49 protein-coding genes, 1 tRNA gene and 2 pseudogenes (1 of these 52 only partly in view) are annotated in these 56,595 nt (G+C 61.7%); 34 read left to right on the plus strand and 18 right to left on the minus strand.

The window, feature by feature from the left end:
* The 4 genes and pseudogenes from B9N88_RS30565 to B9N88_RS30580 all read left to right on the plus strand — a co-directional run.
* Positions 1-218 (plus strand): annotated as a pseudogene (locus tag B9N88_RS30565) (IS481 family transposase); the annotation flags it as partial.
* A gap of 214 nt (positions 219-432) precedes the next feature.
* A complete protein-coding gene (locus B9N88_RS30570) occupies positions 433-2,055 on the plus strand; it encodes a vWA domain-containing protein (protein WP_027607881.1) in 1,623 nt (540 codons plus the stop codon).
* Between the two features lie 91 nt (positions 2,056-2,146).
* Complete coding sequence (locus B9N88_RS30575; protein ID WP_027607880.1) at positions 2,147-2,719, plus strand: RNA polymerase sigma factor; 573 nt, start codon at positions 2,147-2,149, stop codon at positions 2,717-2,719.
* Complete coding sequence (locus tag B9N88_RS30580; RefSeq protein ID WP_027607879.1) at positions 2,716-3,321, plus strand: hypothetical protein; 606 nt, start codon at positions 2,716-2,718, stop codon at positions 3,319-3,321. The genes B9N88_RS30575 and B9N88_RS30580 overlap by 4 nt, the downstream gene beginning before the upstream one ends.
* Before the next feature lie 181 nt (positions 3,322-3,502).
* On the opposite strand, the gene B9N88_RS30585 is transcribed toward B9N88_RS30580, so the two are convergent.
* Positions 3,503-4,138 carry a LysE family translocator gene (locus B9N88_RS30585; RefSeq protein WP_027607878.1) on the minus strand — a complete coding sequence of 212 codons (636 nt, stop codon included), beginning with the start codon at positions 4,136-4,138 and terminating at the stop codon, positions 3,503-3,505.
* 784 nt (positions 4,139-4,922) lie between these two features.
* Between B9N88_RS30585 and B9N88_RS30590 the strand changes: the two genes are divergently transcribed.
* Entirely contained in the window at positions 4,923-5,987 is a 1,065-nt protein-coding gene (locus tag B9N88_RS30590; protein WP_256221369.1) for a 2,3-butanediol dehydrogenase, read from the plus strand.
* A 108-nt stretch (positions 5,988-6,095) separates the two neighbouring features.
* On the opposite strand, the gene B9N88_RS30595 is transcribed toward B9N88_RS30590, so the two are convergent.
* From B9N88_RS30595 to B9N88_RS30605, 3 genes are all read right to left on the minus strand, one after another.
* Complete coding sequence (locus B9N88_RS30595) at positions 6,096-7,001, minus strand: aromatic amino acid exporter YddG (RefSeq protein ID WP_027607876.1); 906 nt, start codon at positions 6,999-7,001, stop codon at positions 6,096-6,098.
* A 117-nt stretch (positions 7,002-7,118) separates the two neighbouring features.
* Entirely contained in the window at positions 7,119-8,159 is a 1,041-nt protein-coding gene (locus B9N88_RS30600) for a virulence RhuM family protein (RefSeq protein WP_027607875.1), read from the minus strand.
* 80 nt (positions 8,160-8,239) lie between these two features.
* Positions 8,240-8,316, minus strand: a tRNA-Arg gene (locus tag B9N88_RS30605).
* A gap of 369 nt (positions 8,317-8,685) precedes the next feature.
* Between B9N88_RS30605 and gabD the strand changes: the two genes are divergently transcribed.
* A complete protein-coding gene (gabD, locus tag B9N88_RS30610; protein ID WP_027607874.1) occupies positions 8,686-10,128 on the plus strand; it encodes an NADP-dependent succinate-semialdehyde dehydrogenase in 1,443 nt (480 codons plus the stop codon).
* Between the two features lie 182 nt (positions 10,129-10,310).
* Positions 10,311-11,588 (plus strand): 4-aminobutyrate--2-oxoglutarate transaminase, encoded by a 1,278-nt coding sequence (gabT, locus tag B9N88_RS30615; protein ID WP_027607873.1) that lies wholly within the window; start codon positions 10,311-10,313, stop codon positions 11,586-11,588.
* A gap of 389 nt (positions 11,589-11,977) precedes the next feature.
* Here gabT and B9N88_RS30620 read toward each other — a convergent pair whose 3' ends face one another.
* Positions 11,978-12,979 (minus strand): sensor domain-containing diguanylate cyclase, encoded by a 1,002-nt coding sequence (locus B9N88_RS30620; protein WP_027607872.1) that lies wholly within the window; start codon positions 12,977-12,979, stop codon positions 11,978-11,980.
* A 188-nt stretch (positions 12,980-13,167) separates the two neighbouring features.
* Positions 13,168-14,352 carry a delta-9 fatty acid desaturase DesA gene (gene desA, locus B9N88_RS30625; protein WP_027607871.1) on the minus strand — a complete coding sequence of 395 codons (1,185 nt, stop codon included), beginning with the start codon at positions 14,350-14,352 and terminating at the stop codon, positions 13,168-13,170.
* A gap of 166 nt (positions 14,353-14,518) precedes the next feature.
* Between desA and dibA the strand changes: the two genes are divergently transcribed.
* From dibA to B9N88_RS30655, 6 genes are all read left to right on the plus strand, one after another.
* Entirely contained in the window at positions 14,519-16,429 is a 1,911-nt protein-coding gene (dibA, locus tag B9N88_RS30630) for a phosphodiesterase DibA (RefSeq protein ID WP_027607870.1), read from the plus strand.
* 238 nt (positions 16,430-16,667) lie between these two features.
* Positions 16,668-16,850: a sulfur starvation response protein OscA gene (oscA, locus tag B9N88_RS30635; RefSeq protein WP_003170956.1), complete on the plus strand. Its 183-nt coding sequence runs from the start codon at positions 16,668-16,670 to the stop codon at positions 16,848-16,850.
* Positions 16,851-16,916: 66 nt separating this feature from the next.
* On the plus strand, positions 16,917-17,927 hold the full coding sequence (locus tag B9N88_RS30640) for a sulfate ABC transporter substrate-binding protein (protein ID WP_027607869.1): 1,011 nt from the start codon (positions 16,917-16,919) through the stop codon (positions 17,925-17,927).
* Between the two features lie 77 nt (positions 17,928-18,004).
* Positions 18,005-18,823 carry a sulfate ABC transporter permease subunit CysT gene (gene cysT / locus B9N88_RS30645; protein WP_027607868.1) on the plus strand — a complete coding sequence of 273 codons (819 nt, stop codon included), beginning with the start codon at positions 18,005-18,007 and terminating at the stop codon, positions 18,821-18,823.
* Positions 18,824-18,836: 13 nt separating this feature from the next.
* Positions 18,837-19,709 (plus strand): sulfate ABC transporter permease subunit CysW, encoded by an 873-nt coding sequence (gene cysW / locus B9N88_RS30650; RefSeq protein ID WP_027607867.1) that lies wholly within the window; start codon positions 18,837-18,839, stop codon positions 19,707-19,709.
* Between the two features lie 3 nt (positions 19,710-19,712).
* Positions 19,713-20,693, plus strand: coding sequence for a sulfate/molybdate ABC transporter ATP-binding protein (locus B9N88_RS30655; protein ID WP_027607866.1), 981 nt, complete (start codon positions 19,713-19,715; stop codon positions 20,691-20,693).
* Between the two features lie 126 nt (positions 20,694-20,819).
* Here B9N88_RS30655 and B9N88_RS30660 read toward each other — a convergent pair whose 3' ends face one another.
* On the minus strand, positions 20,820-21,347 hold the full coding sequence (locus B9N88_RS30660) for an Mpo1 family 2-hydroxy fatty acid dioxygenase (RefSeq protein WP_027607865.1): 528 nt from the start codon (positions 21,345-21,347) through the stop codon (positions 20,820-20,822).
* Between the two features lie 83 nt (positions 21,348-21,430).
* Between B9N88_RS30660 and B9N88_RS30665 the strand changes: the two genes are divergently transcribed.
* A complete protein-coding gene (locus B9N88_RS30665; protein ID WP_027607864.1) occupies positions 21,431-22,117 on the plus strand; it encodes a Crp/Fnr family transcriptional regulator in 687 nt (228 codons plus the stop codon).
* Positions 22,118-22,155: 38 nt separating this feature from the next.
* Positions 22,156-22,521, plus strand: coding sequence for a response regulator (locus B9N88_RS30670; protein ID WP_027607863.1), 366 nt, complete (start codon positions 22,156-22,158; stop codon positions 22,519-22,521).
* Positions 22,522-22,623: 102 nt separating this feature from the next.
* Here the strand turns inward: B9N88_RS30670 and B9N88_RS30675 are convergent, their stop codons facing one another.
* Positions 22,624-23,628: an AraC family transcriptional regulator gene (locus B9N88_RS30675; protein WP_027607862.1), complete on the minus strand. Its 1,005-nt coding sequence runs from the start codon at positions 23,626-23,628 to the stop codon at positions 22,624-22,626.
* Positions 23,629-23,729: 101 nt separating this feature from the next.
* Between B9N88_RS30675 and B9N88_RS30680 the strand changes: the two genes are divergently transcribed.
* Positions 23,730-24,809 (plus strand): fatty acid desaturase, encoded by a 1,080-nt coding sequence (locus tag B9N88_RS30680; RefSeq protein WP_027607861.1) that lies wholly within the window; start codon positions 23,730-23,732, stop codon positions 24,807-24,809.
* Here B9N88_RS30680 and B9N88_RS30685 read toward each other — a convergent pair.
* From B9N88_RS30685 to B9N88_RS30695, 3 genes are read right to left on the minus strand one after another with little or no spacing between them, the layout of a single operon-like run.
* Entirely contained in the window at positions 24,781-26,391 is a 1,611-nt protein-coding gene (locus B9N88_RS30685; RefSeq protein WP_027607860.1) for an arylsulfatase, read from the minus strand. The two genes, B9N88_RS30680 and B9N88_RS30685, sit on opposite strands and share 29 nt — an antisense overlap.
* 16 nt (positions 26,392-26,407) lie before the next feature.
* On the minus strand, positions 26,408-27,223 hold the full coding sequence (locus B9N88_RS30690; RefSeq protein ID WP_027607859.1) for an ABC transporter ATP-binding protein: 816 nt from the start codon (positions 27,221-27,223) through the stop codon (positions 26,408-26,410).
* The gene (locus B9N88_RS30695; protein ID WP_027607858.1) at positions 27,220-28,812 is read right to left on the minus strand and encodes an ABC transporter permease; all 1,593 of its coding nucleotides are present in this window, start codon (positions 28,810-28,812) and stop codon (positions 27,220-27,222) included. The genes B9N88_RS30690 and B9N88_RS30695 overlap by 4 nt, the downstream gene beginning before the upstream one ends.
* 288 nt (positions 28,813-29,100) lie before the next feature.
* On the opposite strand from B9N88_RS30695, the gene B9N88_RS30700 reads away from it, so the two are divergent.
* A complete protein-coding gene (locus tag B9N88_RS30700) occupies positions 29,101-30,102 on the plus strand; it encodes an ABC transporter substrate-binding protein (protein WP_012721637.1) in 1,002 nt (333 codons plus the stop codon).
* Positions 30,103-30,155: 53 nt separating this feature from the next.
* On the opposite strand, the gene B9N88_RS30705 is transcribed toward B9N88_RS30700, so the two are convergent.
* Positions 30,156-31,076: a LysR family transcriptional regulator gene (locus B9N88_RS30705; protein WP_012721638.1), complete on the minus strand. Its 921-nt coding sequence runs from the start codon at positions 31,074-31,076 to the stop codon at positions 30,156-30,158.
* A 179-nt stretch (positions 31,077-31,255) separates the two neighbouring features.
* Here B9N88_RS30705 and B9N88_RS30710 point away from each other — a divergent pair, with 179 nt between their 5' ends.
* A complete protein-coding gene (locus B9N88_RS30710; protein ID WP_012721639.1) occupies positions 31,256-32,161 on the plus strand; it encodes a TauD/TfdA dioxygenase family protein in 906 nt (301 codons plus the stop codon).
* A gap of 100 nt (positions 32,162-32,261) precedes the next feature.
* Here B9N88_RS30710 and B9N88_RS30715 read toward each other — a convergent pair whose 3' ends face one another.
* The gene (locus B9N88_RS30715) at positions 32,262-33,869 is read right to left on the minus strand and encodes an alkaline phosphatase family protein (RefSeq protein ID WP_012721640.1); all 1,608 of its coding nucleotides are present in this window, start codon (positions 33,867-33,869) and stop codon (positions 32,262-32,264) included.
* Positions 33,870-33,969: 100 nt separating this feature from the next.
* Positions 33,970-34,914: a LysR family transcriptional regulator gene (locus B9N88_RS30720; RefSeq protein ID WP_012721641.1), complete on the minus strand. Its 945-nt coding sequence runs from the start codon at positions 34,912-34,914 to the stop codon at positions 33,970-33,972.
* A 155-nt stretch (positions 34,915-35,069) separates the two neighbouring features.
* Here B9N88_RS30720 and B9N88_RS30725 point away from each other — a divergent pair, with 155 nt between their 5' ends.
* Positions 35,070-37,385, plus strand: coding sequence for a TonB-dependent receptor (locus B9N88_RS30725; RefSeq protein WP_012721642.1), 2,316 nt, complete (start codon positions 35,070-35,072; stop codon positions 37,383-37,385).
* Here B9N88_RS30725 and B9N88_RS30730 read toward each other — a convergent pair.
* Complete coding sequence (locus tag B9N88_RS30730; protein WP_027607857.1) at positions 37,356-38,543, minus strand: CynX/NimT family MFS transporter; 1,188 nt, start codon at positions 38,541-38,543, stop codon at positions 37,356-37,358. The genes B9N88_RS30725 and B9N88_RS30730 overlap by 30 nt on opposite strands.
* Before the next feature lie 108 nt (positions 38,544-38,651).
* On the opposite strand from B9N88_RS30730, the gene B9N88_RS30735 reads away from it, so the two are divergent.
* From B9N88_RS30735 to B9N88_RS30750, 4 genes are all read left to right on the plus strand, one after another.
* Positions 38,652-39,518, plus strand: a complete 867-nt coding sequence (locus B9N88_RS30735) for a LysR family transcriptional regulator (RefSeq protein WP_027607856.1) — start codon at positions 38,652-38,654, stop codon at positions 39,516-39,518.
* Positions 39,519-39,741: 223 nt separating this feature from the next.
* On the plus strand, positions 39,742-40,557 hold the full coding sequence (locus tag B9N88_RS30740) for an energy transducer TonB (protein ID WP_012721645.1): 816 nt from the start codon (positions 39,742-39,744) through the stop codon (positions 40,555-40,557).
* Between the two features lie 54 nt (positions 40,558-40,611).
* Positions 40,612-41,331 (plus strand): MotA/TolQ/ExbB proton channel family protein, encoded by a 720-nt coding sequence (locus tag B9N88_RS30745; protein WP_027607855.1) that lies wholly within the window; start codon positions 40,612-40,614, stop codon positions 41,329-41,331.
* 1 nt (position 41,332) lies between these two features.
* Positions 41,333-41,734 carry an ExbD/TolR family protein gene (locus B9N88_RS30750; protein ID WP_010565408.1) on the plus strand — a complete coding sequence of 134 codons (402 nt, stop codon included), beginning with the start codon at positions 41,333-41,335 and terminating at the stop codon, positions 41,732-41,734.
* Between the two features lie 84 nt (positions 41,735-41,818).
* On the opposite strand, the gene B9N88_RS30755 is transcribed toward B9N88_RS30750, so the two are convergent.
* From B9N88_RS30755 to B9N88_RS30765, 3 genes are all read right to left on the minus strand, one after another.
* Positions 41,819-42,766: a LysR substrate-binding domain-containing protein gene (locus tag B9N88_RS30755; protein ID WP_027607854.1), complete on the minus strand. Its 948-nt coding sequence runs from the start codon at positions 42,764-42,766 to the stop codon at positions 41,819-41,821.
* Positions 42,766-43,614 carry an EamA family transporter gene (locus B9N88_RS30760; RefSeq protein ID WP_027607853.1) on the minus strand — a complete coding sequence of 283 codons (849 nt, stop codon included), beginning with the start codon at positions 43,612-43,614 and terminating at the stop codon, positions 42,766-42,768. Before B9N88_RS30760 ends, B9N88_RS30755 begins: the two co-directional genes overlap by 1 nt.
* 180 nt (positions 43,615-43,794) lie before the next feature.
* Entirely contained in the window at positions 43,795-44,646 is an 852-nt protein-coding gene (locus B9N88_RS30765; protein ID WP_256221367.1) for a TauD/TfdA family dioxygenase, read from the minus strand.
* Positions 44,647-45,073: 427 nt separating this feature from the next.
* Between B9N88_RS30765 and B9N88_RS30770 the strand changes: the two are divergent.
* From B9N88_RS30770 to B9N88_RS30820, 11 genes and pseudogenes are all read left to right on the plus strand, one after another.
* Positions 45,074-45,320, plus strand: a pseudogene (locus B9N88_RS30770) (hypothetical protein).
* Positions 45,321-45,560: 240 nt separating this feature from the next.
* Entirely contained in the window at positions 45,561-46,142 is a 582-nt protein-coding gene (locus tag B9N88_RS30775) for an alpha/beta hydrolase (RefSeq protein ID WP_016975008.1), read from the plus strand.
* A gap of 49 nt (positions 46,143-46,191) precedes the next feature.
* Positions 46,192-47,112 (plus strand): sigma 54-interacting transcriptional regulator, encoded by a 921-nt coding sequence (locus B9N88_RS30780; protein WP_027607852.1) that lies wholly within the window; start codon positions 46,192-46,194, stop codon positions 47,110-47,112.
* Positions 47,113-47,261: 149 nt separating this feature from the next.
* Complete coding sequence (locus B9N88_RS30785) at positions 47,262-48,044, plus strand: MetQ/NlpA family ABC transporter substrate-binding protein (protein WP_027607851.1); 783 nt, start codon at positions 47,262-47,264, stop codon at positions 48,042-48,044.
* A 449-nt stretch (positions 48,045-48,493) separates the two neighbouring features.
* Complete coding sequence (locus B9N88_RS30790) at positions 48,494-49,159, plus strand: amino acid ABC transporter permease (protein WP_027607850.1); 666 nt, start codon at positions 48,494-48,496, stop codon at positions 49,157-49,159.
* Entirely contained in the window at positions 49,140-49,799 is a 660-nt protein-coding gene (locus B9N88_RS30795; protein WP_027607849.1) for an amino acid ABC transporter permease, read from the plus strand. The genes B9N88_RS30790 and B9N88_RS30795 overlap by 20 nt, the downstream gene beginning before the upstream one ends.
* Complete coding sequence (locus tag B9N88_RS30800) at positions 49,796-50,572, plus strand: amino acid ABC transporter ATP-binding protein (protein ID WP_027607848.1); 777 nt, start codon at positions 49,796-49,798, stop codon at positions 50,570-50,572. The genes B9N88_RS30795 and B9N88_RS30800 overlap by 4 nt, the downstream gene beginning before the upstream one ends.
* The gene (locus B9N88_RS30805) at positions 50,569-51,420 is read left to right on the plus strand and encodes a transporter substrate-binding domain-containing protein (RefSeq protein ID WP_027607847.1); all 852 of its coding nucleotides are present in this window, start codon (positions 50,569-50,571) and stop codon (positions 51,418-51,420) included. Before B9N88_RS30800 ends, B9N88_RS30805 begins: the two co-directional genes overlap by 4 nt.
* A 205-nt stretch (positions 51,421-51,625) precedes the next feature.
* Positions 51,626-52,708 (plus strand): efflux RND transporter periplasmic adaptor subunit, encoded by a 1,083-nt coding sequence (locus B9N88_RS30810; protein WP_027607846.1) that lies wholly within the window; start codon positions 51,626-51,628, stop codon positions 52,706-52,708.
* The gene (locus B9N88_RS30815; protein ID WP_027607845.1) at positions 52,705-53,775 is read left to right on the plus strand and encodes an efflux RND transporter periplasmic adaptor subunit; all 1,071 of its coding nucleotides are present in this window, start codon (positions 52,705-52,707) and stop codon (positions 53,773-53,775) included. The genes B9N88_RS30810 and B9N88_RS30815 overlap by 4 nt, the downstream gene beginning before the upstream one ends.
* Positions 53,772-56,595: the 5' portion of an efflux RND transporter permease subunit gene (locus B9N88_RS30820; protein WP_027607844.1), read on the plus strand. The gene runs 242 nt beyond the window's last position; 2,824 of the gene's 3,066 nt are visible here — the first part of the coding sequence; it begins with the start codon at positions 53,772-53,774; its stop codon lies beyond the right edge, outside the window. The genes B9N88_RS30815 and B9N88_RS30820 overlap by 4 nt, the downstream gene beginning before the upstream one ends.

The following is a 56,595-nucleotide window of genomic DNA, read 5'->3' on the forward strand; positions in this document are numbered from 1 at the left end:
CCGATGTGGAATATCCGGCAGAAATGAAAGTTCGAAGCGTCAGGCAGGACGGATCGATCAAGTGGAACGGCAAGTTGGTATTTATCAGCGAGGCGCTGTCCGGGGAAAGGATAGGGCTCAAAGAAGCTGAAGATGATGCTTGGGATTTGTACCTGTGTGATTATCCCTTGGGGAGGCTTGGACGAGGTATGACCCGCGTCCAGGCCTCAAATGTGTAAACGATGTCCCCGGTTTCAGATGTAAACGATGTCTACGGTTCTACACCCCGATAGCGATAGATCAGTCAGTACATGTTTGACTGACCCACCGCCATCGGGGGCAAGCCCCCTCCCACAGTTGGACTGTGGTGTTATTCGAACCAGGGTTAACCCGAACATCCCGCACCTTGCGTCTGACCTTGTGAACGGATCATTCATTCACGAGGTTCAGCCCATGTCCCGTCCTCTGCTCTTCCTGCGTCCTGCTGCCCAAGGCTTTGCCGTCACCCTGGTGGTGGCGCTGGCCGGGTGTGGGCTGTCTTCGTCCCCTGAGTTGGCCAAACCGGCCGAGCCCGTTGCCGAGCTGCAACGCGCGTCGCCCCAGGGCGCCTTGGTCAAGCGCATGGCAATGCCCGCGCCAATGCGCATGCAGGAATCAGCGGCGATGGATTACCGCAGCGAACCCCGCGAGCAATACGCCAACCTGCCGGACAACCCGGTGCATCGCGTGGCCGAGACGCCGGTGTCCACCTTCAGTGTGGATGTCGACACAGGCAGCTACGCCAACGTCAGACGCTTCCTCAACCAAGGCAGCCTGCCGCCCGAAGGCGCTGTGCGACTGGAGGAAATGGTCAACTACTTCCCCTACAACTACGCCTTGCCCACCGACGGCTCACCGTTTGGCGTGACCACCGAAGTCGCCGCCACGCCGTGGAACCCGCATACCCAACTGCTGCGCATCGGCCTCAAGGCGTCCGACCGCGCCGTGGCGGACCTGGCGCCGGCCAACCTGGTGTTCCTGGTGGATGTGTCCGGCTCCATGGACCGCCGCGAAGGCTTGCCGCTGGTGCAAAGCACCCTGAAACTGCTGGTGGACCAGTTGCGTGATCAGGACCGGGTTTCATTGGTGGTCTACGCCGGTGAGTCCCGCGTAGTGCTCAAGCCCACATCGGGGCGCGACAAGGCCAGGATCCGCAATGCCATCGATCAACTCACCGCCGGCGGTTCCACGGCAGGCGCATCCGGCATCGAACTGGCCTACCAGATGGCCCGCGAAGGCTTTATCGACAAGGGCATCAACCGCATCCTGCTGGCCACCGACGGTGACTTCAATGTGGGCGTCAGCGACTTCGACAGCCTCAAGCAAATGGCCGCCGAGCAGCGTAAAAGCGGGGTGTCCCTGACCACCCTGGGCTTCGGTGTGGATAACTACAACGAACACCTGATGGAACAACTGGCCGATGCCGGCGATGGCAATTACGCCTATATCGACAACCTGCGCGAAGCCCGCAAGGTGCTGGTGGACCAGCTCAGTTCAACCCTGGCGGTGGTCGCGCGGGATGTGAAAGTGCAGGTGGAATTCAACCCGGCACAGGTCAGCGAGTATCGACTGCTGGGCTATGAAAATCGCGCCCTCAAGCGTGAGGATTTCAACAACGACAAAGTCGATGCCGGTGAGATCGGCGCAGGGCATACCGTGACCGCGCTGTATGAAATTGTGCCGAAGGGCCAGAAGGGCTGGTTGGAGCCATTGCGCTACGCCACTGCGCCTGCGGCCGAAGGTAAATCCGATGAACTGGCGATGCTGCGCGTGCGCTACAAGCCCGCCACGGGCGGTGATAGCCGCTTGATCGAACGGCCCATCCGCCACGAAACCACCCAGGCCAGCGACGACCTGCGCTTCTCGGCGGCGGTGGCCGCCTTCGCCCAACAGCTCAAGGGCGATGGCCGCTACACTGGCAGCATGAGTTTGAAGGACACCGCCGCACTGGCCCGCTCGGCCCGGGGCGATGACCCCTTTGGCCTGCGCAACGAGTTCGTGCAACTGGTGGAACTGGCCCAAAGCCTGAAACCCTGATCTCAAACAGGACACTGATCAAATGTGGGAGGGGGCTTGCCCCTCCCACACTTGAACAGCGTTAAATTTATAAAAGGAGTTCGCCCCCTGCATGGCTGTTCCAGATGATCCATCCAGCGACGAATCGCTGCTGGCCCGTTACCGCGCCGGTGACGCCGCCGCGTTCGAAGCCTTGTACGCGCGGCATCGCCAAGGCCTCTACCGCTTCCTCGTGTCCCTGAGCAACAAGGCCGAACTGGCCGAGGAAATCTACCAGGACACCTGGCTCAGCCTGATCCGCAGCAACACCCAGCCACAAGGCCGGGCGAGTTTTCGTACATGGCTGTTCCAGATCGCCCGCAACCGCCTGATCGACCACTGGCGCAAGCACGGCATCCATAACCCCTTGCACGACAGCTACGATGAGCAACTGCACGCCCAGGCCGACGACAGCGCCGGCCCCGAGCAACAGCTGAGCCTGAGCCGCGACCAGGCGCGCCTCGACGCTGCCCTGCAAGACTTGCCTGAAGACCAGCGCGAAGTCTTCCTGCTGCGCCTGCACGGCGACCTCGACGTGCCGCAAATCGCCGCCCTCACCCAAGCCCCGCTGGAAACCGTCAAAAGCCGCCTGCGTTACGCCCAGCAGAAACTGCGCCGCCTGCTGGCCGAGGAGATACTTGCATGACCGACTCCCGACATACGCCCGACACCGACGACGTGCTGATCCAGCACTACCGTCAACACAGCAGCGGCGAGCCGCCCGCATCCCTCGACGCCTTCATCCTCGACGCCGCCCGCCGCGAAGCCCCGGCACCGCAACCGAGCCTGTGGCAACGCTGGCTGCACGCCTGCCAACGCCCGCGCTGGCAAATGGCATTCGCCACCGTGGCCGGCTTGGCGCTGATGATCGGCGTGGTCACGCGCTCGCCCGTGCCGCAACCTGAAATCTCCACGGCGACCTTCTCCGCCCTGCACGAGGAAACCGCCCGCCCGGCACCGCAAGCGTTGTCCGCACCGGCGCCGATGGCGCGCATCGCCGCCGCGCCCAAGGCTGAACGTGCGCCGGTTCAGGCTGAGATGGCAGGTGCGCTGGCAGATGAATCGAGCGCCAGGCTCAGCAAGCGCGCACCGTCAGCGTTGCCGTCGCTGGAGCAAGAGTTACAGTCGATCGTGCGCTTGCGTGAAGCGGGTGAAAGCAAAGCCGCGGATGAAAAATTGCTGGCGTTGCACGCGCGCTTTCCCGAGGAAGACCTGCCCGCACGGCTGGAGGCGCTGCGCAAGCATTGACCAAGAAAGAATGGGCCACCGGTAATCTGTGGTGAGCGGGCTTGCCCCGCGCTGGGGTGCGAAGCACCCCCAATGAAGACAAATGCGGTATACCCGATAGCGCACAGCGTCTGGTTTTGGGGCTGCTGCACAGCCCAACGCGGGGCAAGCCCGCTCACCACAGTGCCCTCAAGGCCCGTCTTCAACGCCGCGCATCAAAAACCATGCGCACCGCCAGGCCAGCCAGCACCGTCCCCATCAGCCAGCGCTGCACCAGTTGCCAAACCGGCTTGGCCGCCAGGAAGGTCGCGATGGAACCGGCCATGATGGCGATCACCGCATTCACGCTCACACTGATCATGATCTGGGTAAACCCCAGCACGATGGATTGTGTCAGCACGCTGCCGTGGCCAGTGGGGGAGATGAATTGGGGCAGCAATGACAGATACATCACCGCGACTTTCGGATTCAACAGGTTGGTCACAAAGCCCATCATGAACAGCTTGCGTGGGCCGTCCCTGGGCAAGTCGCGCACATGAAACGCCGAGCGCCCGCCGGGCTTGACCGCTTGCCAGGCCAGGTACAACAGGTAAAGCGCACCGCCGAGCCTGAGTGCGTCATACGCATACGGCACTGCCATCAGCAACGCGGTAATCCCCAGCGCCGCACACAGCATATACACGACGAAACCCAGCGCCACGCCGCCCAGTGAAATCAACCCGGCCAGCGGCCCCTGGCAGATCGAGCGCGAAATCAGGTAGATCATGTTCGGCCCGGGCGTCAGCACCATGCCAAGGGAAATCAGACCATACGCCAGCAGGCTCGACAGTTCGGGCATGGGTTAACTCCTGTAGGTTGAGCGCGTCGTTGCGCAGGTTGGATGCACCTGATGGTAGGGCGGGAGCAGGGCGCGCGTTAGATACAGATCGGCCGACAAAACGTCATACAGGGGGCTTGGGCCGCTGAGCACCCTTGGTTGGCGGCGAGTCCGTCAGTTAAGGGCGAACACCCTACTTGTGGTGATCGGGCTTGCTGTGGTGATCGGGCTTGTTGTGGTGAGCGGGCTTGCCCCGCGCTGGGCTGCGAAGCAGCCCCAATCAGGATCCCTGTGTTCTGTCAGGTAAACCGCAGCGCCTGGTTTTGGGTCTGCTTCGCAGCCCAGCGCGGGGCAAGCCCGCTCACCACAAGTTACGAGTAGTCCTCGATCACGTGGGGCGTGGAGGTGCAATCTCGAATGGGTTATCGGGTGGGCCTGCGCAAGCTTATTGTGGTGATCGGGCTTGCTGTGGTGAGCGGGCTTGCCCCGCGTTGGGGTGCGAAGCGCCCCTAATGAAGACGACTGAGGTGGATCAGGTACGCCCCTGGCATCAACGCTTGCAGTGAGACGCAACGTCTCACGGTCTCGTCGCTACCGTGCGCGATCTGGCATGGCGCGTCTCGTTTGACCTCGATGCCGGTCAATCTTAGGTTTTCATTCGGCGGCTCTAGGAGAGGGGCGTCCAGGCGTTTTTGCACAGCTGGCACCGGCCTTGCTCTGGCCACTGGCAACCCACCCGGCGCGCCAGTGCCAACCGTTTCAAGGAGACTTCGCTATGAGCCTTTCGAGCAACTCGCAACGCAGCATGCGTGCCGCTGTCTGGCACGGTCGTAACGACATCCGCGTCGAAGACGTGCCGCTGCCCGTTTCGCCGCCTGCCGGTTGGGTGCAGATCCGCGTGCAATGGTGCGGCATTTGCGGGTCCGATCTGCATGAGTACGTGGCCGGCCCGGTGTTCATTCCGGTCGACGCCCCGCACCCGCTGACCGGGATCAAGGGCCAGTGCATTCTCGGTCATGAGTTTTGTGGCGAGATCGTCGAACTCGGTGCCGGCGTACAGGGTTTCAGCGTCGGCGAGCCGGTGGCGGCCGACGCCTGCCAGCATTGCGGCACCTGCTACTACTGCACCCACGGGCTCTACAACATTTGCGAAAACCTGGCCTTCACCGGCCTGATGAACAACGGCGCCTTCGCCGAGCTGGTCAACGTGCCCGCCAACCTGCTGTACAAATTGCCGGCGAACTTCCCCGCTGAAGCCGGGGCGCTGATCGAGCCGCTGGCCGTCGGCATGCACGCGGTGAAAAAAGCCGGAAGCCTGCTCGGGCAAAACGTCGTGGTGGTCGGTGCCGGCACCATCGGCCTGTGCACCATCATGTGTGCCAAGGCGGCGGGCGCGGCCCAGGTGATCGCGCTGGAAATGTCCGGCGCGCGCAAGGCCAAGGCCCGGGAAGTGGGGGCGACCCACGTGCTCGATCCGAATGAATGCGCCGCCCTGGCCGAGGTCCGCCGCCTGACCGGCGGGCTAGGCGCGGACGTCAGTTTCGAATGCATCGGCAACAAACACACGGCCAAACTTGCCATCGACCTGATCCGCAAGGCCGGCAAGTGCGTACTGGTGGGCATCTTCGAAGAACCCAGTGAATTCAACTTTTTCGAGCTGGTGGCCACGGAAAAACAGGTACTCGGCGCGCTGGCCTACAATGGGGAGTTCGCCGACGTGATCGCGTTTATCGCCGATGGGCGGCTGGACATCTCGCCACTGGTGACGGGGCGCATTCAGCTGGAACAGATCGTGGGCCAGGGCTTCGAGGAACTGGTTAAAAACAAGGAACACAATGTGAAGATCATTGTGTCGCCTGCCAGGGTCTGACGCGCACGCTGACCGCCGCAGTCTTTGCCCCGCTCCCGACTCCCCAAGCAAGACAGAGAAGGGGCGTGTGGGCGTGTGGGCACGACTGAAAAACTCGGCCCGTCGAGATCACCGCGAGGTCGTGCGTGAGCGTGAAGTGGCGATGACCGCCCCCGTAATGATCAATACCGCGGGAATCATCAGGATCGGCTTGGCATCGCTTTGTCCCACGGCAATCAGCAGCAGCGTGGAGAACAGCGGCGCCAGGTAAGACAGGGCGCCCAGCATCGATAGGTTTCCGTGCTTGGTCGCGTGGTCCCAGGCGAAAAAAGCCAGGCCCACAGGGCCCAGCCCCAGGGCAATGATCGCCGCCCACTGGCCCGGCTCAGGCTGCACCGTGGTTTCGAAAGCCAGGTGACAGAGCCCCCCGGCCACTGCCACCAGCCCGCAGATCCCCCCGATGATGCTGCTCGGAACATGGCTGAACCGCCGGTTGAACACCGAATAGATCGCCCAGACCCAGGCACACGCAAAGGCGGCGGCGTAACCGATCACCGGCATCGACGCACTGTCACTCCGGGCCCGCAGCTGCATGATGAAGGCCGTCCCCGCCAGGCCGAGCAAGGCGCCCAGCAGCTGGCGCTTGCGCAGCGACTCGCCGGTGGCAAGGCTCGACAGCAGCACGATCAGCAGTGGCCACAGATAGGCAATCAGGCTGGCTTCAGCCGCAGGCGCGGCCTTCAGGGCAAAGAAATACAACGCGTGATAGACAAAGATCCCGGCAAAACCTGTTGCCCACACCGGCCAGGGCTGGCGCCAGCTGCTGAACCCCGCAGCGCCACGCAGCCCCAGCACGCACAGGCTGGCCACGAACGCGACCGCGAAGCTCGAAGCCAGCAACTGAAAGGCCGGGATGCCGGCGGTCAAGGTGGTCAGAAGCGCCAGGCACGCCCACAAAAACACGGCAATCACCCCGATCAGCGTCGCACTGGCGGCGCCCTTGGCAAGGGTGATGGGTGGGTTGGAAGTGCTCATCCGTGAGTCTCCGGGGGTCAGGGGGTTATCGAGGTTGCTCAGCATTTGGGCGTCGATGCCGCCCCACAAAAATTCCGAGGTCTTTTGACTTGAGGCCTATGAGCCATACGAACGGCTTCACTGATTTGTCTTCTGTGAGATCGCCCGCAGTGCCTCAATGCTTAAGGATTCTCCCTTGGCTTCTTTCAATACCCTGCGTTGCTGATTGTAACGTTCGTACTCCGCTTTCGCTTTGTCGTCAGCCACGTGCTTGCTGACCTGTCCAGAATCCTGCAAAACCTCACGGTCATTGAAGGCTAGGAACTGATCCAGTTTTTCCTGCCAGTCCCGTAGGAAGATTTGCTTGCGCCTCAACGCTTGGTCTTCTGCGAAGTCCAGCCACATGGTGACAATGCGATTCAATGCGGAAATTTCGTCTGCACGCAGATAGTTTTTGGCGATCGTGACATCGCTTTTGCGTACCTCATCACCTTTGAAGCTGGTGAGGCCCATATTTGGTTGTGTCGAGTCGACACGTTGGGCAATTAGTTCGGCAGCGGTAAGGCCGGTGCTCGCGAAGTGCAGTTTGTTTTGAATGATTTGAAAGAAAGCGGTCGTTTCACTATTCGACGGCACGTAGTCCGCAGCCATCGCGAAAATTTCCCGAACTCGCAGGTAAACCCGCCGCTCGCTGGCGCGGATATCGCGAATGCGTTCAAGCAATTCGTCAAAGTAGTCAGGAGCCAATGAACGACCCACTGGAGGGTTCTTCAGCCGTTCATCATCCATGACGAAGCCTTTGACCAAGAACTCCTGCAATATCTGCGTAGCCCATTGGCGGAACTGCGTACCTCGCTTGGAACGTACTCGATAACCGACGGCCAGAATCAGCGGTAGGCTGAAGTGTCTGACGTTGTAGGGCTTATCGTCGGCGGCAGTTGTTCGGTAAAACCGAACAACTGAATTTTCAGCCAATTCGCCCTCTGCAAAGATGTGGCTGATATGTTCGCTGATAGTCGCTTTCGCCTTGCCATACAACTCACAAATCATGGCCTGCGATAGCCACAGGGTATCGCTGTCAAAACGACACTCCAGGCGAACTGAACCGTCACCGCTCTGGAACAGCAGTATTTCACCTAGTGGGGCTGGAGGGTGTTGGTTCTGGCTGCTGTCGCTCATGTGAGAACTCAGTGATCGGGCTGATCGACAGTCTACAAAAAAGCCCCAGGCCTTTCGACCTGGGGCTTTTCATCTATATCTGGTGCACCCGGCGGGATTCGAACCCACGACCCCTGCCTTCGGAGGGCAGTACTCTATCCAGCTGAGCTACGGATGCTTGTGCGGGCGACATCATACCCATGTCGACCTTGGGCGTCCATGCCGGTCTTTGGCCGTTCAAACGTAGGCATTTGCCGCGCAGAGGCCCTGCGCCGGGCGCCGTTGGTCAACACGGCGGAACGGGCTCGATCACGCTGATCAGAAAAATCCGGCAAATGCGCCGTTTTCGTTCTTTTTTTCGAACAGACTATTGCCCTGTACCCCCATTGATCCTAGGATTCGTTTGAGATTTCAAACGCTCTGTCTCTCGTGCGCTATTCACTGATCGCGCGCGCGGGGGCTGATTTCCCTGACGGCAGCCCACAAGGCGCCTTTCAACAACTCTAATTCGCTCCGCGTGCGCGCGGTGCTGTTAAGGAAAGCCGACATGCAGCTCAAAGATTCCCAGTTGTTCCGCCAGCAGGCCTTTATCGATGGCGCTTGGGTGGATGCGGACAACGGTCAGACCATCAAGGTCAACAACCCGGCCACGGGCGAGATTATCGGCACCGTGCCAAAGATGGGCGCCGCGGAAACCCGTCGCGCTATCGAAGCCGCCGACAAGGCGCTGCCGGCCTGGCGTGCGCTGACCGCCAAGGAGCGCGCCAACAAGCTGCGCCGTTGGTTCGAGCTGCTGATCGAAAACCAGGATGATCTCGGTCGCCTGATGACCCTGGAACAAGGCAAGCCATTGGCCGAAGCCAAGGGCGAAATCGTCTACGCCGCGTCCTTTATCGAGTGGTTCGCCGAAGAAGCCAAGCGCATCTATGGCGACGTGATCCCCGGCCACCAGCCCGACAAGCGCCTGATCGTGATCAAGCAGCCTATCGGCGTGACCGCCGCCATCACGCCGTGGAACTTCCCGGCCGCGATGATCACCCGTAAAGCCGGCCCGGCCTTGGCCGCCGGTTGCACCATGGTGATCAAGCCAGCCTCGCAAACCCCGTTCTCGGCCCTGGCCCTGGTTGAGCTGGCGCACCGTGCCGGTATCCCGAAAGGCGTGCTGAGCGTGGTCACCGGCAGTGCCGGCGATATCGGCGGCGAGCTGACCAGCAACCCGATCGTGCGTAAATTGTCCTTCACCGGCTCCACCGAAATCGGTCGCCAGTTGATGGCCGAATGCGCCAAGGACATCAAGAAAGTTTCCCTGGAGCTGGGCGGCAACGCGCCGTTTATCGTGTTCGACGACGCGGACCTGGATAAGGCCGTCGAAGGCGCGATCATCTCCAAGTACCGCAACAACGGCCAGACCTGCGTCTGCGCCAACCGCCTGTACATCCAGGATTCGGTGTACGACGCGTTTGCGGAAAAACTGAAAGTCGCGGTGGCCAAATTGAAGATCGGCAACGGTCTGGAAGAGGGCACCACCACCGGCCCGCTGATCGACGAAAAAGCCGTGGCCAAGGTCCAGGAACACATCGCCGACGCCCTGAGCAAAGGCGCCAAGCTGTTGGCCGGTGGCAAGGTGATGGAAGGCAACTTCTTCGAGCCGACCATCCTGGTCGACGTGCCGAAAAACGCCGCCGTCGCCAAGGAAGAAACCTTTGGCCCGCTGGCGCCGCTGTTCCGCTTCAAGGACGAAGCCGAAGTGATCGCGATGTCCAACGACACCGAGTTCGGCCTGGCGTCCTACTTCTACGCCCGCGACCTGGGCCGTGTGTTCCGTGTGGCCGAAGCCCTGGAATACGGCATGGTCGGGGTCAACACCGGGTTGATCTCCAACGAAGTGGCGCCGTTCGGCGGCATCAAGGCCTCGGGCCTGGGCCGTGAAGGCTCCAAGTATGGGATCGAGGACTACCTGGAAATCAAATACCTCTGCCTGGGCATCTAAGCCCCGTAAGAGATTGCAGCAAACGCAAAGGGCACGAGAGCGCTGACCCTTTGCGTGTTTCACATCGTTATTCGTAGTGGCCGGGAAAGCTGTGGCAGTCGATCATCGCATGCTGCCGTAGTTGCCTCCCCGCCACGTATTCCTTGAACAACGCCACCCGATGAGTGGCGAATGAGGACTTTATGAGCAAGACCAACGCTTCCCTGATGAAACGCCGCGAAGCCGCTGTACCGCGCGGTGTTGGCCAGATTCACCCGATCTTCGCCGAATCCGCGAAGAACGCCACCGTGACCGACGTTGAAGGTCGCGAGTTCATCGACTTCGCCGGCGGTATCGCCGTGCTGAACACCGGCCACGTGCACCCGAAAATCATCGCCGCCGTGACCGAACAGCTGAACAAGCTGACCCACACGTGCTTCCAGGTACTGGCCTACGAGCCGTACGTCGAAGTGTGCGAGAAAGTGAACGCCAAGGTTCCAGGCGATTTCGCCAAGAAAACCCTGTTGGTCACCACCGGTTCCGAAGCCGTTGAAAACGCCGTGAAAATCGCCCGTGCCGCGACTGGCCGTGCCGGCGTGATCGCTTTCACCGGCGCCTACCACGGCCGCACCATGATGACCCTGGGTCTCACCGGTAAAGTGGTGCCTTACTCGGCCGGCATGGGCCTGATGCCAGGCGGCGTGTTCCGCGCGCTGTACCCGAACGAACTGCACGGTGTCAGCGACGACGACTCCATCGCCAGCATCGAGCGCATCTTCAAGAACGATGCCGAGCCGCGTGATATCGCCGCCATCATCATCGAGCCGGTCCAAGGCGAGGGCGGTTTCTACGTCGCGCCGAAGCCGTTCATGAAGCGCCTGCGCGAACTGTGCGACAAGCACGGCATCCTGCTGATCGCCGACGAAGTGCAAACCGGTGCCGGCCGTACCGGTACCTTCTTCGCCATGGAACAGATGGGCGTTGCCGCCGACCTGACCACCTTCGCCAAATCCATCGCTGGCGGTTTCCCCCTGGCCGGTGTGTGCGGCAAGGCCGAATACATGGACGCCATTGCCCCAGGTGGCCTGGGCGGCACCTACGCCGGTAGCCCGATCGCTTGCGCCGCTGCGCTGGCGGTGATGGACGTGTTTGAGGAAGAGCACCTGCTGGACCGCTGCAAGGCTGTCGGCGAGCGCCTGGTGACTGGCCTCAAGTCGATTCAAGCCAAGTACCCGGTGATCGGTGACGTGCGTGCCCTGGGCGCGATGATCGCGGTCGAGTTGTTCGAAGACGGCGACAGCCACAAGCCAAACGCTGCAGCCGTTGCCGCCGTGGTGGCCAAGGCGCGTGACAAGGGCTTGATCCTGCTGTCCTGCGGCACCTACGGCAACGTGTTGCGCGTACTGGTGCCGCTGACCTCGCCGGACGAGCAGTTGGACAAAGGCTTGGCGATCATCGAAGAGTGCTTCTCCGAGCTGTAAGCGGCAGTTGGCCTGATCGATAAGAAAAACCCGCTTCGGCGGGTTTTTTTGTGCCTGAAGCAAGCCAGCTCTTATCAAATTTAAAATAAATTACTGATTTTAAAGGGTAAAAAATTTCACTCTAAAATCTTGAGTCTTGCATAAACAATTTCAGGCAACCGCATTCTTGTGGTGAGCGGGCTTGTCCCGCGCCGGGGCGCGAAGCGCCCCTAATAAAGACAAAATGCGGTGTATCAGGCACTCCTCTGCGCTTGGTTTTGGGGCTGCTGTGCAGCCCAACGCGGGCGGTGCGACGATTCGACAAGCCCGCTCGCCACAGATGACGGGTTGCCCGCTCTGTCCCTTAACTGACCGGCATTGGGGCAAGCCCCTCCCACAGTGATCGGCATTCAGCCAGCGATCACGCGATTCTTGCCCAGGCGCTTGGCCTCATACATGGCGGCATCGGCGCGGGCGAACAGGCTGTCCAGGGTGGAGTCTTCCTCGGTCAGGCTGGCCAGGCCCTGGCTGATGGTCACGCTGAACGCCTGGCCCTCATAGCTGAAGCTCAGCGCCTGAATCTCCCTGCCCAGGCGCTCGGCCACTTGCAGCGCCATCTCCGGCGCGCAACCCGGCAGAACGGCGGCGAACTCTTCGCCGCCAATGCGCCCGAACAGGTCGCCACGGCGCAGTACCCCGCGACCGCTCTCGGCGATACGCCGCAGCACCTGGTCGCCTTCCAGGTGGCCGTAGGTGTCGTTGACGTCCTTGAAGTCATCGATGTCCAGCAGCAGGAAGGCCAGCGGCGCGCCTTGGGCGCAGGCGCTGTCGAAGGCCTGGTTGGCGCATTCGAAGAAGTGTCGGCGGTTGCTGCTCTGGGTCAGCACGTCGGTGGTGGCGAGACGGTGCAGCTCCAGTTCCAGCTGTTTTTTTTCCGTGATGTCTTCGGCCATGCCGACGACGATCACCGGCTCGCCGGGTTCGACCTGCTGGTTGATGTAGCACTTGTCGCTCAGCCAGCGGATCTGCCCGTCGGCAGTGATGATGCGGTACTCGCGGTCTTCCACGGCCCCCTGCTCCAGCACGCGCGCCAGGCTGTGTTCGGCGTAGTCGAGGTCTTCGGGGTGAATGCTGTTGCGCCATTCGCGGTGGTCCGCCAGCAGCAGGCCGGCGGAACGTCCAAAAATCCGCTCGTATGCCGGGCTCACGTAGAGCACGCGGCGGGTCTGCCAATCGATGGCCCACAGCACGGCGTTTACGCTGACCAGCAGAGAACTGAGCAATTGTTCGCGCTCACTCAGTCGCTCGACTTCGCCCTGGGCATGTACCAGTGCCAGCAGGGTTGCTGCCGCGGCCGGACGCGGAGGGTCAGCGGTAGGGCTGTCGGCGGTGAAGGGCTTTTCGAGAACCATCGGCACAACTCTCTCTGGGCGCGCCGCAAGATCGAGCAGCGGTCACTACAAGGGGCCACCATGATGGCGAAGTGTTCATTGAGAGAGGCGAATTGCAGTGAAGTTCCGTCAACAGGCTCGATTGACGGTGTCCGAGAAATGACGCCAAAAAGCTGATGGGTGGGAGGGCAAGCCCTCCCACGCTACTGTCAGACCGCCGCAGGACGCAGCGAATAGGTCTTCAATTGGTGGGCAAAATCCCGCAGGGACTGGATGCCGCTGGCCTCGGCCTCGTGCACCCATTCCTTGATGGCGGCGAGCATGTCGTGGCCGTTGGAGCTGGTCTTGAGCCAGATCTGCTGCAGCGCCAGGCGTTTTTCGTAGATCACTTTCAGCGCCTGGCTGTGTTCCAGCATGCTCTGGATCCGCAGGTGGTGGCGGTCATCCAGCAGGCTGGTTTCCCGTGACAGCAGGCGTTTGGCGCGGTGGAACTGGTGGCGCACCGAGTGATCGACTTTTTCCAGCTCCTGCTTGACCAACGGGCCGATCACCAACTTGCGGTACTGGGCCATGATCTGGAAGCGGTTGTTGAGGATCGCCATGGCGGTGTCCATGTCCAGGTGGCCCTTGCCTTCCACGCGGTGGGCAATCGGCGCCACGCGCTGCACCTTGGCCAGGCGCAGGAAGCTGAACACCTTGATCCATGCCCAGCCCAGGTCGAATTCCCACTTCTTTACCGACAGCTTGGCCGAGTTGGGGTAGGTGTGGTGATTGTTGTGCAGCTCTTCGCCGCCGACGATGATGCCCCACGGCACCAGGTTGGTGGCGGCGTCACGGCATTCGAAGTTGCGATAGCCCACGGCATGGCCCAGGCCGTTGATCACGCCGGCGGCCCAGAACGGAATCCACATCATCTGGATTGCCCAGATGGTGATGCCGATGGCGCCGAACAGCAGCAGGTCGATCACGCCCATGATCGCCACACCCAGCAGCGGGTAAGGGGTGTAGAGCTTGCGCTCGATCCAGTCGTCCGGGCAGTTCTTGCCGTAGATGCGCAAGGTCTCGGGGTTTTCGGCCTCGGCACGGTACAGCTCGGCGCCTTTGCGCAATACGGTGGACAGGCCCTTGATCACCGGGCTGTGCGGGTCGTCGACGGTCTCGCACTTGGCGTGGTGCTTGCGGTGGATGGCGGTCCACTCGCGGGTGTTCTGCGCTGTGGTCAGCCACAGCCAGAAGCGGAAGAAGTGTTTCAGGCCGGCATTGAGCTCCAGGGAGCGATGGGCTGAATAGCGGTGCAGATAGACCGTGACCCCAACGATGGTCACGTGGGTCATCAACAGGGTGACTGCCACCAGTTGCCAGGCCGACAAGTCAAGAAAACCGTTGTACCACATAGGCTGTATGGCCCTCAGATAAAGAAAAGAACAGCTCACGCATTATCACTAAGCCTACAGAGAAAACCAGCGGCCCTTTCAGATAAGACTTACGAGATGTTACATATCCTATAATCCCCATTCTTTGTAGGACGATTCTGGGCTTTTAGTAAGGATTACTGGGCATATGCTGTTTTCATACCGAGGTGCCCTGCGTGCGGGGCTGGTATACCTGCTGGCTTCGAGCGTCTGGATAGGCCTCACTCATCGGGTATTGATCGAGTTTCTCGATAGTCCAACCGACCTGCACCAGTGGCTGCAGGTGCGTGGTTATGTGTGGGTGGCGCTCAGTGCCTGGCTGATCTACCTGATCTGTGCCCGATCTGCCCGGGCCGACCAGCAGCAACCCTTGAAAGAGAACCGCGAGCGCCTGCGCCAGGCTGCTGCCGTGTTCGATTGCACCCGCGAAGGGGTGTTGGTCACCGACGCCAAGGGCCTGATCGTGCATGTGAACCGGGCCTTCATGGAAATCACCGGCTACCAGCGCGATGACGTCATGGGCCGGCAGCCGAGCCTCTTCAAGTCCGGTCGCCATTCGTCGAATTTCTATCAACAGATGTTCCAGACCCTGGAACACACCGGTGAATGGAGCGGTGAAATCTGGAATCGGCGCAAAAGCGGTGAGATTTATCCACAGTGGCAAACCATTCGCGTGATTCACGATGACCTGGGCCATATCAGCCATTACGTCGCGGTGTTTTCCGACATCAGCGCCATCAAGGATTCCGAGCACGAACTGGCCCACCTGGCCCACCACGACCCGCTGACCGACCTGCCCAACCGCCTGCTGTTCACCGACCGTGCCGAGCAGGCGCTGGCCTCGGCGCAACTCCACAAGCGCGGCTGCGCCCTGCTGTTGCTGGACCTGGATCACTTCAAGATCATCAACGACAGCCTTGGCCACAATGTGGGCGACCAGTTGCTCAAGCTGGTGGGCGAGCGGCTCAAGGCGCTGTTCGGCCCCGGCGTGACCCTGGCGCGCCTGGGCGGGGATGAGTTCGCGGTGCTCGCGGAAAACTGCTCACAGGTGGTGCAGGCGGCGGCTTTGGCACAGCGCATGCTGGATGTGATGAAGCAGCCGTTCATCTTTGACGGCCATCAACTGTTTATCAGCGCCAGCATCGGCATCAGCCTGTTCCCCAATGATGCCCTGAGCGCCGAGCAATTGTTGCGCAACGCCGATTCCGCGCTCTTCAAGGCCAAAAGCGTGGGCCGCGAAGGCTACGCGTTGTACACCGAAGAACTCACCGCCCACGCGCAGAACCGGGTGGAAATCGCCAGCGAACTGCGCCGCGCCCTCGAACAGCAGGAGTTGCGCGTCTACTACCAACCGGTGCACGACTTGCACACCAGCCGCCTGATCGGCGTCGAAGCACTGGTGCGCTGGCAACACCCCGAGCGTGGCCTGGTACCGCCGGGTGATTTCATCCCCATCGCCGAACGCACCGGGTTGATTGCCGAGATCGATGGATGGGTGATGGACCAGGCCTGCCGACAGATGTGCCGATGGCTGGCCGACGGCGCGCCGCTGAGCTTTATTGCAATCAATGTATCCAGCCGCCTGTTTGCCCGGCGCGAACTCTATGATCAAGTCGCCCAGGTGCTGCACGATACCGGCCTGGATCCGGCCTTCCTGGAGTTGGAAGTCACTGAAAGCGCGGTGATGGACGACCCTGAAGTGGCCCTGGAACAACTGCACCGCCTGCGCGAACTGGGCTTGCGCCTGGCCATCGATGACTTCGGCACCGGCTATTCCTCCCTGCTGCGCCTCAAGCGCCTGCCGGTGCAGAAACTCAAGATCGACCAGGGCTTTGTCGCCGGGCTGCCGTGGGACGAAGACGATGCCGCCATCGTGCGGGTGGTGATCGCCCTGGCGAAAAGCATGGGCATGCAGGTGCATGCCGAGGGGATCGAACAGGTGGAGCAGGCGCGGTTCTTGTTGGAGCAGCACTGCGATATGGGCCAGGGGTACTGGTTTGGGCGGCCGATGCCGGCGCAGGCCATTGACTGGGACTGCGCCCCCGCCATCCAGGCTTGAAATGCATTCAAATGTGGGAGGGGGCTTGCTCCCTCCCACATTGGGATATTCACAAGGTGTTATTTCAGTGCTCGGTCGCAAAACACGCGCGCAACCCCACGTCCTGCCAGAAAATTCTTTCTGGTTATATAAACATTCTTAAATAGTATTTTTAAGAATATCCGCGCTTATCTACTATCGCCCTACGCCGCAAGCAGTGCCGCCACTGCGAGGCACTATTCATTTCAGGAGCGAGACCATGAGCGCATCTCTACGTAGCGTCGACGGCCAGGACGAAGCAGCCATTTTGCGCGAGATCCAGAGCGCCTTGCGCGATCTGCGGTTTGGCGCGGTGGAAATCACTGTGCACAACGCTCAAGTGGTACAGATCGAACGCAAGGAAAAATTCCGTTTGCAGAACCCGGGTAACAAACCGAGCTAAGCAATAACGGCGATAGACCCCGTCACTATAAGAAAAAGCCAACACCCAGAATTTTCAGGAGCTTCTATGTCGTCGATTCGCCGTTATGCCCTGGCCGCCCTGGCCAGCGCCGTGTTTGCCGGTTCCGCGGTTGCCAAGGACTACGAGTTGCTCAACGTCTCGTACGATCCTACCCGTGAGCTGTACCAGGACTACAACGCTGAGTTCACCAACTTCTGGAAACAGTCCCACCCCGGCGACACCGTCAAGATCCAGCAATCCCACGGTGGATCGGGCAAGCAAGGCCGGGCGGTGATCGACGGCCTGCGCGCCGACGTGGTGACCCTGGCCCTGGCCGGTGACATCGACGAAATCGCCAAGCTGGGCAAGACCCTGCCGGAAAACTGGCAGACCCGCCTGCCGGATGCGAGCACGCCCTACACCTCGACCATCGTGTTCCTGGTGCGCAAGGGCAACCCTAAAGGCATCAAGGATTGGGGCGACCTGATCAAGAAAGACGTTTCCGTGATCACGCCTAACCCGAAAACCTCCGGCGGTGCGCGCTGGAACTTCCTTGCCGCCTGGGCCTACGGCCTGAAATCCGGTGGCAGCGAAGCCAAGGCCCAGGAATACGTCAAGGAGCTGTTCAAGCACGTGCCGATCCTCGACACCGGCGCGCGCGGTTCGACCATTACCTTCGTCAACAACGGTCAGGGCGACGTGTTGCTGGCCTGGGAAAACGAGGCGTTCCTGGCCCTGAAAGAAGACGGCGGCGCCGACAAGTTCGACATCGTCGTGCCGTCCCTGTCGATTCTCGCGGAGCCGCCGGTGGCCGTGGTCGACAAGAACGCCGAGAAAAAGGGCAACACCGAGATCGCCACTGAATACCTCAAGCACCTGTACAGCCCGGCTGGCCAGGAGATTGCGGCGAAGAACTTCTACCGCCCACGGGATGCAAAAGTGGCCGCCAAATACGCCCAGCAGTTCCCGAAACTGGACCTGGTGACTATCGACAAAGACTTCGGCGGCTGGAAAACTGCCCAGCCGAAATTCTTTAACGACGGTGGCGTGTTCGACCAGATCTACACGGCGCAGTAAGCCGAGCAACAACCCGCCCACAGAGCCCGCATTCACCTGCGGGTTTTGTGTGTCAGTTCCGCTAACCAAGGACTCTTATGTCGCGTCGTATTTCCCCCGTCATACCCGGCTTCGGGCTGACGCTGGGCTACACCGTGGTGTACCTCAGCCTGATCGTACTCATCCCCCTCGCGGCGATGTTCGTACACGCCGCTCAACTCACCTGGGATCAGTTCTGGAACATCATCTCCGCACCCCGTGTGCTGGCGGCGTTGAAGCTGAGCTTCAGCACCGCGCTGTACGCCGCCCTGATCAACGGCGTGATCGGCACGCTGCTGGCCTGGGTGCTGGTGCGCTACACCTTCCCCGGCCGCAAGATCATCGATGCGATGATCGACCTGCCGTTCGCCCTGCCCACCGCCGTGGCCGGTATTGCCCTGACTGCCCTGTACACGCCGACCGGCCTGGTGGGCCAGTTCGCCGCCGACCTGGGCTTCAAGATCGCCTACAGCCCCTTGGGCATCACCCTGGCGCTGACCTTCGTGACCCTGCCGTTCGTGGTGCGCACGGTGCAGCCGGTACTCGCCGATATCCCCCGGGAAATCGAAGAAGCCGCTGCCTGCCTGGGCGCCAAGCCGTTGCAGGTGTTTCGCTACATCCTCGTACCCGCGCTGCTGCCCGCCTGGCTGACCGGCTTCGCCCTGGCGTTTGCCCGTGGCGTCGGTGAGTACGGCTCGGTGATTTTCATCGCCGGCAACATGCCGATGAAAACCGAGATCCTGCCGCTGCTGATCATGGTCAAGCTCGACCAGTACGACTACCGCGGCGCCACCTCCATTGGCGTACTGATGCTGGTGGTTTCCTTTGTCCTGCTGCTGCTGATCAACTTGTTGCAGCGGCGCATCGAACGTCCATAAGGAGGCGCGGAACATGTCCCAATCGTCTATTTCCGCGGCATCCTCGGCCAACGCAGCCCGCCGTGGCAGCGCTGTTTCCCGGCGCATCCTGATCAGCCTGGGCTGGCTGGTGTTCTTCCTGTTCCTGCTGCTGCCGCTGTTTATCGTGGTGTCCCAGGGCTTGAAGAACGGCCTCGGGGCGTTTTTCACCGCGATCCTTGAACCGGACGCGTTGTCCGCGCTGAAACTCACGGTGATCGCCGTGCTGATTTCGGTGCCGCTCAACCTGGTATTCGGCGTCAGCGCGGCCTGGTGCGTGAGCAAGTACTCGTTCCGTGGCAAGAGCATCCTGGTGACGCTGATCGACCTGCCGTTCTCGGTCTCCCCGGTGATCGCCGGCCTGGTCTACGTGCTGATGTTCGGCGCCCAGGGCCTGTTTGGCCCGTGGTTGCAGGCGCATGACATCCAGATCGTGTTCGCCTTGCCCGGCATCGTGCTGGCGACCATCTTCGTTACCGTGCCGTTCGTCGCCCGCGAACTGATCCCGCTGATGCAGGAGCAGGGTACCCAGGAAGAAGAGGCCGCGCGCCTGCTGGGCGCCAATGGCTGGCAGATGTTCTGGCATGTCACCGTGCCGAATATCAAATGGGGCCTGATCTACGGCGTGGTGCTGTGCACCGCGCGGGCCATGGGGGAGTTCGGCGCGGTGTCGGTGGTGTCCGGCCATATTCGCGGCGTGACCAACACCTTGCCGCTGCACGTCGAGATTCTCTACAACGAATACAACCACGTTGCCGCGTTTGCGGTGGCGAGTCTGCTGCTGATCCTGGCGCTCTTCATCCTGCTGCTCAAGCAGTGGAGCGAGAACCGTATTAATCGCCTGCGCGCCAGTGCGGCTGAGGAATAAGTCATGTCGATCGAAGTCCGTAACGTCAGCAAGAACTTCAACGCCTTCAAGGCCCTGGACAGCATCAACCTGGATATCCAGAGTGGCGAGCTGGTGGCCTTGCTTGGGCCTTCCGGCTGCGGCAAGACCACCTTGCTGCGCATCATCGCCGGCCTGGAAACCCCGGATGACGGCAGCATCGTGTTCCACGGTGAAGACGTCTCCGGCCACGACGTGCGTGATCGCAACGTCGGTTTTGTGTTCCAGCACTACGCGCTGTTCCGCCACATGACCGTGTTCGACAACGTCGCCTTCGGCCTGCGCATGAAGCCGAAGAACCAGCGTCCGAACGAAAGCCAGATCGCGGCCAAGGTTCACGAACTGCTGAACATGGTGCAGTTGGACTGGCTGGCCGACCGTTACCCGGAACAACTCTCCGGTGGCCAGCGCCAGCGTATCGCCCTGGCCCGCGCGTTGGCGGTCGAGCCGAAAGTGCTGCTGCTGGATGAACCCTTCGGCGCCCTCGATGCCAAGGTGCGTAAGGAACTGCGCCGCTGGCTGGCGCGCCTGCACGAAGACATCAACCTGACCTCGGTGTTCGTGACCCACGACCAGGAAGAGGCCATGGAAGTCGCCGACCGCATCGTGGTGATGAACAAGGGCGTGATCGAGCAGATCGGCTCACCCGGCGACGTCTACGAAAACCCGGCCAGCGATTTCGTCTACCACTTCCTCGGCGACTCCAACCGCCTGCACCTGGGCGAGGACAAGCATGTGCTGTTCCGTCCGCATGAAGTGTCGCTGTCGCGCCACGAACTGGAAGATCATCACGCGGCCGAAGTGCGTGATATCCGCCCGTTGGGCGCGACCACGCGGGTCACCTTGAAGGTCGAAGGCCAGAGCGAGCTGATCGAAGCCGAAGTGGTGAAGGACCACGACAGCCTGACCGGCCTGGCCCGTGGCGAGACCCTGTTCTTCAAGCCCAAGGTCTGGCAAAAAGCCTGAGTTCACCGCAATACCAACTCTGAAACTGGGACCAAATGTGGGAGGGGGCTTGCCCCCGATGGCGGTGTTTCAGTCAGCTTATCTGCTGCTGACCCACTGCTATCGGGGGCAAGCCCCCTCCCACATTCAGACCTCGCTTGGCTTTAGATCGCGGCGCGCCACCGGGCCTGAGCGTTTCTCAATGTTCGCCTTCAGGTCATGCCGCAACCCCAGCAAAAACGCCACCTCCGCCACCACAAACAACGGCCCCACAATCAGCCCCGACACGTCATCCACAAACGCCGGCTTCCTGCCTTCGTAGTAATGCCCGACAAACTGAATCACCCAGCCCACCACGAACATTCCCACCCCGCTGCTGAGCCACACCATCGTGCTCTGCGCCGCCAACACGTGCCCGGCCCACACCGACAAGCCCATCAACACCGTCATCAGCACGCCCAGGGCCAGTTCAAGCCGCAGGTAAAACCACGCGGAAAACAGCGCCACTATCACCGCCGGGGAAAGCCACAGCCCGCCCACCGCCCATTCGGGGCGTGACAACAGCACGGCCACGGCGACCACAATCAGCGGGATGCCGATGAAGTGGCTGGCGATATTGCGTGGATCGCGGTGGTACGCGGCGTATTGACTGAGATGATCGACGAGGCTTTTCATTGTTGTTCCTCCTGTAGGATGCTTGATCATGCCCTGTCAGCCTGGGACTAACTGTCAGTTGGGCGACAATCTTCGGAGTTCTCATGGATGCGACGCAATGGCACTCCCGGTTGGCCGTCGGTCACTGGTTCAGTCACCTGCCCGTACCTTTCCAGCATAGCCTGCTGGCCCATGCCCGGCTGCGGCAGCTGACGGCGGGACAGTACCTGTTCAAGCGCGGCGACCCGCCCTGCGGCTTGTATGCGGTGCTCGAGGGCACGTTGCGTGTCAGTGCGGTAAATGAGCACGGCAAGGAAGCGCTGTTGAGCCTGGTGGGGGCGCCCTACTGGTTCGGCGAAATCTGCCTGTTCGACGGCTTGCCGCGCACCCACGACGCCTGCGCCACGGGGCCGTGCACGCTGGTGCAGGTGCCGCAGCAGGCGCTGCTGAAGATCCTCGATCAATCCCCTCGCTACTGGCGCGACCTGGCGTTGCTGATGAGCCAGAAGCTGCGCCTGAGTTTTATCGGCCTCGAACAGCTCAGCCTGATGCCCGCGTCGGTGCGCCTGGCCCACCGGCTGTTGATGATTGTTGAGGGCTACGGCGACATGGCGCCTTCAAAACGCGTGCTGCAACTGCCCCAGGAAGACCTGGCGGCGATGTTGAGCCTGTCGCGCCAGACCACCAATGCCTTGCTCAAGGACCTGCAAGCCCAGGGCATCGTGCGCCTGGGCTACGGCGAGATCGAAATCCTCGATGCCCAGCGGCTACGAGAGGCGGCGCACACCTGAGGGTGTTAGCCTGCAAACCTGATCAATCGAGGTGTGTTATGCGTGTGCTGTTAGTGGAACATGAATCCGAAGAGGCACAGCGGATGGCCCAGGGCTTGAACGAGGCCGGCTACACCGTGGAAGTCGCGGCCAACGGCATGGCGGCGCAGCGCTTTGTCGAAAGTGCCGAATACGACCTGGTGATCCTCGATGTGATGTTGCCTGGCCTGAATGCCTGGAAGCTGCAGCAGGCGATCCGGCAGAAGGGTGAGACGCCGGTGTTGTTCCTGACCACGCCGGGCGGGATTGAAGATCGCCTGCGCGGTCTGGAGTTGCATGAGGATGATTACCTGCTCAAGCCGTTTGAGGCCAAGGGGTTGGTGATGCGGGTCAGGAAACTGTTGCGGCGGGATCGGGGTCGCTGAGCGATCGCCATCGGGAGCAAGCCCCCTCCCACATTTGAAATGCGTTCCCCTGTGGGAGGGGGCTTGCCCCCGATGAGGCCTTCAGCCTCCCCACACATCCCCCTACCGCAACCCATCCCGAAACTGCCCCGGCGTCATCCCCGTCCAGCGCTTGAACGCCCGGTTAAAGCTGCTGGTATCGGCAAATCCCAACAGATGGCTGACCTCGGCCAATGAACACTGTGGATCACGCAAGTGGAGCAACGCCAAGTTCTGGCGACACTCATTGAGCAACGCATCAAACCGACACCCCTCATCCGCCAGATGCCGCTGCAAACTGCGCAAACTCAAGTGCAGCACCTGGGCAATCCGCTCGGCGCTAGGCTCGCCATCGGGCAGTTGCGCCTCGATGGCCGCGCGCACCTTGCGTTCCCAGGTCAGCGGTTGCAGTTGCGCCAGGGTGCGTTTGAGCACGGTTTCGTTGTGTTCGGCCAGTTCCGGGTTGGCGTCGTCCAGGTGGCTGTCGAAATCGCTGGCGGCGAATTCGAGGCGGTCTTCCTCGGCGCCGAAAAACACCGGTGCGCGGAACACCGTGTGCCAGGGCTTGGGGTCGGCCGGTTGCGGGCGCCGCAGGTAAACCGCCAGCGGCGCATAGTCGCGGCCCAGGCGATTGCGGCACGTGCGCACATAGATCGCGGCAAACGCATCGATGGCCTCCAGCGCCGGCGCCGGCCTGCCTGGCGGTTGCAGCAGGCGAAAGCGGTAGCGCTCGCCATCGCCGCTGAGTTCCAGGCTCAGGGCATCGCTGACCACCTGGTGATACCGCACGATGCGCTCGAACACCTCGCGCAGGCTGCCGCTCGCCACCAGCGCATAACCCAGCGCATGAAAGGTGGTCGGGCTGACAAACCGCGATACCCGCAACCCGATGGCCGGATCGCCGCTGGCCTGCACCGCCAGTTCCCACAGGCGCGTGGTGGCCGACAGCGGATAACGCGCATTGGGGTCATCCATCTGCTGCGGATCGAGCCCGGCCTGGGCGCACAGCGCGGCGCTGTCGAGGCCCAGGGCATCGAGCTGCTTGCGCAGGGCGCGGGTCCAGCTGGCGAGGGAAGTCGGTTCGGTCATGGCGATTGGCGCTTGCGGTCAACAGGTTGGCGTGTGGGGCTAGCGTCCTGCAAGAAGCCCTGGTGCAGGATGTAACCATCAATGAATAAGAGGATGGGAGCATGGACGGTACTTCTGCAAGTCCCCAGCAGATGAACGCGCAACAGCGTTCGGCGCATATCCGTGAAGTGGTGCTCGCCGAAGGCGTGCGCTTGCGTCGCCGGCACCCGTGGCTGCAGCATCAGGACGCCCTGGGCGCGGGCATCCTGGCCTTTGCCCTGCTCGGCATGATCGGCTCGGCGGCGCTCTACATCAGCGGTCATATGGCCTGGTGGGCCTGCCTGCTGCTCAATGCGTTCCTGGCCTCACTGACCCACGAGCTGGAACACGACCTGATCCACAGCATGTACTTTCGCAAACAGCGCGTGCCCCACAACCTGATGATGGGCCTGGTGTGGCTGGCGCGGCCGAGCACCATCAACCCGTGGATCCGCCGCCACCTGCACCTCAATCACCACAAGGTCTCCGGCACCGAGACCGATATGGAGGAACGTGCGATCACCAACGGCGAGCCCTGGGGCCTGGCGCGGTTGCTGATGGTGGGCGATAACGTGATGTCGGCGTTTATCCGCATGCTGCGCGCCAAGACCTGGGGGCACAAACTCAACATCCTCAAGCGCTCGCTGCTGGTGTACGCGCCCCTGGCGCTGCTGCATTGGGGTGCGTGGTATATCTTCCTCGGCTTCCATGCCGCCAACGGCATCGCCAGCCTGCTGGGCACGCCGATCGACTGGTCCGCCGGCACCTTGCAGATGATGCAGGTGATCGACATCGCCGCCGTGGTGATCATCGGCCCCAATGTGCTGCGCACCTTTTGCCTGCACTTTGTCAGCTCCAACATGCACTACTACGGCGATGTGGAACCGGGCAATGTGATCCAGCAAACCCAAGTATTGAACCCGTGGTGGCTGTGGCCGTTGCAGGCGTTCTGCTTCAACTTCGGCAGCACCCACGGGATTCACCATTTTGTGGTGAAGGAGCCGTTCTACATCCGCCAGATGACGGCCAAGGTAGCGCATAAGGTCATGGCCGAGATGGGCGTGCGTTTCAATGATTTCGGCACGTTTGCGCGGGCCAATCGGCTTGAACCCATGGCGTCGCCCCAGGCCCGGCTCAATCCGGCTGAAACGGCGACGCGCTGAGCACCACGCCGGTTTCGTCGACGTACTGCTGCCAGTGGCCGATCAACCTGGCGAGCTTGTCCGGATGACTCAAGGCCAGGTCGTGGATTTCGCCGGGGTCCTGGCCCAGGTCATACAGCTGCCAGGTCGCCGGGCCCACGGGGCCGGGAATGTACACGGCTTTCCACTGGCCCTGGCGAATCGCGCGGCGGCCGAACAGTTCCCAGCCGGTTACGGTGTTGTCGTCGTGCACCTGGGCGGTCTCGCCGGAGAGGAAGCCAAGCCACGACTTGCCCCGCAGCGGCGCCACCGGCTTGCCACGCCATTGTTTGCCCGGATGACGCACGCCGGCCAGGTCGAGGATGGTCGGCGTGATGTCCATCACCGTGCCGAACCCATGGCTGATACGACCTTTGAGCGACAACTGCGGATAGTGCACCAGCGCCGGCACGCGAATCCCGCCCTCGGTGGTGAACGCCTTGAACAATCGCGACGGCGCCGTCGCCACCTGCGCCCATGACGGGCCATACCAGACGTAGGAGTTGGCGCGGCCGATATTGTCGAGGCTGTTGTCGTAATGCTGGTTGAGGTAGGTGAGCAACTGCGGCCCGAACTTGGGGAACGCCTCCAGCAGCGCACCTTCGGCGCCGTTGTCGGACATGAACACAATGAACGTATTGTCCAACTGCCCCTGCTGGCGCAGGTAATCCACCACTCGGCCGATGTTCCAGTCCATGCGCTCGACCATCGCCGCATACACCTCCATGGCCCGCGCCGACACCTGGCGCTGTTCGTCGCTCAAGGCGGCCCACTGGGTGTTCAGCTCGATCAACGGATGGGGCTCGACGTCGGCGTCGATCAGCCCCAATGCCTTGAGTTTTTCCAGGCGTTCCAGGCGCAGCACTTCGGGGCCGGCGTCGTAGCGGCCACGGTACTTTTCGACGATGTCCGCAGGCGCCTGCAACGGCCAGTGCGGGGCGGAAAACGGCAGGTAGGCGAAGAATGGTCGGGCCTGGTCGCGCTCCTTGAGGTAGTGCAGCAGCTTGTCGCCGAAGGCATCGGAGGAATAGAAATCCTTGGGCAGTTGCTCGACGAACCGGTCGTCTTCGATGTACAGCGCCGGGGTGGACTTGAGCAGGCCCGGGGTGTCGTCGTTATAGGTCGGCTCGAAGCCGTAGTGGTTGGCCGCCCCCGGCAACAGCGAGAACGAGCGCTCGAAACCGCGGGCGTGGGGCGCCAGTTCGGCGGTCAGGCCCAGGTGCCACTTGCCGCTCATCAATGTCTGGTAACCGGCCTCGCGCAACAGCTCCGGCAGTGCCACCACCTTGTCATTCAAGTAGCCCTCGTAGCCGGGCTTGCCGATCAGCTCCGGCGTCAGCGCCTCGGCCATGGTGCCGATACCGGCGATATGGTGGTCGGTGCCGGTGAGCAGCATCGAGCGGGTAGGCGAGCACGTCGGGGCGGTGTGGAAGTCGGTCAGGCGCAGGCCGTTCAGGGCGAGTGCGTCCAGGTGCGGCGTGGAAATTTCCCCGCCAAACGCACCGAGGTCCGAGAAGCCCATGTCATCGGCCAGGATCACGAGAAAATTGGGACGTTGCGGCATCAAGGCACTCCTTTTTTCAGCAGGCAATAAAGGCCAATGGCAGATCGCGGATCTGTTCGCGCACTGGCGGCTGGTAGTGGCCATCGTTGGTCAATTCATGCAGCAGTTCTTCGCGCAGTTGATGGAATTCAAAACTGCTGCGCTGACGTGGATGTGGCAGGGCGACGTCCACCACCTGCTTGATCCGCCCCGGCCGAGGCTCCATCACCACCACGCGGTCGGCGAGGAAAATCGCTTCCTCCACATCGTGGGTCACCAATACCGTGGTGATTTTGGCGCGGGCGCGGATCGCCAGGAGTTCGTCCTGCATCTGCTGGCGGGTCAGGGCGTCGAGGGCGCCGAAGGGTTCGTCCAGCAGCAGGATGCGCGGGCTGGCCACCAGGCCGCGGGCAATCGCCACCCGTTGCGCCATGCCGCCGGACAGTTGGTGTGGATAGGCGCGGGTGAAATCGGTGAGGCCGACCAGCTCGATAAAATCGCTGATGCGCCGATTGCGCTCAGCGTCGCTCAGTGGCTCGTTGACCAGGCCCACGCCGATGTTTTCCGCCACGGTGAGCCAGGGGAACAGACGATGCTCCTGGAACACGATGCCGCGCTCGCCGCCTATGCCGCTCACGGCTTTACCGTCGACGCGGATCTCGCCGCGAAACTGCGTATCGAGCCCCACCAGCAAACGCAGCAGGGTGGATTTGCCGCAGCCGCTGGAGCCGACAATCGCAACGAATTCGCCTTCGGCAATCTCCAGGTTGAATTCGCGGATGGCTTCCAGCTCGAAGCCGTCGACGTCGAAGGTCTTGCCCACATGGTTGAAGCTGACGATAGGTGCGTTCATGCGTGTCTCCAGCGGGTGGCGCGGGTTTCGATGCGCTGGCCGATCAGGTTGAGGGCCGCGCCGGTAAGGCCGACCAGGAGCATGCCGCTCATGATCAGGTCCATGCGCAGCAGTTGTTGGGCGCCGATCATCAGGCTGCCGATACCGCCGTTGGACGGCATGAAATATTCCGCACCGATGGTGCCCAGCCAGGCGTAGATCAGGCTCAGGCGCAGGCCGGCGAAAATCCCGGCTGCGGCGCCTGGCAGTACCAGGCGTCGCAGCCGTTGGAACAGATTCAGGCGCAACACCTGCGCCGCTTCGTTGAGCTGTGGCGACAGATTCAGCACGCTGCGTTGAGTGGCGATAAACAACGGGAAGAAGGCGGCGAGGGCGATAAACACCCACTTGGCCAACTCACCCAGGCCAAACCAGGCAGTGAGCAATGGCACCCAGGCGAAAATCGCGATCTGGCGCAAGGCGCTCAGGGTCGGCCCGAGTACCCGCTCACTGCGCCGTGACAGTCCGAGCCACAGGCCCATGGCAAAGCCAACGCCGCCACCGAGCAGCAAGCCGCCCAGGCTTCGCCCCAGGCTGGTGCCCAGTGCACCGCTGAGGTTGCCATCCACGACCCCGGCGACGGTGGTGTGCAGCACCACCCAAGGGCTGACCAGAATGTTCGGGTCGACCCAGCCTTGTTGCGTCGCGACCTGCCACAGCGCCAGCAACAGCAGGGGCAGCACCCACGGTTGCAGGCGCTGCCAGCCTTGATAGCGCGGCCCGCGACGAATCTGCGCCGTGGCCGGATGGGGCCAGTGCACCCATTTGCGGTCCAGCCAGCCAATGCCACGGTCCATAACCACGCCGAATACGCCGATGACCACGATGCACACGAAGACGATATCGAGCATGAACAGCTGGCGCGCCCACACCATCAGGTAGCCGATGCCTTCGCTGGAGGCCAGCAACTCCACCGCCAGCAGCGAGGTCCAGCCGGCCGCCAGGGCCAGGCGCACGCCGGCCATAAAGGCGGGCAGCGCGGCAGGCAGGATCAGGCGCCGGATCAACAGGTGCGTGGGCAGGCGCAGCACGCGGGCGGCTTCACGCAACTGGGGTTGGGCGTCGCGCACGCCCACCAGGGTATGCAGGGTGACGGGCACCACGATCGCCTTCACCAGCACCACCAGTTTCAGGGTTTCGCCAATGCCGAAGAACACCATGAACAGCGGAATCCAGGCCAGGGTCGGTACCTGCGACAACGCGCTGAACGTCGGAAACACCAGGCGCTCGGCGCGCGCGCTGAAACCCAGCATCGCCCCCAGCAGCGCCCCGGCGCCAATGCCGGCCAGCAACCCCCAGGACAGGCGTTGCAGGCTGATCGCCAGGTGGCTCCACAGCTCGCCGCCGGCCAGTTCCACGGCGCTGCTCCACACCAGGGACGGTGGCGGCAGGATCTGCTCGCTCATCCAGTGATTGCGGCTGGCCAGCCACCACAGCGCAAACAGCGTCACCGGCAGCAACCATGGCAACAGCCGTTCACAGCGCAGCGGCCAACGTGGCGTGGCGCCGGGAGCCGCGAGCGGGAGGCTCAAAAGTGAGATTCGGGCCATGGAGGACCTCCGTTGTCGCCAGGGGCGTTATGTGATTTCGATCTTATAAAAACGTAATCAAGATGATTGAGGGATAAGAAAAACCATTTAAAGCCTCGCCCCCGCACGCATCCAATGCATTCGAAGAATATTTTCGATGCTATCCATGCATAGCCCTCTGGAGCCTGCGTTTCCCTTCGTATAGTCCTAAAAGCTATTAAATTGTGAATTTATAGTATTTAAAGTTTTGACCAGGTTGTGCCTAATTTCTGCTCCCCAGGCGACCCTCGCCCACAAGGAGCTGCGCTTATGAAACTGCCGTTCAAACGTCTGATCACCCTGGTGGCAGGCACCGCATTGGCGGGCCTGGTACAGGCTGCCGATCTCAAGGAAATCCGCATCGCCGTGCCCGACCTCAGCGCAGGCAGCCAGCACAGCGGCGGGGGCATAACGGACGTGCTGCGCGAGCAGCAGATCTTCGAAAAAGCCTTTGCCGATCAAGGCATCAAGATCCAGTGGAATTACTTCAAGGGCGCCGGCCCTGTGATCAACGAAGCCTTCGCCAACGGGCAGGTGGACCTGGCGTACCTGGGCGACCTGGCGGCGATCATCGGCCGCTCCAATGGCCTGGAGACGCGCCTGCTCAGTGCCACCGCGCGGGACATCAAGCAGTACCTCGGCGTGGTGCCGGGTTCTGGCATCAAGACCTTGCAGGACCTCAAGGGCAAGCGCGTCGCGGTGTTCCGTGGCACGGCCAGCCAGTTGTCGTTCGACAGTGCATTGGCCAGCCAGGGCTTGAGTGAGAAGGACCTCAAAGTCATCAGCCTGGACTACAACGCCGCCAATGCCGCGCTGGCCGCCAAGCAGATCGACGCCACTTGGGGCGGTTCGAACCTGACGGCATTGCAAGCCAAGGGGCTGGCTGAAATACCGCTGACCACCAAGGACCTCGGTGGCGCCGGCAGCGTCCAGGCGGTGCTGGTGGGCAGCAAACAGTTTGTCGACGAGCACCCCGACGCCGTCGCCAAGCTGCTCAAGGCCCAGCAGCAGGCGGTGCACTGGTTGACCGATGACAACAACAAGCAAGCCTACATTGCGCTGGTGTCCGGGCTGGCCAGTTACCCGCCGGTGATCCTCACCAATGACTTGAAAGACCAGACCCTCAGCGAGATTTTCCCGTCGACCCTGGACCCGGTGTTCCTGGCTAAATTGCAGGGTTCGGTGGACCTGGCCTCCAAGGAGAAGCTGATTCGCAAGCCGTTCCAGGTGAGTGACTGGGTGGCGCCGAACCTGGCGGCGGCGGGGCTTTGAGTCGGGTGGTGCCTGGGCTATCGCCATCGGGGGCTTGCCCCCGATGAGGCCCGTCAAACCGCCACGCTCACCTCCTGCCTGTCCACCTCCACCAGCGTCTCGATCATCGCCTTCGCCGCCGGCGACAACCGCGAACCAGTGCGGCTGACAATCCCGCAGCGGGCGCTCATGGTCTCCATGTTCTGCGGCAGGTTGCGCCAGTGCAGCAGCTTCAACGTGCCGTGGGCGATGTCTTCGGCGAACGCCTCCTCGGTGCCGACGCCGATGGCATTGGACTGCAGCACGATCTTCACCAGCGCCGGGAAATGTTCGGTCTGGATGCTCGGGGAAAAATCCATGCGCCCGCTCAGGTTCGCCAACAGTTTGCGAATGCCCTGTGAGATCAGCGGCGCCGCCAGCGGGTAGTCGAACATGTCGTTGGTCGACAGGCTGTCCTTGGCCAGCAACGGGTGGCCCGGTCGGCAAAAAAATACCCCGCGCTTGGGGGTCAGCGCGCGGGTCTGGAAATTCGGGTCGGCTTCGAATTGGCGGATGTCGGCGATAAAGAATTCGATCTCTTCACGGCTCAGGGCACGGCTGAGTTTTTCCCAGTTATCCACCTGGAAACTGGTGCGGATTTTCGGGTGGGCGCTGATAAAGCGCGCCACCGCATCCGGCACCAGTTTCACCGCCGGTGCCGGGCCGCAGCCGAAGCGCAGGTCGCCGGCGTCGAGCTTGGTCATGCGCGTCACTTCACTGCTCAGCAAGGCGGCGCCGTGCACCAGGGACAGGGCATGTTGCAGCACCACTTGGCCCTCCGGTGTGGGGCGCAGGTCCTTGTGGCCACGGTCGACCAGCACGCAGCCGAACTCCTGTTCCAGCCCCTGGATGCTGCGGCTGAACGCCGGTTGGGTGATGCCCATGGCGTCTGCCGCACGCACGAAACTGCGGTGTTCGTTGAGGGCGATGAAGTAGCGCAGTTGGCGAAGATCCATATGCTTTCCCTGCATCTTAAAAATAGGTCGAAGGCATTTGCGACCACGGGAGCAGAGGTTTTAAATGCAAGCTCTTATTCCGTCAATGAAGCATTCGTTCATTTGCTAGACCTAAATTGCATATGGATAGAGCGTTGTCGGAAAGCGTCCCCATCAGCAGGCACAAGAGGGTCATCACCATGAGCAACGCCGCATTAGCTGTTCAACCCGTCGCCCAGGCGCTGGATATTCACCCGGTCGCCGGCCGCATCGGCGCCGAGATCCGCGGTATCAGACTGTCCGGCGATCTGGATGCCGCCACGGTCGAAGCCATCCAGCAGGCGCTGGTGCAGTACAAGGTGGTCTTCTTCCGTGAGCAGACTCACCTCGATGACCAGAGCCAGGAAGCCTTTGCCCATCTGCTCGGCGAGCCGATTGCCCACCCGACGGTGCCGGTGCGCGACGGCACGCGCTTCCTCATGGAACTGGACGGCACCCGTGGCCAGCGCGCCAATTCCTGGCACACCGATGTGACCTTCGTCGATGCCTACCCGAAAGCCTCGGTGCTGCGTTCGGTACTGGCGCCCAAGTCCGGTGGCGACACGGTCTGGGCCAACACCTCAAGCGCCTACAACGACCTCAGCGTCGAACTGCGCGCCCTGGCGGATAACTTGTGGGCAGTGCACAGCAACGAATACGACTACGCCGCGCTCAAGCCGGATGTGTCGGCCGAGCGGCTTGAGGCATACCGCAAGGTGTTCACCTCGACGGTGTATGAAACCGAGCACCCGGTGGTGCGCGTGCATCCGGTCAGTGGCGAGAAAACCCTGTTGCTGGGGCACTTCGTCAAGCGCCTGAAAGGTTATTCCCAGGCGGACTCGACCCAGCTGTTCAACCTGCTGCAAAGCCACGTCACCCGCCTGGAAAACACCGTGCGCTGGCGCTGGAACACCGGCGACGTGGCGATCTGGGACAACCGCGCCACCCAGCATTACGCCGTCGACGACTACGGCACCCAGGAACGCATCGTGCGCCGGGTGACGCTCAAGGGCGATGTGCCGGTGGGCGTGCACGGGCAACGCAGCCAGACCACCAAAGGTCTCTGATGTGGGAGGGGGCAAGCCCGCTCACCACAGAGGTACCCGTTTGCTGTGCGACAGCGCTACTTCGAAGAGGTAGTGGGGGCCCCCACGTTCGATGTGTGGTTTACCACACGCCGATCTGCACCACCTTCTCCGCTTCCGGCTCACCGTAACGAAACCGTTGGCCACGCAGATCGATCTCTGCGTGGCTGATGGTGGTGCGTCGCTTCAACCCGCGCAGCCATTCGAACAGATACCCCACGTGGGTTTCGCGCACTTCGGCATAGGCCGGGTCGTTGCCCAGGTCGTGCAGTTCCTGCGGGTCGTTTTCCAGGTCGAACAGCTGTGGGCGGAAGCCGTCGTACGCCAGGTATTTCCAGCGTTCGCTGCGCACCATGGTCATCCGGCAACGGTCGATGGGTTGCGCCAGGCGTTCGCGGGCCGGGGCCTGGAAGGCGTAGTCGTACTCGGCGATGGCGTAGCGGCGCCAGCGGGTTTCCTGGCCGTGCAACAGCGGGATCAGCGAGCGGCCTTCCAGGCGATGCTCGGCCGCTGGCAAACCCAGGGCGTCGAGGAAGGTCGGCAGCGCATCGATGGTTTCCACCAGACGCGCGTCCACCGTGCCACGGCGGGTATCGGCGGCGGCGCGTGGGTCGCGCACGATCAGCGGAATGCCCACCGCAGGTTCCAGCAGAAATTCTTTTTCGCCGAGGAAGTGATCGCCGAGGAAATCGCCGTGGTCGCTGGTGAACACGATCAGGGTGTCGTCCCAACGGCCATTGCCTTGCAGGAAATCGAACAGGCGCCCGAGTTGGTCGTCGACCTGTTTGATCAAGCCCATGTAGGTGGGAATCACCGTGAGCCGTACCTCGTCACGGGAAAAGTTAAGGCTCTCCTGGTGCTGGCGGAACGCCTGGTACACCGGGTGATCGCTGGTCTCCCCTGGCTGGATCGGTGCCTGGATATGCTCGGCGCCATACAGCGCGTGATACGGCGCCGGTGCGATGTAGGGCCAGTGTGGCTTGATATAGGACAGGTGCAGGCACCACGGTTGTTCGGCCTGTTCACGGATAAAGTCGATGGCGCGGTCGGTGGTGTAGACGGTTTCCGAATGTTCCTCGGCCACGCGCGCGGGGCGGCCCGCATTGCGCATGTGCCAACCGCTGAGGACTTCGCCGTTTTCACCGGCTGCCGCATTGGCCCATTCGTGCCACGGGTTGGCGCCGCTGTAGCCCTGCTCGCGCAGGTAATGGGTGTAGGGCGCGGACTCGCGTTTATCCTCGAACAGCGGGCTGTCGGGGTAGATGCCGTCGTGACGCAGGTACGCCTCGAAGCCGACCTCGTTCAACGGCTCGGCCTGCTTGCTGTCAGGGTCGATATTCAGGCGTTGCAAGGCGTCCACATTGGGCGTGGCGTGGGTCTTGCCGACCAGCGCCGTGCGGATGCCGTGGGGGCGCAGGTAGTCGCCGAGGGTCAGTTCTTCCAGGGGCAACGGCACCGCGTTCCACGCCACCTGGTGGCTGCTGACGTAGCGCCCGGTATAGGCCGACATGCGCGAGGGCCCGCAGATGGTGCCTTGGGTATAGGCGCGGTTGAAGCGCACACCGGCGGCGGCCAGGCGATCGATGTTCGGCGTGTGCAAGTGGGCGTGGCCGTAGCACGACAGGTAATCGCGGCGCAGTTGGTCGCACATGATGTACAGCACGTTGCGCACGGGTTGGGGGTGGGACATGGGGCTTCACCAGACGGAGGACAGGTGAGGTTTTTCGCCGTTCGAGTGGGGGGCTGGCAAGTGCATTTGGGGACTGGCTTTGATGCAGTGAATGCATGGCCTAGACCGCAACATTCTCCAGCGTGCACACCTCTTCATCCAACTCATCGACCTGCTTGATCTGCTCGATCATCGCTTCGGCCAGCGGCGACAAGCGATACCCCGCACGGCTGACGATGCCGTAGCGGGTGTAACGCTCCTCCAGATCCTCCGCCAGGCCCTCGATCGTCAAGCACACCAGTTCGCCCCGGGCCATGTGCAGCACATCGCTGTTGGCGCTGACGATGCCGATGGCGTCGGAGCGCAGCACCACGCCCATCAGGCTATAGCCGTTCTCGCATTCGACATTGGGCAGGTAATCGGGCCGGCCGCTGAGGTCGACGATGACCTTGCGCAGGTTGGGCGGGCGGATGGTCACGGCCAGTGGGTAACTCATCAGCTCGGCGGCGCTTACGCTGCCACGCCCGGCCAGTGGGTGGCCGGCGCGGCAGCAGAAATACCAGCGGCGCGGGCGCAGGCGGTGGGTGTGATAGTCCGGGTTGGCTTCGAAGTGGCGGGTGTCGGCGACGAAAAACTCGAACTCTTCACTGAGCAGGCGTTTGCTCAGGCTTTGCCAGTCGTCCACCTGGTACTGCACCCGTGCCTTGGGGTAGCGCCCGATAAAACTGCCGATGGCGCGCGGGATCAGGCCGCCGGCCGGTGCCGGGCCGCAACCGAAGCGCAATTCTCCCGCCTCCAGGCCATTGAACTGGCTGATCTCATTGGCCAACTGCTGCGCACCGCTGACCAGGCGCCGGGCGTGCTCCAGCAATACCTGGCCTTGTTTGGTCGGCGCCAGGTCTTTGCGGCCACGGTCAATCAGCTGGCAACCGGCGCTGTGTTCCAGGGCCTGGATACTGCGACTGAACGCCGATTGCGACAGGTTCACCGTCAACGCGGCGGCGACAAAACTGCGTTGTTCGGCAAGGGCGATGAAGTGACGAAGCTGGCGCAGATCGATATGCATTTTTCACATCAAAAATATCCGGGAAATGCATTGGCTATGCATTAGGTCGACTCCTTATAAAGGCTATCTCTTATGCAGTAAATGTTCGTAAAAACATAAATAAATAACCTAAAGGAATATCTCTCGATGGATATTTCCGGGTTCCGGAGCCGCTTATGAGTCTGTTGAAGTCCTTGCCCCTGGCCATTCTGGTGGCCGGCAGTTCCAGTTGGTCGCCGACCCAGGCCGCCGAAACGCCCGCGCCGGTAAGCAAGGGCGAGAGCGCCGGCGGCGAGTTGGAGACGGTCACCGTCACCGCCCGGCGGCGCACCGAAAGCGCCCAGGCAGTGCCGACGCCCATGAGCGTGATCGGCGGCCAGGCCCTGGAGAGCCAACGGGTGTATCGGATTCAGGATCTGCAGCAACTGGTGCCCAGCGTCAACGTCGCCTATATGCATGCGCGCCAGTCCAGCGTGTCGATCCGCGGGCTTGGCAACAACCCGGCCAGCGACGGCCTGGAAGGCAGCGTAGGGCTGTATATCGACAACGTGTATCTCGGGCGGCCGGGCATGGCGGTGTTCGACCTGATGGACATCGAACAGCTTGAAGTCTTGCGCGGCCCGCAAGGCACCTTGTTCGGCAAAAACACCACCGCCGGGGTGATCAACATCAGCACGCGCGCGCCGAGTTTTACCCCGGAGCGCAGCATCGAAACCTCGCTGGGCGAGGACGGCTACTTCCAGACCAAGGGCACGATTTCCGGCCCGCTCACCGATGACCTGGCGGGGCGTTTCTCGGCGTATCGCACCCGCAGCGACGGCGACATCAAGAACGAATACAACGGCCATGACCTCAACGGCGGCTCGCGCCAGGGCTTTCGCGGGCAACTGCTGTACAAGCCCAGCGAGACCTTCAACCTGCGCTGGATCGGCGATTACAACGAAGAGGATTCCAGCGCCGGCACCCGTGTGCTGTACAGCACCGGGCCGACCATCAACGGCACCAACCTCTACCAGTCGCGGGCCAACGCGGCAGGCGCGACCCTGGTCGATGGCACCCACCGCAAGGTCAACCTGGACAGCGACCAGCACGTCACTGTGTTCCAGGGCGGTACGTCGCTGGAGGCCAACTGGACGTTGCCGAGTGATTTCACCCTGACCTCGGTCAGTTCCTATCGCTTCTGGAATTTCACCCCGCGCAACGACGACGGCCTTAACGTGCCGGCGTCGTATAACGCCGGGGTGTCGGTGGAAGATAAGCAGTGGTCCCAGGAATTCCGGCTGGCTTCACCCACCGGCGGGTTCTTCGATTACGTGCTCGGTGCCTACTACTTCGGTAATTCGCTGGATAACAAATCCTTCAGCTATTACGGGCCGCAGGCCGACATCTGGAACGGCACGCCAGCCGGCGCACTGGCCAACGTCAGCAGCGTCGGCAACGGGCACATTCGCACCGACAGTTTTGCACTGTTTGCCCAGGGCACCTGGCACCTCACCGAGCGCCTGGATTTCACAGCCGGCCTGCGTGGCACCTATGAAGAAAAAAGTGCCTGGGTCACGCGTAACGCTCCCCTTGGCGGTGCGGCGGTCACCGGTGCTGCCGCGACGGCTCGACGCGGGCGCGCGGGGGCGTACGATTCCGGCGACCTCACCCAATACAGCACCAGCCCCTCGGGTTTGCTCAACCTGAGCTACCGCTTTAACGAAAACCTGCTGGGCTACGCGACCTTGTCCCATGGCGAGAAGTCCGGCGGGGTCAACCTGGCGGTAGGCTCGGCACCGACGGCCGGGGCCGACTCACTGCTGATCGGCACCGAGCGCGCCAATAACGTCGAACTGGGTTTCAAAAGCACCCTGTGGGACCGGCGGCTGCAGCTCAATGCCAACCTGTTCTGGACTCAGGTCAACGGCTACCAGACCAATGCCTATGACCAGGACAACCGTGTGCAGTACCTGACCAACGCCGGTTCGGTGCGCTCGCGGGGTGTCGAGGTGGAAAGCACCCTGGTGCCGATCAAGGGCCTGACGCTGAACCTCAACGGCTCGTTCAACGATGTGAGCTACCTGTCTTACAAAGATGCGCCGTGCCCGCCGGAAGTCAGTCTGCGCCCCGGTGCGCCGGCCTCCTGTGACCTGAGTGGGCACCAAGTGGTGGGGGCCTCGAAATGGATCGCCAACGCCAACGGCGAATACAAGTGGAACCTGGATAACGGCTTCGAACCCTACGTCACCGCCAGCTATGCCTTCCGCTCCAAGGCTGTGGGCACCGTGGAGGACTCCGACTATGGACAGATTCCTGCCTACGCCGTGGTCAACCTGTCCACCGGCCTGCGTGGCAACTATGAGCAAGGGCAGTGGGACGTGTCGTTATGGCTGAAAAACGCCTTCGACAAGACCTACTACACCACGCTGTGGACGGGGGGGAACGGCGGCTACGAAGGCCTGCTTGGTACGCCGCGCACGCTAGGAGTGACCGGGCGCTATGACTTCTAGCCCCGTGCGATAGGTGGCCGGGCTGAACACGCGCGTCACCACCAGCATCGCCACCGCCGTGACCGTCAGCACCACCCAGGCGCTGACAAAGTTGCCGGTCAGCCCGCGCAACCAGCCGGTCAGCCACGGCGACACCGCATTGATCAAGAAGCCCACGCCTTGCACAAAGGCCGCCAGTTGCCCGGCCTGGCGTGGGTCGCGATGGTGGTCGAGGGTCAGCAGCAGGCTCAAGGCGAAACACGCGCCCAGGCCGAAGCCGCACAGCGCCACCCAGAGGTGCGGATATTCCTGCGGCGCGACGATCAGGCCGAGGTAACCCACGGTCTGGGCCAGCAGGGCGATGCCCAGCAGCGGCCGACGGTCGATACCGCGCTGCGCCAGCACCGGCATCAACAGCGCGGCGAGCACCTGGAAGATGGTCATGAACGCCAGCAGCGAACCGCTGGGCAACACCCCCCAGCCCAGTTGCTGATAGTAGGCCGGCAGCCACGCCACCAGGCTCATGTAGCCGCAATTGACCAGGCCGAAATACAGCGCCAGCAACCAGGCGCGACGATTGCGCAGGTCCTTGAAGGCCGGCACCACCTGTGGATTTCTGGCCGCGCCCAGGGGCAGCCAGGCCCATAGCAGCAAGGCGCCCAGCGCCGGCAGCAGCCACACCCCCAACCCCGCCTGCCATTCCTGGAAATGCGTGGCCACCAGCGGGCTGAGCAGCGCTGCCAGCCCTCCGCCGGCCATCAGCGAGGCCGAGTACACACCCATCGCCACCGGCACGCGATGACGGAATTCGCGCTTGATCATCGCCGGCACCAAGGCCTGGATCAGCGCCACCCCCGCACCGCCGAGCAACGCCGTGACCAGCAGCGCCGAGGCCTGGCCCATCAGCCAGCGTGCCAGGCACGCCAGCAGGATCATCATCAGGCCCAGGGCGATGCCGCGCCGTTCGCCAAGGCGGGCTTCCACGCGCACGCCCACCAGCGCCACCAGCCCCATGCACACCACCGGCAGGCTGGTCAGCAGGGCGCTGCTCTGGAAACTCAGGCCGGTGGCCTGGCGGATCTCGCCGAGCAACGGGCTGATGGAACTGAGGATTGGCCGCAGGTTCAGGCCGAGCACCACCAGCAGGCCCCAGCCGGCGAGGGATTTGTTCAGGGTCATGCAACGCTCTTGCAGTCGGCAAATGAGGCGTGAGTATGGCCAGCACCCAAGGTATTCTGAAATTAAATATAACCATGCCAACCAGTGGCAAAGAGAATGGTGACGCTGATGTTCGATCCCGTGTTGTTGCGCAGCTTTGTCGCCGTGGTGGACTGCGGCAACTTCACCCGTGCCGCCGAGCGCCTGCACTTGACCCAATCCACCGTGAGCCAGCAGATCCGCCGCCTGGAAGACGCGGTGGCGTGCCAGCTGCTGGACCGCGACCAGCGCCGCGTGGTCGCCACCGCCGAGGGCGAACGCTTGCTGGCCTATGCGCGGCGCATCCTCGCGTTGCATGAAGAAGCCACCGATGTGTTGATCAACCAACAGAGCGACGGCGTACTGCGCCTGGGTGTGCCGGAAGACTTTGCCGCCGAGCGCCTGATGCCGTTGCTGTCGGCATTTGTGCTGGCCTATCCACGGGTGCGCCTGGAGGTCACCAGCGGCCTGGGCCCCGAGTTGCAGCGCCAATACCGCAGTGGTGAATTCGACGTGTTGCTGGTCAAGCAGATGGGTAGCAGCGATGACTGCCTGGCGTCGTGGCCCGAGCCGCTGTGTTGGGTCGACAGCCGCAGCACGCCGTGCCTGGGGCGCGACCCTCTGCCGTTGGTGGCATTCCCGGTGGGCGGCCTGTACCGCAATGAAATGCTGCACCACCTGGAAGTGGGCGGCTGGCGCTGGCGCATCGGTTATTCCAGCGCCAGCCTGGCCAGCGTGTGTTCGGCGGTGGCGGCGGGGTTGGGTGTGAGTCTGTTGCCGCGACGGGTCGTGCAGCCAGGGCATGTGGAACTGGGGCCGGACAGCGGTTTGCCCGTGGTGCAAGGCGTGCGCCTGGCGTTGTATGCCCGTCATGGCCTGAGTGCCGCGGGGCAGTGCTTGCAGGCTGAGCTGTTCGATTTGTGTGCAAACAGCCCCGTTGAGCCATGCCTTAAGTGAATATTTTGTATGCCTGAAAAGCATCAAAAAAAACCACCTCGGCGCCAGGCCACGTGGGCCGGGGCTTTGGTGTTTGCAGAGCATTCGTTTATTCAAATTTGATCTATCTATAACTTCAAAGATTACTTTAAGAGATAAGCGTCTGGCCCCGATGATTCAGCCCTCGACGGCCTTCCACGCAGGCCCGTCGGTTTTTTGTTTCGAAACCGTAGGGAGTCAATCAATGGGCAATGTCCAGACCGCCGCCAGTGCACCCGAGGCGCAATGGCGCCAGGCACCGAGTGGTGAGTTGGTCGACCTTGGCCGGCCGCACCGCGCGCCGTTGGGGCAATTGCGAACGCAGCAAACCCCGAAGCGCTTCTCCAGCCGCCGCGAGGGGATCCTGCTCGGTTTGTTGGTACTGGCCCTGCACGGTGCAGTGATTTATTGGGTCAGCCAGAAACCCACCCCGGTGCTGCCGATTGTGCCGCCGGAGATTCCGCCGATGACCATCGAATTTTCCCAGCCGGCACCGCCCGTGGTGGAACCGCCACCGCCTGTGCCGCCACCACCGCCACCGCCTGTTGTCGAGCCACCGCCGCCGGTGGTGGATGAGTTGGCCGCCAAGCCGGCGCCGCCCAAGCCGATTCCAAAACCCAAGCCCAAGCCGGTGCCAAAGCCTGAGCCCAAGCCCGCACCGAAACCGGTTGAGCAGGCGCCCACGCCACCGCAACCGGCGCCACCGGCCCCCGCGCCCGCTCCGCCCGCGCCAGCCCCGGTGACACCGGCTTCGGCCAACGCCGCGTACCTCAAGAACCCGGCGCCGGAGTACCCGTCACTGGCGCAGCGTCGCGGTTGGGAAGGCACGGTGTTGTTGCGGGTGCATGTATTGGCCAGCGGCAAGCCGGGCGAGATCCAGGTCCAGAAAAGCAGCGGTCGCCAGCAACTCGACGACGCCGCACTGACCGCCGTGAAGCGGTGGAGCTTCGTGCCGGCCAAGCAGGGCGATGTGGCCCAGGACGGCTGGGTCAGCGTACCGATCGACTTCAAGATTCACTAACTATTGCGCTGCGGTGTGCAGCACACGCCGCGACTTGTACAGAGGGAAAACATCATGGCATTAGCATCTCCACTTGAATCCATCGAAAGCGCGGTGATCTGGCTGCTGGTGGTCTTTTCGGTCGCCACCTGGGGCCTGGCCCTGCTCAAGGGCGTGCAGTTCGGTCGCCTTAAAGCGCAGGATCGCAAGTTCCACAAACAGTTCTGGGCGGCGTCGAGCCTCGACTCGGCCGCCGAGTTGGCCGAAACCCAGCCCGGCGCCGCTGCTCGTGTGGCCCAGGCCGGTTACGCCGCGATCCAGGTCGGGGAAGCGCCGCATGCGGCCGACCTGAGCCAGGCGATCAACCACCAGGACCGCCTCGAGCGTGCCCTGCGCCAACAGATCGTACGTGAGCGCCGCTCCCTGGAAACCGGCCTGGCCGTGGTCGCCAGTATCGGCAGCACCTCGCCGTTTATCGGCCTGTTCGGCACCGTGTGGGGGATCATGGAAGCGCTCAAGGGCATCAGTGCCGCCGGCTCCGCCAGCCTTGAAACCGTGGCCGGCCCCATCGGTGCCGCCCTGGTTGCCACGGGCGTGGGGATCGCCGTCGCGGTGCCGGCGGTGCTGGTCTACAACTACTTCCTGCGTCGCCTGAAGCTCACTGCGGCGGACCTGGATGACTTTGCCCACGACTTCTACAGCCTGGCGCAGAAAAACTCCTTCCGTGTGCTGCTGCACCCGGCCCTGACTAAACATGCGCCGGGCAACCCGCAAAAAGTGAAGGAGGCGTCCTGAAATGGCCTTCTCCACGCAAGACAGTGATGAGGTACTGAGCGAGATCAACGTCACGCCGCTGGTAGACGTGATGCTGGTGCTGCTGGTGGTGTTTATCGTCACCGCGCCGCTGTTGACCAATGCGATCCCGATCAACCTGCCCAAGACCGAGGCCGTAGCCCCGGTGGAGCAGAAGGACCCGCTGGTGGTGAGCATCGACGGCGCCGGCAAACTGTTTATCAACAAGGACGAAATCCAGCCGGACCTGCTGGAATTCAACCTGCAGGCGGCCAAGGCCAAGGACCCCGATGTGCGGGTGCAACTGCAGGCTGACGATGGTGTGAACTACGGCGAAGTGGCGCGAGCCATGGCGTCTATCGAGCGCGCGGGGATTACCAAACTGTCGGTGATTACCGCACGTTAGTTGCAAAAGCCTCGACAATTTTTTGGCCGTTTCCTTGGCAGGGTGCGGCCTTTTTTTTGCCTCCGTTTCAGTAACATCACACGATCAAAGTGCGCCAACCCCAGCGATTTGCGGATACCGGATTTCAACTTCTTGCTGAAACTTTCTAGCGCTCTCTTTGAGCCAGTCAATCAACCGAGCGATATCAGGTTCCGACTGCCGCCCATTCCTACAAATAACGTAGTACGCCGCCGGCGACATCATCAGCGGGCCGCCTAGTGTGACTAATGCACCTTCTTCCAACTGGTCATACACCAACGCTGTCCTGGCCAGCGCAATCCCGCCACCCTTCACTGCCAGACTGATTGCCAGGCTTGAGTCCGGAAAGCGCGGCCCATGGTGATAAGGCGCAGCTACCAGGCCCTGGAACGCAAACCAGCTTTCCCACCCTGGACACACTTGATCGTCCACACGGTGAATGAGTGGATACCGCGCGATATCCGTCAGCGAAATATCGCCATTCATGCGTTGAAACTCCGGTGAGCAAACCGGGAACACGGCATCGCGCATCAGAAGCTCGGCATGATGATCCGGGTAGTCGCCGTACCCCATCACAATCGCAACATCGAATTGATGGGCACCGAGATTGGCGCTATTCATATCCGCACTGGTCAATACCAGGTCGAGATTGAATGAAGCGTCGGTGTGGGAACCATGCATTCTGGGGATTAGCCAGGTCGAACACAGGGACGAAGTGCACGAAAGATAAAGGGGCTGAGATTTGCGCGGATTCAGCGAGTGCAACACCGTCTCAAGGGTTTTGAAAAAATCATCGGTCACCGGCAACAAAGCCTGCCCGGCGGTTGTGAGGTTGACGCCCCGCGAATGGCGCTCGAACAACTGAACGCCCCACCACTCTTCCAGACCTGCGATCTGATGACTGATGGCACTGGCGGTGAGGCTCAACTCTGATGCTGCGCGGGCGAAACTGCCTGTTCGTGCAGCACTGACAAAGGCTTGCAGCATGGGTGTAGGTGGCGGACGTTGGCCCATCAGGTGCTCACTTTGATCAGGATGATCCCGCAAACAATGACGAACGCCGAAAGCATCCGCCGCCAGCCGAACCGCTCGTGAAAAAACAGCGCGGCAATAATGGCGCCGATAATAACACTGGTTTCCCGCAACGCTGAGACCTTGGCCACCGCATCCAGCGACAGCGCGAACAGCACCAGGCCGTAGGAAGTGAGGTAAAAAACGCCGCCCATTACGCCGACTTTCCAATGGTTGCGAATGGCCTCTGCGAATTCCAGACGTTTCTTGAAAAACGCCAGCGCCGGAATCGGAATGCTCTGGAATACCGTCAGATAGATGATGTATTGCAGCACCGTCTCACTGGCTCTGACACCTTTGGCATCCACCACTGTGTAGGACGCGATGAAAGCACCTGCGCACACCGCCATCAGAATTGGTTTGAACATACGCGCGGACATCCTGCGCACGAATGTCAGGCTGATAATGCCTACGCAAATCAGCAACACCCCCGCCATGGCATGAAACGATAGCTGCTCGTGCAGCAGGAAATAGGAAAACAGCGCGACTAAAACCGGTGGCACCCCGCGCATGACCGGGTAGACCTGCCCAAAGTCGCCGGTTTCATACGCTTTGATCAGAAACAATCGATAGGCCGTGTTGAGCACCACGGAAACCAGCACGTAGCCCCACACCTGCAGGCTTGGCGTATTCACCTGCGGCAGCGCCGCCAGGCAGATCAGCAACGCCGTACCATCGACCATGGCCAAGGTCATGAAGCGACTGCTCCCCGCCCGGACGACCGCGTTCCAGGTGGCGTGCATGAAGGCGGAGATCAAAACAAGGGTGATCGCGATGTTGGAGTTGTCCATGGGGCTCGGCTTGTGATGGGAATATGAAGTTGTGCCTTATGGCCAGCGAGGGATCATCGTTTGCGCAACCACATTCGTAACATGTATCGATTGAGATCTTTCAAAGAGACTGCGTCATCAATCTCTAAGCGCGGAGCGCTCTTATCGATGAAATGCGTTCGGGTATGGAGAAACTTGTTGTCAGCTGAAATAAGAACCTGCCCTGGGTTCAAGCAGCACTCGATGTTGAACTGAAGATTGATCAAGGACTGTATCTAGAAAATCCAATGCATGTATTTGCGCCAGGGTTAATGGCGCTCCCGCTTTGATGTGGGCCGATTCGATATAGACGCGGAAGTACCTAATTAAAGGGATGCCCTCATTTGAAAAGCTCAAGATTGGCGCTTTGAATAATTGTTCTTCCTCCGCCATACCTCGATTTTCAAAATAGAAATCGCACTTAAGTTCTTCCAGTACCTCAGGGAATGCCATTAATTCAGCGTATACCGCACTTGCGTCTATCAGAATACTTTCGCCGCCGAGTAAGGCTTTCTGGCCACAAGCCAGAATCAAATAATCGATAGGGAGCGGATCGCTTACGCCATCGTTATGGACATATGCGCCCTGACGGGTCTGATGATATCTCGCACCTTCTTCAATGCTTTTACCTCCCCGGTCATACACCTCAATAACCCTATGGCCAAGATGGTTCTGCACCATTGGTGCTCCCAGCAAAGAGCCGAACGTCCATATCAAAGATTTGAAGCCTGCAAGATCATCGACTTTAAATCCATCTAGGATAAGGACGTGTTTTTCGTGATCAACGATTTTTCGTATATTGCGCAGTTCTGCGCTGAGGGTCTGCGAGTGATGGGGGGCGATGTAAGCAGGCTTTGCATCGAATCGATTAGTTTGATCATCCGGTTCGGAGCTGGCTTTTGCGCTCAGTAGTTCGTTGAATGCGGTTTTAGAAAGCCTGACTTTAGAAATTTCGTGGTGGAAAGTACTTATATTTATATTCATTGCGAGCTTTACGGGGTTGGTTGGAGTCAATATTTAACTAACCTCACCACTCTCCGGAAAAGCGAAAAGTCGTCAGCGGAGCCATAAAAAACCGTCATGGAAGATATGTCCTACAAGAAAGTTCATCAGGTGATCGATGCTGGCATTTCGTCATGATTTGTAAAGGGCCGGCAAGCCGTGTCCCTTTAAATTGCAGGACGTTTCCGAGACAATCCCCGCCGCCTTGTGACTGTTGAATGGATGGCTAGTCTTCGGCCCGTCGCTGGTTTTCAGCGATCGGGTTTAGCAGCCTGAGTTCAATAGGCACACGGTTCACATCCGCGTTTATGGTGGCTGTGCGTGGGGCACCCTCGGGTGCGCTGGTGTTCCTATTGGCCAGTCTGCTAACCCGCGTACAGCTGCCACCTATCGTTTAGCCGCGTTAGTGGTCGCTCCCGTGTTCAATAGGAGTTACACCATGACCAAAGCACTTCCCGACCCACCCGTTGACTGCCTTGTCGCCAACGAAAACCTCAGTTTCGAAGACGCCCAACTTTATATCGCTCACCTGATCCACAGCGCATCGGCCACCGTGGGACTGTTGTGAGCACCTGCAGCCGCACGACCGCGCGAAAGTCCATGCGGTGTGGCATTTGCTGGAAACGGCCAAGACCGTGGTGGATCGCACCATCGACTGCATGCCTCGTACCAATCACGTCATCTAAAACCACTGCAAATTGAATGTGAAATCGAGTCAATGTGGGAGGGGGCTTGCCCCCGATAGCGGTCCGTCAGCTAAAAATAGGTGGCTGACCCATCGCCATCGGGGGCAAGCCCCTCCCACATTTTGATCTCATGCGGGTTTGAGTTTTTGGTTATTAATAAATAGCTTCTTATTCCTTAACGAATATAACCCTCGTCCCTATACTGTCCTACAACGTTAAACGCTGCAGGAGGGCACACCCATGCACAGCGAGTCGATTCGTTATCTGATCGTGCCGGGCTGGCAAGGATCGCCAGAAGATCATTGGCAAAGTCACTGGCAGAACAGCCTGCCCAACAGCGCACGCGTGGAGCAGGCCGATTGGCTCACACCGCGCCGTGAAGATTGGGTCGCCGCGCTGGCCGAGGCGATCGCCGCCGACAGCACGCCGGTGATCCTGATCGCCCATAGCCTGGGCTGCATCACCGTGGCCCATTGGGCGGCCACTGCCCCGGTGCAGTTCCTGCGGCAGGTGCGCGGTGCCTTGCTGGTGGCTCCGGCGGACGTTGAACGGCCAGCCTGCTCGCCGGCCCTGCGCAACTTTGCGCCGATCCCGACCGACCTGCTGCCGTTTCCCAGCCAGGTGGTCAGTTCCGATAACGACAGCGCCGTCAGCGCCCCCCGGGCCCTGGAGCTGGCGCGTAATTGGGGCGCCGAAGCCGGCATCCTGTCGGGGGCCGGGCATATCAATGTGAAGTCCGGTCACCAGCGCTGGGAGCAGGGGTTCGCCTACCTGTATCGCCTGCAAAGCCGCCTCGAGCATCACGCCCGGCGCACCGCCTGATATTTTTTCAACGCCCCGTCCCTGAGTGGATTTGGGGCGGGAGCCTGCCATGAGTCTGCATGAAACCTTCGGTCAGCCGCTGCTGACCTTCCCCGACGCCGAAAAAAGCCCGCTGAGCATCCGCGCCAAGGCGCTGGTGTTTGTCGACCCGCGCTCGCGCAAGCTGCGCGAAGACCTGGAAAACCTGGCCCCGCGCGCCTTGCCCGTATTGATTCGAGGCGAGACCGGCAGTGGTAAAGAATTGCTGGCGCGGCATATTCACCGGGGCAGCGACCGCTCCGGTTTGTTTGTCTCGGTCAATTGCGGCGCCATCAGCCCAACCTACGCCGACGCCGAGTTGTTTGGCTATGCCGCCGGCGCCCACAGCGGCGCGGCCAGCAGCCGGGCCGGGTGGTTTGGCTCGGCCAATGGCGGCACGTTGTATCTGGATGAGATCGGCGACTTGCCGCTGCCGATCCAGGTGAAACTGCTGGCGGCCCTGGAAAACCATGAAGTCACCCGCGTGGGCGCCCACCAGCCGAGTCCGGTGGACGTGCGCCTGGTGGCCGCCACCAGCATCGACCTGGCCCAGGCCGTGGCCGCCGGCAAGTTTCATGAGAGGCTGTTCCATTACCTGAGCGAAGGCCAGCTGGACTTGCCGGCATTGCGTGAGCGGGTGGGCGATATCCTGTCGTTGGCCGAGTACTTCCTCGGCATCTACAGCCAGCGCCTGGACCTGCCGGTGCCGCTGATCAGCGATGCGGCCCAGCGCGTCCTCGAACACCACAGCTGGCCGGGTAATACCCGCGAGCTGGAGAACGTCATCCACTTCGCCTTGCTGGTGAGCAGCGGCGACGAAATTCTGCCCGAACACCTGAACCTGCCGGTGGCGGGGTCGCCCTTGGAGCAAGTGCAGCGCATCTTCGCCAATGCCAGCCCGGCTGAGCGGGAAACCTTGCGCAGCTTTCTAAGCGAACAAGCCGCTACATGAGCAAAATGGAATATCAACGTGAATAAAAGATATTGTTCGGGAATAAAAAATCTAGGTATTGTCCATTCCACGCCGCGATAGCACTTCGCTGGCACACCACCTAAAAAACGGTCGTCAGAGACGCCCCGGATTTCCGATAAGGACACTGCATGAAAAAGGTTCTGTTGTTTACCGCATTGGCGGCTGCCCTGACTGCAAGCTTCGCCCAGGCCAACGAGAAACTGGTGGTGGCCGCCACCCCGATCCCGCACGCCGAGATCCTTGAGCTGGTCAAGCCGACCCTCGCCAAAGAAGGCGTGGACCTGGAAATCAAAGTCTTCACCGACTACGTACAGCCAAACGTACAGGTTGCCGAGAAGCGCCTGGACGCCAACTACTTCCAGACCCTGCCGTACCTGGAAAACTTCAACAAGGGCAAGGGCACCAACCTGGTCACCGTGGTTGGCGTGCACGTTGAACCCTTCGGCGGTTACTCGAAAAAGATCAAGAATATTTCCGAGCTCAAGGATGGCGCCACCGTGGCTATCCCGAACGAAGGCTCCAACAGCGGCCGCGCCCTGTTGCTGCTGCAGAAAGCCGGTGTGATCACCCTGAAAGACCCGACCAACGCCCTGGCCACGCCGAAAGACATCGCCAGCAACCCGAAGAACCTGAAGTTCAAAGAGCTGGAATCGGCCCTGCTGCCACGGGTGCTGGACCAGGTTGACCTGGACTTGATCAACACCAACTACGCCCTGGAAGCTGGCTTGAACCCAGCCAAGGACGCGCTGATCATCGAAGATGCCAAGTCGCCGTACGTGAACTTCCTGGTGGCGCGCCCGGACAACAAGGACAGCGACGCTATCCAGAAGCTGTCCAAGGCCCTGACCAGCCCGGAAGTCAAAGCCTTCATCGAGAAGAAGTACAACGGCGCAGTCGTGCCCGCGTTCTGATGTAAGCCAAAACCCCCTTCAAGGTTTCAACGCCGACGGCTACTACAGCGTCGGCGTTTTTTATGCCTGGAATTTGGAATGCAATAAAAATGTGGGAGGGGGCTTGCCCCCTCCCACATTTGATCTTCATCTCACAGTGGATTTTCAGCGTGTCAGAGCGCGCGGCTATTGATCGCCCTGCGCAACGCCACCAACCATTTCACCAGCTCCTGCGGATCAATCGGTTTCGCTTTGTTCATTGTTCATTCCCTCGAAACACAGACTCCCCAACCATAGTCGTCACCTGGAAAACCTGCGAATCCGTCGGTTATCTTTTTGGGTGATATCAATATGCTATTTCGGTATTTAAATTTTACTTTTTATACCTTTAAAGTTCGCGCTACCCGGCGTTACCCACGCCGGATCGGACGGCGCTCGCCGCATTACCCCTGCGGCGTCATGGACTCACAATGACCTTCGATTTCGCTTTTATCCTCAGCACCCTGCCGGCGTTTTTGAACGCCGTGGGCGTCACGCTGCAAGTGGGCCTGATCGCCATTGCCACCTCGTTGCTGGTGGCGCTGATCAACGCTGCACTGCTGGTGTTTCGCACGCCGTACCTGTCGCGCCTGGTGGCGCTCTATGTGGAACTGGCGCGCAATACACCGCTGCTGATCCAGCTGTTCTTCGTGTACTTCGCCTTGCCGGCCCTGGGTTTGAATATCTCCGGGTTCTGGGCGGCGATCATCACCATGACGTTCCTCGGCGGTGCCTACCTCACCGAAGTGCTGCGCGCCGGTGTGGAAGCGGTGCCGCTGGCGCAGATCGAGTCGGGCAAGTCCATCGGCCTGTCGGACTGGCAACTGCTGCGCCATGTGATCCTGCCCCAGGCCGGCATCCTCAGCCTGCCGGCGTTGTTCGCCAATTTCATTTTCCTGCTCAAGGAGACCACCGTGGTCTCTGCCGTGGCGGTGCCGGAGATTCTCTACACCACCAAGAGCTACATCGCCCTCTACTACAAGACCTACGAAATGCTCGCCGTGCTGACGCTGATTTGCGTGCTGCTGTTCTTGCCGCTGTCGCTGCTGCTCAGCCGACTGGAAAGGAGGCTCCAGAATGGCCAGTTCGGGTCTTGAGTTGTTGTGGGTGTCGTTGCCGCAATTGGGCAAGGGCGCTGCGCAGACCCTGTCGATTTCGTTGTTGAGCATCGCCTTCAGTACGGTCGGCGGCGTGTTGTATGGCGTGCTGCGCACCTTGAACAACAGGCTGGTCAACGCGGTGCTGCGGGTTTACCTGGAGCTGTTCCGGGCGATTCCGGTGCTGGTGTGGTTGTATCTGCTGTTCTTTGGCCTGCCGATCTTCTTTGGCCTGAGCATCCCCAGCTTCTGGTGCGCGGTGCTGGTGTTGTCGCTGTGGGGCGCCAGCGAAGTGGGCGAAGTGGTACGCGGCGCGTTGCATTCGCTGCCCCGCGGCCAGCGCGAAGCCGGCCTGTCGATTGGCTTGTCCGACCCGCAGTTGTACGGCTACGTGTTGCTGCCCCAGGCCCTCAAGCGCATGACGCCGCCGACCATCAACGTCTACACGCGCATCATCAAGACCAGTTCCCTGGCGGTGCTGATCGGCGTGGTGGACGTGATCAAGGTCGGCCAGCAAATCATCGAGCGCACCTATGAGTCGGTGTTGATCTACGGCGCGCTGTTCCTGTTTTTCTTCTTTATCTGCTACCCGTTGTCGGCCGCCTCCAAGGTGCTGGAACGGCGCTGGGCCCAAGCATGAGCGCATTGATCGAGTTCCAGGGTTTCAACAAATTCTTCGGCGACCAGCAGGTGCTCAAGGGCATCGACCTGAGTGTGCAAAGCGGCGAAGTGGTGGTGATCCTCGGCCCCAGCGGCTGCGGCAAAAGCACCTTGCTGCGCTGCCTCAACGGCCTGGAAGTGGCCCATAGCGGCAGCCTGCGGTTTGCCGGCAAGGAGTTGTTGGATAAAACCACCGACTGGCGCCAGGTGCGCCAGGACGTGGGCATGGTGTTCCAGAGTTACCACCTGTTCCCGCATATGAGCGTGCTCGACAACATCCTGCTCGGCCCGCTGAAAGTGCAAAAGCGCGAGCCGCGCGAAGCCCGCGCGCAGGCCGAGAAGCTGCTGGCCCGCGTAGGCCTGGCGGAAAAGCGCGACGCCTTCCCGCGCCAGCTCTCCGGCGGCCAGCAGCAACGCATCGCCATCGTCCGCTCGCTGTGCATGAACCCTCAGGTCATGCTGTTTGACGAAGTCACTGCCGCCCTCGACCCGGAGATGGTCAAGGAAGTGCTGGAGGTGATCCAGGGCCTGGCCCGCGATGGCATGACCCTGCTGATCGTCACCCACGAAATGGCCTTCGCCCGCGCCGTCGCCGACCGCGTGGTGTTTATGGAGGCCGGTCGCATCCTCGAACACAACACCCCCGAAGAATTCTTTACGAACCCGCAAACCGCACGCGCGCAGCAGTTCCTGGAGAAGTTCTCCTTTGTCTCAACACTGCCCAAGAAAACCAAGGAACTGGAGCTGCTATGAAAAAGTTACTGCTGCCACTGTTGGCCGTCGCCTTACTGGCCGGCTGCGATAAAAAGGCCGAAGAGCCTGCTAAACCTGCTGCCGCCGTCAGCTACCTCGACAAGATCAAGGCGCGGGACAAGCTGATCGTCGGCGTATTCACCGACAAGCCACCGTTTGGCTTCGTCAACGAAGCGGGCCGCTATGTCGGTTTCGATACCGACATCGGCCGCCAATTCGCCAAGGACCTGTTGGGCGATGAGAACAAAGTCGAATTCGTCGCCGTCGAGCCGGCCAGCCGTATTCCGTTCCTGCAAAGCGACAAGGTCGACCTGATCCTCGCCAACATGACCGTGACGCCCGAGCGCAAGGAAGCAGTGGACTTCACCAACCCCAACCTGAAAGTCGCGGTGCAGGCGTTGGTGCCCCAGGACAGCGCGGTCAAAAGCCTGGATGACCTGGCCACCCGCACCACCATCGTCACCACCGGCACCACTGCCGATATCTGGCTGACCAAGAACCACCCGGACTGGAAACTGCTGAAGTTCGAGAAAAACTCCGAGTCGCTGCAAGCGCTGTCGGCCGGGCGTGGCGATGCTTATGCGCAAGACAACCTGGTGCTGTTCAGCTGGGCCAAGCAGAACCCGGGCTACCGCGTGCTGGAACAGAAGCTCGGTGACGAAGCGCCCATCGCCCCGGCGGTGAAGAAGGGCAATATCGAACTGCGCGACTGGGTGAATGCCGAGTTGGCGAAGCTGGGTGAGGAGAAATTCCTGCTCAAGCTCTACGACCAATATGTGCGCAAGGAGCTGAGCGATGACACCAAGCCTGAGAGTGTGATCGTTGAAGGCGGGAAGTGGCAGGGCTAGTTCTGCGCTGACTGTTATGCCGCTATCGGGAGCAAGCTCCCTCCCACATTTGAATGTATTCACACGTCACATGTGCGAGAGGACTTGCCCCCGATGAGGCCGATGAACTCACCTCAATACGCCTTCCCCATGCAGATAAGGAACCCTGAACTAAGCTCACAGTCGCATACACACTGGCACATCGCATCGCGCACAAGGAGTCTGCATGGGCGGTCGTATTTCCATCTGTATCGTCGGTCTGGGTTTAGTGGTGTTGCTGAGCGCGTGTGGCCAGGAAAAAGCTGAGCCCAAGGCCCATTCGCGGGTTTTTGTTCAAACCGTACAACCCGCCGATTTCGCCGCGGCCGTCACGCTGACCGGAGATATCCAGGCCCGCGTGCAAACCGATTTGTCCTTCCGGGTCGGCGGCAAGATCATCCAGCGCATGGTGGATGTGGGCGATCGCGTTAAAGCCAGGCAGGTGCTGGCCAGGCTCGACCCCAAGGATCTACAGACCAACGTCGACTCCGCCCAGGCCCAGGTCGTGGCCGAGCAGGCGCGGGTCAAGCAAACCGCCGCCGCGTTTGTGCGCCAGGAAAAGCTCCTGCCCAAGGGCTACACCAGCCGCAGCGAATACGATTCCGCCCAGGCCGCGCTGCGCAGCAGCCAAAGTGCCCTGGCCGCCGCGCAGGCACAGTTGGCCAACGCCCGTGAACAACTCGGCTATACCGCGCTGATCGCGGATGCGCCGGGGGTGATCACCGCGCGCCAGGCCGAAGTCGGTCAGGTGGTGCAGGCCACCGTGCCGATTTTCAGCCTGGCCAGCGATGGCGAGCGCGATGCGGTGTTCAACGTCTATGAGTCACTGCTGGTTGAGCCGCCACCGGATGCGCCGATCACCGTCAGCCTGCTGGATAACCCGAGCATCAAGGCCGTGGGTAAAGTGCGTGAAGTCACACCTGCTGTGGCCGCCAATACCGGCACGGTGCAAGTGAAGATCGCCCTGCAATCGTTACCCGAAGGCATGCGGCTTGGTTCGGTGGTCAGTGCCACCGCCAATGGCCCGGCCAAGGCGAGTATCGAGCTGCCCTGGTCGGCGTTGACCAAAGACCTCAGCGAGCCCGCCGTATGGCTGGTGGACGGCGAGGGCAAGGCGCAACTGCACAAGGTCACGGTGGCGCGTTACCTCACCGGCAAAGTGATTATTGGCGACGGCCTCAAGGGCGGCGAAAAAGTCGTGGTGGCCGGTGGGCAATTGCTGCACCCCGGCATGCTGGTCGAGATTGCCCAGCCAGGAGCCCAGCCATGAAGCGCCTGACGGTTGTACTCGCCGCCAGCCTGTTGCTGATGGCCTGCTCCAAGGAAGAACCGGCGCCCGAGCCCGTGCGCCCGGTGCTGTCCATGGAGGTGAAGTCCGAGGACCAGGAAACCCTCGGCCGTTTCGCCGGCACCATCCAGGCGCGCTATGAAAGCAATCTGGGCTTTCGCGTCCCCGGTCGCATCGCCCGGCGTGCCGTGGATGTGGGCGCCGAAGTGGACAAGGGCGCCTTGCTCGCGGTGCTCGACCCTACCGACCAACAGAACCAATTGCGCGCCGCCCAGGGCGATTTGGCACGGGTGCAGGCCCAGTTCATCAACGCCCAGGCCAATGCCCGTCGCCAGCAGGAGCTGTTCAACCGTGGCGTCGGCGCCCAGGCCCAACTGGACGTGGCCCAGACCGACCTGAAGACCACCCAGGCCTCCCTCGACCAGGCCCAGGCGTCGGTCAACCAGGCCAGGGACCAGCTCAACTACGCCGAGCTGCGCACCGACCACGCCGGCATCGTCACCGCCTGGAATGCCGAGGCCGGCCAGGTGGTCAGCGCCGGTCAGCAAGTGGTGACCCTGGCGCGCCCGGACATCAAGGAGGCGGTCATCGACCTGCCCGCCGGCCTCGCCGAGCGCCTGCCGGCGGATGTGGTATTCCTCGTCGCCGGGCAACTCGACCCCAGCGTCCACACCACCGCCACCGTGCGCGAGATCGAACCCCAGGCCCAAAGCGCCACGCGCACCCGTCGCGCGCGCCTGACCCTGGCCGAAACGCCGCCCGCGTTCCGTCTTGGTACGGCGATCAGCGTGACCTTGAGTTCGGCCATCGCCCCACGCATCGAATTGCCCCTGAGCGCCTTGCAGGAAGTCGACGGCAAGACCCGCATCTGGATCCTCGATACCCAAAGCCAGACCGTGCAACCGCGCGATATCACGGTGCTTAGCCGTGACGCTGACAGCGCCTTGCTCAACGGCGGCGTCAAACCCGGCGAGCGTATTGTTACCGCCGGCGTGAACAGCCTGAAGCCCGGGCAGAAAGTCAAAATCGACGAGGACAGCCCGCGATGAAAGGCAGCTTCAACTTATCCGACTGGGCCCTCAAGCATCAGTCCTTCGTCTGGTACCTGATGTTCGTCGCGCTGCTGATGGGCGTGTTCTCCTACATGAACCTGGGCCGCGAGGAAGACCCCTCGTTCACCATCAAGACCATGGTGATCCAGACCCGCTGGCCGGGCGCGACCCAGGAAGAAACCCTCAAGCAGGTCACCGACCGCATCGAGAAAAAGCTCGAGGAACTCGACTCCCTCGACTATGTGAAAAGCTACACGCGACCGGGTGAATCCACGGTGTTCGTGTTCCTCAAGGACACCACCGGCGCCAAGGCGATTCCGGAGATCTGGTACCAGGTCCGCAAGAAGATCGACGACATTCGCGGCACCTTCCCCCAGGGCTTGCAGGGACCGTCGTTCAACGACGAATTCGGCGATGTGTTCGGCTCGGTGTACGCCTTTACCGGCGACGGCCTGTCGATGCGCCAGTTGCGCGACTACGTGGAGCAGGTGCGCGCCGAGATCCGTTCGGTGCCGGGGCTGGGCAAGGTCGAGATGATCGGCCAGCAGGACGAAGTGATTTACCTGAACTTCTCCACGCGCAAACTGGCGGCCCTGGGCATCGATCAGCGCCAGGTGGTGCAAAGCCTGCAATCGCAGAACGCGGTGACCCCCGCCGGGGTGATCGAGGCCGGGCCGGAGCGCATCTCGGTGCGTACCTCGGGGCAGTTCGCCTCGGAGAAAGACCTGGCCAACGTCAACCTGCGTCTCAATGACCGCTTCTATCGCCTGGCGGATATCGCCGAGATCAGCCGTGGCTATGTCGACCCGGCGCGGCCGATGTTCCGTTTCAACGGCAAGCCGGCGATTGGCCTGGCCATCGCCATGCAGAAGGGCGGCAATATCCAGTCGTTCGGCAAGGCGCTGCACACGCGCATGGACGAACTGACCGCCGACCTGCCGGTGGGCGTCGGTGTGCATAAGGTCTCCGACCAGGCCGAAGTGGTGGAGGAGGCCGTCGGCGGTTTTACCAGCGCACTGTTCGAAGCGGTGATCATCGTGCTGGTGGTGAGCTTTATCAGCCTCGGCATGCGCGCCGGGCTGGTGGTGGCGTGCTCGATTCCACTGGTGCTGGCGCTGGTATTCGTGTTCATGGAATACAGCGGCATCACCATGCAGCGTGTGTCGCTGGGTGCGTTGATCATCGCCCTCGGCCTGTTGGTGGACGATGCGATGATCACCGTGGAGATGATGATCACGCGCCTGGAAAAAGGCGAAACCAAGGAGCAGGCGGCGACCTACGCCTACACCTCCACGGCATTTCCGATGCTCACCGGTACGTTGGTGACCGTCGCCGGCTTCGTGCCGATTGGCCTCAACGCCAGTTCGGCAGGCGAGTACACCTTTACCCTGTTCGCGGTGATTGCCGTGGCGATGCTGGTGTCGTGGGTGGTGGCGGTGCTGTTTGCGCCGGTGATCGGCGTGCATATCCTCAGCGCCAAGGTGAAACCCCACAGCGCCGAGCCGGGGCGCATCGGCCGCGCGTTCAATGGCGGCATGCTGTGGGCCATGCGCAACCGTTGGTGGGCCATCGGTATCACCGTGGGACTGTTCGTGGCGTCGGTGTTCTCCATGCAGTTTGTGCAGAACCAGTTCTTCCCGTCGTCGGACCGCCCGGAAATCCTCGTCGACCTCAACCTGCCGCAAAACGCCTCGATCAACGAGACGCGCAAGGCCGTCGACCGCCTTGAAGCGATCATCAAGGACGACCCGGACATTGCACGCTGGAGCACTTATATCGGCCAGGGCGCGATCCGTTTCTACCTGCCCCTCGACCAGCAACTGGAAAACCCCTACTACGCGCAACTGGTGATCGTCAGCAAAGGCCTGGAAGAGCGCGGTGCCTTGATTGCGCGCCTGCAAAAGCGCCTGCGCGACGACTTCGTGGGCATCGGCAGTTTCGTGCAGCCGCTGGAAATGGGCCCGCCTGTAGGGCGTCCGATCCAGTATCGCGTGTCCGGCAAAGACACCGACCAGGTGCGTAAACACGCCATCGAACTGGCGACCCTGCTGGATAAAAACACCCACCTGGGCGAGATCATCTACGACTGGAACGAGCCGGGCAAAGTGCTGCGCATCGACATTGCCCAGGACAAGGCGCGCCAGCTTGGGCTGTCCTCCGAAGACGTGGCACAACTGATGAACAGCGTGGTCAGCGGCGCCTCGGTGACCCAGGTGCACGACGATATCTACCTGATCAGCGTGGTCGGCCGTGCCGAGGACGCCGAGCGCGGTACGCCGGAAACCTTGCAGAACCTGCAGATCGTCACGCCCAACGGCACCTCGATCCCGCTGCTGGCCTTCGCCACGGTGCGCTATGAGCTGGAGCAGCCGCTGGTGTGGCGTCGCGACCGCAAGCCGACCATCACCATCAAGGCCTCGGTGCGCGATGAGATGCAGCCGACCGACCTGGTCAAGCAGCTCAAGCCGGAGATCGACAGATTCAGCGCCGGCCTGCCGGTGGGCTACAAGGTCGCCACCGGCGGCACCGTGGAAGAAAGCGGCAAGGCCCAAGGCCCGATTGCCAGCGTGGTGCCGTTGATGCTGTTCCTGATGGCGACGTTCCTGATGATCCAGCTGCACAGCGTGCAGAAGATGTTCCTGGTGGCCAGTGTCGCGCCGCTGGGGCTGATCGGCGTGGTGCTGGCGCTGATCCCCACGGGCACGCCCATGGGCTTTGTGGCGATCCTCGGCATCCTGGCGCTGATCGGCATCATCATCCGCAACTCGGTGATCCTGGTGACGCAGATCCACGAGTATGAAGTGGCCGGCTACACGC

The sequence above is a fragment of the Pseudomonas sp. LAMO17WK12:I1 genome, assembly GCF_900177315.1.
In the GTDB taxonomy this organism is placed as follows: Bacteria; Pseudomonadota; Gammaproteobacteria; order Pseudomonadales; family Pseudomonadaceae; genus Aquipseudomonas; species Aquipseudomonas marginalis.

Excerpts from the sequence above, each read along its gene's own strand:
- B9N88_RS30800 (WP_027607848.1), top strand. The coding sequence starts at position 49,796 with ATGAGCGCATTGATCGAGTTCCAGGGTTTCAACAAATTCTTCGGCGAC.
- B9N88_RS30780 (WP_027607852.1), top strand. The coding sequence starts at position 46,192 with ATGAGTCTGCATGAAACCTTCGGTCAGCCGCTGCTGACCTTCCCCGAC.
- B9N88_RS30670 (WP_027607863.1), top strand. The coding sequence starts at position 22,156 with ATGCGTGTGCTGTTAGTGGAACATGAATCCGAAGAGGCACAGCGGATG.
- B9N88_RS30590 (WP_256221369.1), top strand. The coding sequence starts at position 4,923 with ATGCGTGCCGCTGTCTGGCACGGTCGTAACGACATCCGCGTCGAAGAC.
- B9N88_RS30595 (WP_027607876.1), bottom strand. The coding sequence starts at position 7,001 with ATGAGCACTTCCAACCCACCCATCACCCTTGCCAAGGGCGCCGCCAGT.
- B9N88_RS30600 (WP_027607875.1), bottom strand. The coding sequence starts at position 8,159 with ATGAGCGACAGCAGCCAGAACCAACACCCTCCAGCCCCACTAGGTGAA.
- B9N88_RS30675 (WP_027607862.1), bottom strand. The coding sequence starts at position 23,628 with ATGACCGAACCGACTTCCCTCGCCAGCTGGACCCGCGCCCTGCGCAAG.
- dibA (WP_027607870.1), top strand. The coding sequence starts at position 14,519 with ATGCTGTTTTCATACCGAGGTGCCCTGCGTGCGGGGCTGGTATACCTG.
- B9N88_RS30715 (WP_012721640.1), bottom strand. The coding sequence starts at position 33,869 with ATGTCCCACCCCCAACCCGTGCGCAACGTGCTGTACATCATGTGCGAC.
- gabD (WP_027607874.1), top strand. The coding sequence starts at position 8,686 with ATGCAGCTCAAAGATTCCCAGTTGTTCCGCCAGCAGGCCTTTATCGAT.
- B9N88_RS30720 (WP_012721641.1), bottom strand. The coding sequence starts at position 34,914 with ATGCATATCGATCTGCGCCAGCTTCGTCACTTCATCGCCCTTGCCGAA.
- B9N88_RS30725 (WP_012721642.1), top strand. The coding sequence starts at position 35,070 with ATGAGTCTGTTGAAGTCCTTGCCCCTGGCCATTCTGGTGGCCGGCAGT.
- B9N88_RS30620 (WP_027607872.1), bottom strand. The coding sequence starts at position 12,979 with ATGGTTCTCGAAAAGCCCTTCACCGCCGACAGCCCTACCGCTGACCCT.
- B9N88_RS30665 (WP_027607864.1), top strand. The coding sequence starts at position 21,431 with ATGGATGCGACGCAATGGCACTCCCGGTTGGCCGTCGGTCACTGGTTC.
- B9N88_RS30730 (WP_027607857.1), bottom strand. The coding sequence starts at position 38,543 with ATGACCCTGAACAAATCCCTCGCCGGCTGGGGCCTGCTGGTGGTGCTC.
- oscA (WP_003170956.1), top strand. The coding sequence starts at position 16,668 with ATGAGCGCATCTCTACGTAGCGTCGACGGCCAGGACGAAGCAGCCATT.
- B9N88_RS30815 (WP_027607845.1), top strand. The coding sequence starts at position 52,705 with ATGAAGCGCCTGACGGTTGTACTCGCCGCCAGCCTGTTGCTGATGGCC.
- B9N88_RS30655 (WP_027607866.1), top strand. The coding sequence starts at position 19,713 with ATGTCGATCGAAGTCCGTAACGTCAGCAAGAACTTCAACGCCTTCAAG.
- B9N88_RS30740 (WP_012721645.1), top strand. The coding sequence starts at position 39,742 with ATGGGCAATGTCCAGACCGCCGCCAGTGCACCCGAGGCGCAATGGCGC.
- B9N88_RS30570 (WP_027607881.1), top strand. The coding sequence starts at position 433 with ATGTCCCGTCCTCTGCTCTTCCTGCGTCCTGCTGCCCAAGGCTTTGCC.
- B9N88_RS30575 (WP_027607880.1), top strand. The coding sequence starts at position 2,147 with ATGGCTGTTCCAGATGATCCATCCAGCGACGAATCGCTGCTGGCCCGT.
- B9N88_RS30680 (WP_027607861.1), top strand. The coding sequence starts at position 23,730 with ATGGACGGTACTTCTGCAAGTCCCCAGCAGATGAACGCGCAACAGCGT.
- B9N88_RS30695 (WP_027607858.1), bottom strand. The coding sequence starts at position 28,812 with ATGGCCCGAATCTCACTTTTGAGCCTCCCGCTCGCGGCTCCCGGCGCC.
- B9N88_RS30640 (WP_027607869.1), top strand. The coding sequence starts at position 16,917 with ATGTCGTCGATTCGCCGTTATGCCCTGGCCGCCCTGGCCAGCGCCGTG.
- B9N88_RS30760 (WP_027607853.1), bottom strand. The coding sequence starts at position 43,614 with ATGGACAACTCCAACATCGCGATCACCCTTGTTTTGATCTCCGCCTTC.
- cysW (WP_027607867.1), top strand. The coding sequence starts at position 18,837 with ATGTCCCAATCGTCTATTTCCGCGGCATCCTCGGCCAACGCAGCCCGC.
- B9N88_RS30700 (WP_012721637.1), top strand. The coding sequence starts at position 29,101 with ATGAAACTGCCGTTCAAACGTCTGATCACCCTGGTGGCAGGCACCGCA.
- B9N88_RS30580 (WP_027607879.1), top strand. The coding sequence starts at position 2,716 with ATGACCGACTCCCGACATACGCCCGACACCGACGACGTGCTGATCCAG.
- cysT (WP_027607868.1), top strand. The coding sequence starts at position 18,005 with ATGTCGCGTCGTATTTCCCCCGTCATACCCGGCTTCGGGCTGACGCTG.
- gabT (WP_027607873.1), top strand. The coding sequence starts at position 10,311 with ATGAGCAAGACCAACGCTTCCCTGATGAAACGCCGCGAAGCCGCTGTA.
- B9N88_RS30805 (WP_027607847.1), top strand. The coding sequence starts at position 50,569 with ATGAAAAAGTTACTGCTGCCACTGTTGGCCGTCGCCTTACTGGCCGGC.
- B9N88_RS30690 (WP_027607859.1), bottom strand. The coding sequence starts at position 27,223 with ATGAACGCACCTATCGTCAGCTTCAACCATGTGGGCAAGACCTTCGAC.
- B9N88_RS30775 (WP_016975008.1), top strand. The coding sequence starts at position 45,561 with ATGCACAGCGAGTCGATTCGTTATCTGATCGTGCCGGGCTGGCAAGGA.
- B9N88_RS30710 (WP_012721639.1), top strand. The coding sequence starts at position 31,256 with ATGAGCAACGCCGCATTAGCTGTTCAACCCGTCGCCCAGGCGCTGGAT.
- B9N88_RS30750 (WP_010565408.1), top strand. The coding sequence starts at position 41,333 with ATGGCCTTCTCCACGCAAGACAGTGATGAGGTACTGAGCGAGATCAAC.
- B9N88_RS30705 (WP_012721638.1), bottom strand. The coding sequence starts at position 31,076 with ATGGATCTTCGCCAACTGCGCTACTTCATCGCCCTCAACGAACACCGC.
- B9N88_RS30735 (WP_027607856.1), top strand. The coding sequence starts at position 38,652 with ATGTTCGATCCCGTGTTGTTGCGCAGCTTTGTCGCCGTGGTGGACTGC.
- B9N88_RS30785 (WP_027607851.1), top strand. The coding sequence starts at position 47,262 with ATGAAAAAGGTTCTGTTGTTTACCGCATTGGCGGCTGCCCTGACTGCA.
- B9N88_RS30745 (WP_027607855.1), top strand. The coding sequence starts at position 40,612 with ATGGCATTAGCATCTCCACTTGAATCCATCGAAAGCGCGGTGATCTGG.
- B9N88_RS30790 (WP_027607850.1), top strand. The coding sequence starts at position 48,494 with ATGACCTTCGATTTCGCTTTTATCCTCAGCACCCTGCCGGCGTTTTTG.
- B9N88_RS30585 (WP_027607878.1), bottom strand. The coding sequence starts at position 4,138 with ATGCCCGAACTGTCGAGCCTGCTGGCGTATGGTCTGATTTCCCTTGGC.
- B9N88_RS30810 (WP_027607846.1), top strand. The coding sequence starts at position 51,626 with ATGGGCGGTCGTATTTCCATCTGTATCGTCGGTCTGGGTTTAGTGGTG.
- B9N88_RS30685 (WP_027607860.1), bottom strand. The coding sequence starts at position 26,391 with ATGCCGCAACGTCCCAATTTTCTCGTGATCCTGGCCGATGACATGGGC.
- B9N88_RS30660 (WP_027607865.1), bottom strand. The coding sequence starts at position 21,347 with ATGAAAAGCCTCGTCGATCATCTCAGTCAATACGCCGCGTACCACCGC.
- B9N88_RS30795 (WP_027607849.1), top strand. The coding sequence starts at position 49,140 with ATGGCCAGTTCGGGTCTTGAGTTGTTGTGGGTGTCGTTGCCGCAATTG.
- desA (WP_027607871.1), bottom strand. The coding sequence starts at position 14,352 with ATGTGGTACAACGGTTTTCTTGACTTGTCGGCCTGGCAACTGGTGGCA.
- B9N88_RS30755 (WP_027607854.1), bottom strand. The coding sequence starts at position 42,766 with ATGGGCCAACGTCCGCCACCTACACCCATGCTGCAAGCCTTTGTCAGT.